Raw genomic sequence first — 57,671 nt, 5'->3', positions numbered from 1 at the left:
TCCGTCTGCGCCACTTTTTCAATGATTTCCTTGATGTGGTTTATCGCATCGCTTTGACCAATCATTTCATAGTTTTTGCTGACTTTTTTCTTTAAAATTTTATTCTCAACGACCAATTGCTTTTTGTCCAAGGCATTTCTGACCGTATTTAAAAGCCGGTTCAAATCAGGCGGTTTCGAGATGTAATCAAAGGCACCCAGGCGCATCGTGTAGATGGCCGTTTCTATATCTCCGTGGCCTGAAATCATCACCATGGGGATTTCTGGCTTTATCTTTTTAACGGCTTCGAGCACTTCTACGCCGTCCATTTTAGGCATTTTTATGTCGCAAAGCACCAAGTCGTAATCATCGTTTTTGATTTTATCAAAACCTTGCTGACCGTCTTCTGCTTCTTCTACTTTATATGTATCGTTTTCTTCAGAAAGGATTTTTGTCAAAACTCTCCTGATGGCTGCTTCATCTTCTATGATTAATATTTTGGGCATTCTCTTTTGGGTTTAAGGTTTTGGGTTTAAACTTCTCAAAGTTACTTAAAATCGATAGAAATTTGATTAACTTTTTTCTAAGCCTGAACGATTTTAGACAACGTTTATTGACAACTATTGGTCCAAAAGTTTACAAAAAAGCGGAAAGTTTCTCAACTAGCCCCGATTGGCAGCAGTAGCTTTTTCTTCCGTTTTCGGAGAAAAACTACTGCAAAAAGCGGGAAATACGATTGCTGAAAAATCCCTAACGATTCGCTTCTGAAAATTAATATTTAAGCCATTTGTATAATTCTTTCCATGTTGGTTTTTTGCCGTACATTAAGATCCCGATTCGATAAATTTTTGAAGCAAACCAAACTACTAAAAAGAAGGTTCCGAACAAAATTACCAATGAAATCAATATCTGCCACCACGGCACACCAAATGGAATTCGCATCAGCATCACAATTGGCGATGTCAACGGAATCATTGAAAATGTGGTGGCAACGGTACCGTGTGGGTCGTTTAAAACGCTGAAAAAACCAACATAAACTGCTAACATTAAGGGCAAAATAATTGGCAATAAAAATTGTTGCGAATCGGTTTCATTATCCACTGCCGCACCGATTGCCGCGTAAATTGAACTGTACAAAAAGTAACCGCCGATGAAATAAACGAGGAACGAAATGACCAGTGTCAGCAACGGTAATTTGAAGAATTCGTTAGCATAAAGCTGTAAATTTCCAAGCGAGCCTTCGGCTGCTGTAGTTGCCATTCCCGCTGCTGGTGGCGTTATGTTGATTCCTAAAAACATAGACGCAACGGTTAATAGAATTCCTCCTACAATGGCCCAAATCACAAATTGTAAAACTCCAGCAAGGGAAGTTCCGATGATTTTTCCCATCATTAATTGGAACGGCTTTACGGAAGAAATGATAATTTCAATGATTCTGTTTGTCTTTTCCTCGATAACGCTTCGCATGACCATATTGCCATAAATGATGATAAACATCATAATTAAATATCCAAAACCTGCGCCAATAAAGACTTTGATATAATTTAAACCTTTTACATTTTCTTCTCCAGACGCTTTTGAAAGCGACACTTTGACGATGGCTTGCGCATTTTTAATGGCCAAGGTATCGAGGTTTGCAATTTCAAGATTTGATTTCGTGAGGCGTTTTGCTATTGTAGATTCCAAATCGCTAACAAAATCGGGATCAGGACTTTCATTTGAAATGTATTTTATTTCACTGGCCAGTTTTTTGTTGTCCAACTCTTTTGGGATCACCAACAACGCTTCAAACTTTTCTGCATTGATGCTGTCTTTTAAGGACGCCAAACTTTCTGTAGTTCTATCAAGGTAACTGTATTCTTCAGAATTCTTGAAATCCTTTACAAAAAGTCCGGATGCATCGTGGATAACGATTTCTTTGGCGTCTGATTTCATCGTACTCAAATATCCGACGAAGGCCGCCAAAGCAACCATCAATAACGGACTCAAAAAAGTCATGACAATGAATGATTTATTGCGGACTTTGGCAATGAATTCTCTTTTTATGATTAATGCTAATATGCTCATTTCTTTGAATTTTTTAGACTGTTAGATTTTTAGATTTTTCGAATTAGATTGAAATCTATTTTGAAACAGTTTGGATAAAAATATCATTCACGCTTGGAATTTTTTCTACGAAATGGGTCACCTGTCCGTTTTGTGCCAATAAATTTAAAAGTTCGTTTGGACTTGAATTCCCGATTTGGATTTCCAACTTTAAATCATCATTTAAAGACTTGAAATTAGCTTGGCCTACCGTGAATTTTTGCGTCAATTGATACATCAGTCCTTCCACGTTTGAAGTCATAATTCCGATTTCGAAGGTATTGGAACGGTATTGTTTTTTAACATCAATTAATTTCCCTTCGATCAATTTGTTTGATTTGTGGATCAAGGCGATATCGTCGCAAAGTTCTTCCACGCTTTCCATTCGGTGCGTCGAGAAAATAATTGTGGCACCTTGTTTTTTTAATTCCAAAATTTCGTCTTTGATTAAATTGGCATTTACCGGATCGAATCCGCTGAAAGGCTCGTCAAAAATCAGCAGTTTTGGCTTGTGCAAAATAGTGACCACAAACTGGATCTTCTGCGCCATACCTTTGGAAAGTTCTTGGATTTTCTTGTTCCACCACCCTTGGATTTCCAAGCGGTCAAACCAATAATCCAACTGCTTTTTGGCTTCGGCTTTTGAAAGTCCTTTTAATTGCGCCAAATAAAGCGCCTGCTCACCGACTTTCATCGATTTGTACAAGCCTCTTTCTTCAGGCATATAGCCGATATCTTTTACGTGGTCTAAGTTTAATTTTTGTCCGTCAAGCAAGACTTCGCCTTTGTCTGGCATCGTGATTTGATTGATGATTCTGATCAATGAGGTTTTCCCCGCACCATTTGGACCTAAAAGGCCGTAAATGCTTCCTTTTGGAACCTGCAGTGAAACATTGTTTAAAGCAGTATAATCGCCATATTGTTTGACTACATTTTTAACTTCAAGTATGTTATCCATTATGCTTTTTGATTTATTTCATCAATTTGGCTATTGTAGCCTCGAGTTGGTAAAAGTAAGTAAATTGGAAATGAAATTTAACTTCATTTCAAAAAAAAACCCACCCTCATTTGCACAAGGATGGGAAAAATTGCTATGAAAAAGAAAATTACTAGCGAACTAGTAATCCTCAAATATATAAAAAATTTAAAACACTACGAAAACATATCCTTAACTTTTTCAAAAAAAGATTTTTCGCTTTTTTCTGGCTTTGGGATAAAATTTTCTTCAGAAAGTGATTTTTCGAAGAATTGTTTTTGTTCTTTATTTAAGTTTTTTGGAGTCCAAACGTTTACATGAACCAGCAAATCGCCGTTTCCATAACCATTAATACTTGGAATTCCTTTTCCTTTTAAGCGAAGAATTTTACCTGACTGGATTCCTTCTTCTAATTTAATTCTCACTTTTCCGTTTATGGCTTCAATATCTTTTGAAATACCTAAAACGGCTTCCGGATAACTGATATACAGATCCAAATGAAGATTTTCACCTTCACGTTTCAAAAATTCGTGCTCAATTTCTTCAATGGCAACGATTAAATCTCCCGGAATACTGTTGTTTCCTGGCGCATCGTTTCCTTTGTTTCCCACTTTCAATTGCATTCCGTCAGTTACACCTGCAGGAATTTTTATTGAAACGGTATCGTCTTCTACAACCATTCCGTGTGCGTCAGCATTGCTTGGCTTTCCGTCTAGAATTTGGCCAGAACCGCCACAAGACGGACACGTTGAAGCCGACTGCATTCTGCCTAAAATGGTGTTTGTCACACGCATTACTTGGCCTTGCCCGTTACAGGTCGTACAGGTTTTATAGGTAACGCCTTTTGCCTGAACTTTTCTTTTTACTTTTACTTTTTTCTCCACGCCATTGGCAATTTCTTCTAAAGTCAATTGCACTTTGATACGAAGATTGCTTCCTTTTGCCCTGCGAGGCCCACTGCTTTGTCCGCCGAATCCACCGCCAAAACCGCCACCGAAGATGTCCCCGAATTGGCTGAAAATGTCGTCCATATTCATACCGCCTCCATGGAAACCGCCTCCGCCACCGCCTCCGTCAAAAGCTTGATGGCCATATTGGTCGTATTTCGCTTTCTTTTGCGGGTCGCTTAAAATTTCATAAGCTTCGGCTGCTTTTTTAAAGTTTTCTTCTGCTTCTTTATTCCCTGGGTTTTTGTCAGGGTGAAATTCAATGGCTTTTTTTCTGTATGCCTTTTTGATTTCAGCAGCGTCTGCAGATTTCGAAATGCCTAATATTTCGTAAAAATCTTTTTTCATATTCCTATATTATTATGTGGGGACAAAATGGATTATCCCAACGAAACAAAAATTATTGTCCGATTACAACTTTTGGAAAACGGATGATTTTGTCTCCTAATTTGTATCCTTTTTCAAGAACGTCTACGATTTTTCCTTTCAGCTTGTCAGATGGTGCTGGAATTTGCGTGATTGCTTCTGCAAAATCTGCGTTGAAAGCGTCTCCAGCTCTTACTTCTACTTCTTCAAGACCTTTTGAAACCAAGGTGTTCTTTAATTTTTCATGAATTAAATTTACACCTTTAGCCATAGCCTCGTCTTCTGATTTTGAGATTTCGATCATTGCTCTGTCAAAATCGTCAAGAATAGGCAACAATGCTAACAAAACTTCTTGGTTTGCGGTTTTGAAAAGCTCCATTCTTTCTTTAGAAGTTCTTCTTTTATAGTTTTCAAATTCAGCAAAAAGACGCAAGTGTTTGTCTTTTTCAGATGCTAAATCTTGTGTCAATTGCTCTTCAATGCTAAGTTCTTCAACAATTACCTGTTCGTCAACTTGATTGGCATCTAAAGTTGTTTCGTCGATTTCTTGCTCCTTTTCTTGGTTTTCAGCATTCATAGTGTTCTTATTTTTAAATATGTCTTTAAATTTCATAATCTGCTTTTCGTGGGATTGCAAAAGTACTGCCAATTGTGAAAAAATGTCATATTGTCACAGATTTATTTTAAAGATGCGGTGAATCGGCAATCTTGTCAAAGATTAAAAATGGAAATGGCGCTTGGGCTAACCCCGACTGCAGGGAAGAGCATTCGCCTTTTTTGGCGAATCTCTGGAATAAGGCGGGACTAAATTTAAAATTAGTTGCGAGTTTGAGTTCAAAAAAATGCGTTTTTAATATAATTTTAAGAGCTTTAAAAGAAATATTTTGATATGTTTGCGCCAACTAAATTTAATTTTTTATGAAAAATCGTATTGCATCTCTATTGATTTTAAGCGTATTAACTTTGACTGTCTCTTGTAAAAACGACAAAACTACGGAAGCTGAAACCACGGAAGCTGGTACAGTGAAAGATGTTTCAGGAGAAGCGACTCAATATATTGTGGATGCACAAGCGTCTAAAATAGAATGGACGGGATCAAAACCAACAGGAAAACATACAGGAACTATAATGCTTGCTGATGGGGCTGTTTTTTTGAAAGACAGTGTTCTTGATTCTGGAAAATTCAATATTGACATGAACACCATTGTGGTGACTGATTTGACTGGAGATGAAAAATCAAATTTAGAAGCGCATTTAAAAGGAACCGCGCCTGATGCTAAAGAAGCAGACATGGATCACTTTTTTAATGTGAAAAAATTTCCTGCTGGAAGTTTTGAAATTACAAGTGCTAAATCAGAAAACGGCATGACGACCGTGGAAGGTAACTTGACTTTAAAAGGTATTACGAAAAATGTAAAATTTCCTGCAAAAGTAGCTATTGACGGAGATATGATGACTTTAGAAAGTGAGATCTTTTCTATCAACAGAACACTTTGGAATGTTAATTATGCTTCAAAATCAGTTTTTGATAACTTGGGCGACAAATTTGTCAATGACGAAATTGAATTGAAGGTTATCGTTACTGCAAAGAAATAATTATTAATTCACCCCCAGAAAAAGCTCTATTCCTTCAAATAGAGCTTTTTCTATTTTTAGTCTAGCAGGTTTTGGAGCGCTTTATCTAATGTTCTGTATTTGAAGACGAATCCGTTGTCTTGTGCTTTTTGAGAAGATACGTTTTGACTGGACACCAATAAGATGTGCATTTCGCCGAGCGCTAATTTGAGAATAAATGTGGGAACATTTGGAAAAAAATAAGGCTTGTCTAAAACTTTGGCAACCGATTTCACAAGCTCTTCATTATCCACAGGATTTGGTGCTGTGGCATTATAAATTCCTTCCCACTGATGCTGTACGGCAAATTGGTACAGATGTGCCAAATCATCAATATGGATCCAAGATTGCCATTGTTTACCGTCGCCATAAGGTGAAGCTACGCCTAGTTTTATGGGCTTCATTACTTCTTTAAGCATGCCCCCTTTTTTTGAAAACACAAGTCCGGTTCTGATTTTGCAGACTTTTATATTTAATCTTTTAAAATTATCAACGGCCTGTTCCCATTTAACAACCACTTGGCCGAGAAATGAATTGTCGACCGATTTGTTTTCTTCTGTATAAATTGTGGATTTACTGTCGGGATAAATTCCGATGGCAGATGCCGAAACAATTTGTTTGACTTGATTGGGATGTGATTTTAAAGTACGATAAAGTAAATTTGTACTTAACATCCTGCTTTCAATAATTTCTTGCTTGTATTTTGAGGTCCAACGTTTTGAGATGGATGCTCCTGCAAGATGAATGATCGCATCCACACCAACAATTGCTTTTTCATCGATGATTCCCTGTTGCGGATTCCAATAAAAACCTTGGTAATTTTGCTCGTCTTTAATGTCTTTTTTTGAAGTGGTGAGATAATGGATTGACATTCCATTTTGCAATAACAGGGAAACTAATTCTGTTCCAACCAAACCAGTTGCTCCTGTAATCAAAATTTTCATAGCGTATATTTTTATCTTTATCTCAAATTTACAACTACTTGTGTGATAATAAATGTTAATTAAGGTAGGTTTAAGAATTAGGAGTTATAAGTTACTAAGTTGTGAATATGTACTTCATAATTATTTCACACGAACGCTCCATTCAAAATCCATTTCTGAAACTTGTTCTCCTTTTTCATTGACACCAATGGATTTCATCCAGAAAGTTTGCCCCTCGCCTGTTTCGATTGTTTTTTTGACAGCATCTTGAATCAGATGTCCGTCGTTGCAAGTAAAAGTGATTCTTCCTGTTGCTTTTTTGGTAAAGTTCCCTTTGTTATTGGCGACCAGCATTGAGATTTTGTGGCCACTTTCCTTTATATGATACATCACTAAAGCGCCGGTTGTCAATTCAGCGGCCATGGCTTGCACGGCGAAATACATGGAATTAAACGGATTTTGGTTCATCCAGCGGTGTTTGACAGCAACCACGCATCGTGTTTCACTCATTTCCTTTACACGCACACCGCTTATAAATGCAGATGGCAATTTGAAAAAAAGAAATTTATTTAGGTTTCCAGCAGTGAATTTCATCTTTTTTATTTTTCATAAATATAGAAAAATTGATTTAAAGATTAAAAAATTAAATTTTACAAAGATTTATTTCAAAAACAAAATCTCCAAAAAAACCACTAAACATTAACAAACAAGTCATTACAACAAATTAAACAAATTTACATTTGTTAATTTATTGTTAAATATAAGTACTGTGTAAAACAAGATACTGTCTTTTAGCCATATATTTGCATAGGATATTATTATATACTTTTAATCATGGAAACATCAAACGAAAAATCAACAGGAGCACTATTACATTTGAGCGTATTTACGCAGTATTTTATTCCGTTCGGAAATTTTATTTTGCCCGCAATAATTTGGGGAGCCAGAAAAAGCAATTCAAAATTTGTGGACCACCACGGAAAGCAGGCTTTAAATTTCCAATTGAGCATTTTGCTTTACAGTTTGCTTTTAGCACTAATCGCCATTCCGATTTTTATTTTTACGCTTTTTAAAAATATTCCGTCGCGAATGTATTTTAACGAAGATAATTTTCAACTAGAAAACTTCAACCTTGAAAATATCACTGGAATCGTGTTTGTTGCAATTATGGCAGTCTTTTTATTTTGTGTCTTAAAAATGGCCGAATTTTTCTTAGTCATTTATGCCTCTATAAAAGCAGCAAACGGAGAATACTACAAATTGCCACTCACCATCAATTTTATCAGCACCACAGAACCAAACCATACCGCCAATCAAGAACCACAAATTCAAGCAGAGTAATCGTCAAAAAAATTATCATCAAAAATCGAATCATCATCATCAATCATCAATCAAAAAATGAACAGTTTAATTAACAATCTAAAAGCACATTATGAACATTGAAAACACTAAAGCCCAGATGCGTAAAGGTGTATTGGAGTTCTGCATTCTTTCAGTCTTAAAGGAAAAAGACGCTTATACTTCAGAAATACTTGAAACTTTAAAAAGCGCAAAATTACTTGTTGTGGAAGGTACCGTTTATCCTTTATTGACAAGATTAAAAAACGACGGATTACTCAACTATCGTTGGGAAGAATCAACTTCTGGACCGCCAAGAAAATATTATGGCCTGACAGAATTAGGAAAACAATTTTTAAAAGAATTAAATGGTACCTGGACAGAATTGTCAGATGCCGTAAACATTATAACCAGCGAAAACTAAACCATCATGAACAAAACAGTAAATATTAACTTAGGAGGTATGTTTTTCCACATCGATGAAGACGCGTACCAAAAATTAAACCGCTATTTTGAAGCCGTAAAGCGCTCATTATCAAATTCAACAGGAAAAGAAGAGATAATGAAAGACATCGAAATGCGTGTGGCTGAATTGCTTACAGAAAAAAATCGCGGCGACAAGCAGGTTGTTGGACTCAAAGATGTGGAAGAAGTGATCGTGGTAATGGGACAACCAGAAGATTATCGAATTGATGACGAAGGCGCTCCAGAAACGACTTACAGCTACAGCTCTTGCACAAGAAAATCTAAAAAACTGTACCGTGACAAAGACAACGGAATGGTTGGCGGTGTTTTATCTGGATTCGGCCATTATTTAGGCATTGATGCTTTGTGGCTAAGAATCTTGATGGTTATTTTATTCTTCGGATTCGGAACCGGACTTTTAATTTATATCGTGCTGTGGATTTTAATGCCTCCAGCCGTGACAACTACTGAGAAACTTGAAATGACAGGCGAACCGGTAACCATTTCAAACATTGAAAAAAAAGTTCGTGAAGAATTTGACACCCTTTCTGAAAAAATCAAAAATGTAGATTATGATAAATTCGGAAATCAAGTTCAAAATGCTGGAGAAAGAATCGGAAATGGCTTAAGCAATGTAATTCTGAAAATATTTTCAATCATCGGAAAAGTAATCGGTGCCTTTTTGGTAGTAACGGCCGCTTCTACTCTAGTATCCTTATTATTGTTCGCCATCACGGCAGGTTCCTTGACTTTAGGAGAATTTCCGTGGACCGGATATGTTGAGAATTTTACTGAAGTACCACTTTGGATAATCGGTATCTTAACGTTGGGAGCTGTTGGAATTCCGTTTTTCTTCTTGTTGATCTTAGGTTTGAAATTATTGGTTACCAATATGAAATCGATCGGAAATACCGCAAAATATACATTATTAGCACTTTGGATAATTTCTGTTGGATTTTTAATTGCAATGGGAATCAAACAAGCGACACAATTTTCTTTTGATAACAAAGTAGTGATCAAAGAAAACATTGCCTTAAATGCATCAGACACCTTGTTCGTTAAATTTAGATACAATGATTTTCATTCAAAATCAATTGATGACACAAGAGAATTTGTATTCACACAAGACAGCATCGGAAAAGATATTATCCTTTCAAATAATATTGAAATAAACCTTTTAAGCACAGATCAAAAACAGCCTTATCTTCAAATTGAGAAAAAAGCAGAAGGAAAATCATCTTTAGAAGCAAAAAAGAGAGCTGAAAGAATCAATTATAATTTTAAAATTAACGGAAACAAAATCATTCTAGACAACTTTTTCACAACCGAATTAGTTAATAAATACCGTAATCAAAAAGTAAAAATTTACCTTTATATTCCTGAAGGAACTGTTTTTGCTCCAGATGAAACTGTTGACAATTTCACATCCCACAGTGGTTCAAACTTCTCATTATTTAGTGATTACAGAGACGATGAAAACAGAAATTTAGTTTACAAAGCAACAAAATCTGAATTAAAATGTTTAAATTGCCCTGTCAGAGATTATGATGAAAATGGAGAAGAAATTAGGTTAGAATATGATTCAGATAAAAACACAACCACCTCTGACAGCACTTCGACTACCACGATAACCATTAACAACGATGGCATGAGGATCGAAACTCCTCAAACAAATACAAAAAAACCGAAAGGTTTAGAAGAAAATAAAAACGGTGTAATCATTAAATCTAATTAATTATGATTCGAATTATCATTTACCTCATGAAATTATTCATTGTTTTTTTTTGTGCACTTTTCTTTTCTTCTTGTGGCTTCACAATGCGCAGTGATGGATTCTTTGACAACGGAATTACGGGAAGTGGAAACACAAAAACCGAATCAAGAACAGTTACTTCACCTTTTGAAAAAATAGATGTAAATCAAGGAATAACAGTCATTGTCGAACAATCTGACAGCACCGCAATTACTGTTGAAGCTGACGACAATATCATTTCTCACATCATCACAAAAATCGAAAACGGAATGCTAATTATTGAATCTGACAATAGTTTTAGCGCTAATTCAACTCCAACAGTAAGAGTTAAAATGCCTATAATTTCTGGACTTTACGCTTCAAGCGGTTCAAGTATAAAAAGCTCAAATACGTTAAAAACTGAAGACATTAAAACCACATCAAGTTCTGGAAGCAGCGTGGAAATTAGTGTAGAAGCAGATAATATTGTTGCCGAAACATCAAGCGGAAGCTCCATGCAAGTTTCAGGAAAAGCCTTAAAACTTTCAGCCGATTCTTCTAGTGGAAGCACCTTAGACGCCGGATCTTTATCTGCAAACGATGTGACAGCAAAGTCTTCAAGTGGCAGTTCTACAGACGTAAACCCAATTCTTAGCTTGAACGCAAAAGCATCAAGCGGAAGTTCAGTAAACTATAAAAAAACGCCAAAATCCCTGATAAAAGAAGAATCTTCTGGCGGCAGCGTATCACTTTAAAACTAAAAATCCTGATAAGAAATTATCAGGATTTTTTTTGAACCAAACACAGTTACATTTTTCAAACCTTTTTCCTGCTGCAGCAACTCGCTTTAAACCTGTTGAGCACAGGCTTAAGAGCTCAAACAAGTGCCGCATCAGGGTTATTTCTCAAACTTCCTGGCCTTTTTTAAAAATCAGTTTCGGCATCTTTGCCTCCAAAAAAATGCATCATGCTTAAAATAAGAAACATCGAAAAAAAACAATTTCTTACAAATAAATAAACGTACAACTTATTCATTGTTTCTATATATTTGTCTTGAAAACCCAAATTTATAATGAAAAAAAAACTACTATTTGCCCTACTTTGTGTCAGCTGCGTTTCTTTTGCCCAAAGCAAAGAAAAAATTAAAGGCACAAAAACAGTAACGATCGCTCCTCGTGAAATCAAAGCCTTCGAGAACATTGAAGTTGAAGACAACATTGAAGTTTTTTTAATCAAAGGAGACAACAACGCTCTGGAAATTGAAGCAGATGAAAACCTACATGAAATCATTGAATCGACGATCAACGCAGGAACGCTCCACCTTACAACTACAAAAAACGCTACGGGCTATAAAAAACTCAGTGTAAAAATTACGTACACCAGCGATTTAAAATTGATTACAGCAAAAAACGAAGTCACTATCAATGCACTTTCTGACATCGAATTAGACAATATTACTTTTAAAACTTACGATTATACCAAATTATTCTTAAACGTAAAATCAAGGATTTTCACCATTTTTGCCAATGACAAATCAAAAGTGGAACTGAATGTAAAATCAGAAAATGCAGCGGTTGAATTAAGCAAAAATGCAAATATGAAAGCCTTGATCTCATCAGAAGAATTAAAGTTTGACATGTACCAAAAGTCAATAGCCGTGGTTGAAGGCGACATTGTCAATTTAAAATTGCGCCTTGACAACAATGCTTATTTTACTGGAAAAAACTTATCCGCAAAAAATGCCGAAATCATTACAGAAGCTTATGCAACGGGAAGTATTTTAGTAACTGAAAAAACCATTTTAGACGTTTCGGGAAAATCAGAATTACAGCTTTTTGGAGATCAAAAAATAGAAATCAAAAGATTTACTGACAGCGCAGTAATCATGAAAAAGCCAACAAAATAAAAACAAAAAAAAATCCCGAATTCGCATTCGGGATTTTTTTATCATTTAATTTCTGAAGAATAAATTATTCTAAAGCTGCTAGATAACGTTCTGCGTCAAGAGCGGCCATACATCCCGTTCCTGCCGCAGTAATCGCTTGGCGGTATTCTTTATCTTGCACGTCTCCCGCAGCAAAAACACCTGGAAGATTGGTTTTTGTGGATTTTCCTGGCGTAATCAAATATCCCGTTTCGTCCATGTCTAATTGGCCTTTGAAAATATCCGTATTGGGTTTGTGGCCAATCGCAATAAACAATCCTGTAATTGCAATTTCAGCTTTTTCCCCCGTAACATTATTTACCATTCTCAGGCCTTCCACAACTTGGTCTCCTAAAACCTCATCCACTTCGGTATTGTAGATCACTTTTAAATTTGGTGTGTTTTCAACACGGTGCTGCATTGCTTTTGAAGCTCTCATCGCATCTTTACGAACAAGCATGGTTACGCTTTTGCAAATATTGGCTAGATAAGTGGCTTCTTCAGCCGCAGTATCTCCCGCTCCAACAATGGCCACATCTTGATTTTTATAGAAAAAACCATCACACACCGCGCAGGCAGAAACACCGCCCCCGCGTAATTTTTGCTCACTTGGTAAGCCTAAATACTTTGCAGTAGCTCCAGTCGAGATAATTACGGTTTCAGCATGAATTTGCTTTTTCCCATCAACGATAACTTTGTGGATGCCGCCTTTTTCTTTAGAAAATTCTACAGAAGTTGCCATACCGATTCGAACTTCCGTTCCAAAACGTTCTGCTTGCTGCTGCAACTGGACCATCATCGTTGGTCCATCAATTCCTTCTGGATATCCTGGAAAGTTATCAACTTCAGTAGTGGTAGTTAATTGTCCACCAGGTTCCATACCTGTATATAAAAGAGGCTTCATGTCAGCACGAGCTGCATAAATGGCTGCAGAATATCCGGCTGGTCCAGAACCTATGATCAAACATTTTACTTTTTCAATTGTATCAGACATAATGTGTATTAAGTTTGTATTTCCAGATGCAAAAATACGTTTTTATTAAAAATTTTCAGCCATAACTAAATCACTTTTAACTATTCAAAAATAATATTATCCTATTTTCATATTTATGTTGCAAAATTAAAATTTAGCAGTATATTTGCACTCACAATTTCGGGGTGTAGCGTAGCCCGGTTATCGCGCCTGCTTTGGGAGCAGGAGGCCGCAGGTTCGAATCCTGCCACCCCGACGCAAAGCCTGCTTTGGTAGCATAAACCTCTTAAATTTTATAATTTAAGAGGTTTTTTTATTTTACTCTAATAAAAATTTATTTTGAGAATTATTGCAATAGAACTTAGATACTTCAATGGCATTCCATTTTACACATCAAAAAGAGCAGATATTTACTGACCCTTGCTGTTTTATATTCAATATTTAAACAAAGACAAGAGTTTTACTTCCAACCTGAATCTATCAAGAAAGACAGCCATTATAAAATAACATTTTAATAAATGTTTTAAAACTAAGAAAGCAACAAACCTTATTCCTTAAACATATTGTAAAATAAAATTGCAAAATCATTTTTTTAACAATAATAATAAAATATAAATAATTTATATTTTAAATTACAAAAAACTTCTTTTACGAAACGTTAAATAAAAAAACATAACCCAAATGGCAAGGTACATTTGACCTGAAAGCGATAATTAATTCGCAAGTAAACCTCAAATAATGAATAAAATTTTACAGACAGCAATTGCAATTGCCCTATCTTTTTTTCCAATACTTACTGCAGCTCAAGCTCCTCCTTTAGGCACTGTTGCAGATTTTGTTCTATTTTCAACAGACGGCGCGGTAACAAACACAGGATTATCACAGCTTACCGGAAATGTCGGCACTAACAATGGGCCAATTACCAATTTTGGAAATGTAGATGGATTGATGCAGGGCGCAACCAGCACTACAGCAGCTGCAGTAGCCGACCTTACAATTGCTTATAATTTTTTAGATGCCGCCATACCGACTTACTTTCCAGCACCTTTATTAGGAAATGGCGCCGTATGGACACCTGGAATTTATTCAGTGGCACAGACTGCTACGTTGGATAACACTCTGACATTAGACGCGCAAGGAAACGGCAATGCCATATTTATTATTCAGATTGAAGGGGCTTTTTCTTCAACCTCTGGATCACAGATAATTTTGGCAAATGGCGCCCAAGCATGCAACGTATTCTGGAAATAGAGGGACTGGTAAATCTTGCCACAAACACATTATTTAAAGGAACTGTTATAGCAAATAATGCTGCAATAGTTTTCAATACAGGCGTACAATTAGAAGGCCGTGTTTTATCAACTACCGGAGCAATTACCATTTCTGGTACCGTGTCAAGAAAACCTTCTGGATGCGGAAGCGCTGTGTTAACTGGCCCTCTGGCACCAAGTTTAGGAACGGTGGCCTGTTATACCATTTTCTCTGGAAATGGTGGCGTAACCAATACAGGAGTCACTTATATTACTGGAGATGTGGGAACAAATGTAGGATTAGCAACTGGCTTCCAAGCAATGAACGTTACTGGAACTATCCATCCTACTCCTGACGTTTCAACCGCACAGTGCAGTGATGACTTGAATGTGGTGTATGCTTATTTGAATACGCTTACGTCAGACATACCGCTATTGTTTCCCGCAGATTTTGGAAATGACCTGGTACTGACACCACATACCTATACTTTAGATGCCGCAACAGTCTTGACAGGAAAAGTAACTTTCAATGCGCAAGGAAATCCAAATGCCATTTTTGTAGTGAAGATTAACGGAGCGCTTTCTACCAGCACTTCTGCTACGGTCGAACTTATCAACGGAGCACAGGCAAAAAATATCTTTTGGAAAGTAGATGGTGCCACAAACTTAAATTACAATTCTGTTTTTAAAGGGACCGTCATTGGAAATAATGGCGCAGTAATCTTGAATACGGGAGTAGCCATCGAAGGAAGGGTACTAAGCACCACTGGAGCTATCAGTACGTTTACAATCAGTGCTACCATGACGCCAGGCTGTGAGGCCTTGGGGATAAAAGATTATGTATTGCCTGTAGCAAAATTTTATCCCAACCCGTTCAGCTCCAGCTTTACGGTAGGTGTTGACAATGGCTTCCAAGATAACAGTAGTGAGCTTGCCGTATATAATTCTGTTGGATCTATTGTATTGCAAAAAAAATTGACAGATACTACAAATACAATAAGCACAAGCCTTCCTTCTGGGGTATATTATTATAAGCTACTTAGCGACAGCGGTAAAGTACAGACTGGAAAACTGGTCGCAAAATAACAGTTAAAAATCAAAATGCGCTCCTGAAATGGAGCGCATTTTTACAAGAATTCTGTATTGCTATAAGTATATACAGAATATGTAACAGTATAGAAGTTACGCTATTTTTTTAAAAGTTCATATGTCTTTTTTAAAAAACATATTTTGATAGACTTAATTCTACCCAGGGCTATTCAGAGAGCTTTCGTTGGCAGCTTAAACCTCTTAAATTATAAAAATTTAAGAGGTTTTTCTTTTTCCTTAAAATTGCTACCATAATAATAGTAACCAAATCAATAATAAAGCTCTACGCGTAAGCAACAGGTTTCACTGTTACAAACCGCTTTGTAAAATATACGACAGCATCTAAATGGAGATATTTAGCATAAATTTCATTAAATTTGTTTCTGCAACCTCTTATTGATCAAACGTGCTGAAAAAACTATATTTTGAAGGTCTTTACGGAAACGACTCCATCGAGTTTGTCAAAGGCCTAATTAATATTTCTCCGTTTGGTGTAATTGGAAAACAATTTGATGGGGAAGTAAAACCTCATATCCACAACAATCTTTTTCAAATTTTCATTATTGAGAACGGAACTACCGAGCTCATTTTCAATGAAATGCAATATTCAATTTCAGGACCATGCTTTATTACGGTGCCAAAAAATACCGAACACGGATTCATGCACCAAACCGATATGAAAGGTTGGATCATAACCTTGTCAGACAAAGTACTTGAAAATATGCTGTTCCGGGAAGCCGAAGTTATCTTCGAAATGGATGCCATCCATATTACTACGGTCAATCTTCAAGACGAAATATTAAAAGAAGTATATCAAACGATGCAAAAATGCGTGGAAGAATACTTGAACAATCTTCCGGGTAAACTTTTAATGCTTCAAAATTTGGTCGGGCAGATCATAGTCCAGCTGTATCGACTTCCTTCTGAATCAAGAAAAATCATTACTTCTCCAGATAATTCTGGAAAAATTTACTTCAGGCGTTTTCAGCAATTAATCAAGGTTTCTTATTCCTTTAAAAAAACCGTTGAAAAATATGCCCATGAATTAGGTATTTCTGCTGGTCATTTAAATCGTATCTGCCACTCTATAGCGGCAAAATCGCCCAAAGACATCATCATTGATTTTTTCATTACCGAAGCACAATTGGCATTAACCAATCCTGAAAATTCTATTACGGAGATCTCTTATAATTTAAGTTTTGAAGATCCGGGGTACTTCACGCGGCTTTTTAAAAAAAGAACGGGATTGACGCCAAAGGCCTTCCGTGAAAAAATTGGGGTCAAAATTCACTAATTTTTTGCTGGATTCTCGGTTTTCCTGTGGCTTGATTTGTCTCATTTTTAATTCAATAGTCCTATAATAGACTTTTTATTTAGTTCTAAATTTGTAAAACTCAAATAAGTGAGCGGTCACTCAATCGTTTTCGAGATCACTCACTTTTGATAAATTAACATTTACAGCTATTAAAATGGAGTATCCACTTATTGAAAAAATTGAGACCACAATTGTTGATTTGCCAACAATCCGTCCGCACCATCTTTCTATGGCCGTAATGAGAAGCCAGGCCATGGTCATTATTCGTCTATTTTGTAGCGACGGCATTGAAGGAATTGGGGAATCCACAACGATTGGAGGAATTAGCTATGCCGATGAATCTCCAGAAGGAATCAAACTTAACATTGATACTTATTTTACCCCGCTTTTAGTCGGAAAGCCTGCCACACAAATCAACGCATTAATGAAAATGCTGGATAAAAATGTGTCGGGAAATAATTTTGCCAAATCAGGAATTGAAACTGCCTTGTTAGACGCGCAGGGAAAACGATTGGGCGTTCCGGTTTCTGCTCTATTTGGAGGCACGATTAAAAATACGCTGCCCGTTTTATGGACGTTAGCAAGTGGCGATACCCAAAAAGACATTGACGAAGCGCACCAACTAATCAAAGAAAACCGCCACAATACCTTTAAACTGAAAATTGGAGCTAAAGATCCGGATGTAGACGTAGCGCACGTTTCAGCAATTAAAGCTGCCGTGGGTTCTTCTATAAAAGTGACGGTAGATGTAAATCAAGCGTGGTCAGAATCGGTGGCTAAAAGATACATTCAAAAACTGCAGGACAACGGCGTTGATTTAATTGAACAGCCCATTGTAAAGACAAATTTTGAAGGCTTGGCACGTTTAACAGACTATTTTGAAGTTCCAATTATGGCAGATGAAGCAGCAGGAACAGTAGTGGACGCTTTTAAATTGGCTAAAATTTATGCGGCCAGCGTATTTGCCTTAAAAATCTCAAAATCAGGAGGCTTGACTAATATTCACCGCCAAGCAGCAATTGCACAAGGTGCTGGCATCTCACTTTATGGCGGCACGATGCTGGAAGGAACTATCGGAACTTTGGCTTCAGCCCATCTTTTTGCAACGCTTCCAAATTTAGATTGGGGAACAGAACTTTTCGGGCCTTTGCTTTTAACGGATGATATTGTAAAAAAACGTATTGTCTACAAAGACAACGGAATGGAAATTCCGCAAGGTCCCGGTTTGGGAATTGAGCTGGACATGAATCAAATTGAAAAATACAAAAGAAAATAGCTATGTTATATTTAGTAGAAATGGATGTAAACATCCCGGAATCTTGGAGTGAAGAAAAACTGCAGGATTATATCACAAGAGAAAAAGCGTGTTCGCAAGGACATCAAAAATCTGGCAAATGGGTGTATTTATGGCGTGTTGCTGGAAAATACTCGAATGTCAGCGTTTTAGATGTAGAAAGTCCGGATGAATTGCACCAAATTATCAGTTCATTGCCTCTCTTTCCTTACATGGATATCAACGTGAAGAGTTTATGCAAACATCCGAATGCCATTCGCGAAACAATGATTTAAGAAAACAACAAACAAACTAAACAATTATAAAATGAAAAGAATGGACCAGGCAGTAATTGATGCTGCAATAAAAGAAATTACTTCGCAAGAAAAAGCAGGACAAGGAAACGAAAGAATAAAAGAAATTACAAATCGTCTGATGAGTGATTTGTTCAATGCAATGGCTGATTTAGACATTACTTCTGAAGAAATGTGGAAGGCTTGCAATTTCTTGACCCAAGCTGGAAAAAGCAACGAATTTGGATTGCTTTATGCAGGTTTAGGCATCGAGCGCTTTATCGATGTAAAAATGGATTGGGAAGATGCACAAGCCGGAATCGAGTTAAAAACGCCTCGTACCATCGAAGGTCCGTTATATGTTGCTGGTGCTCCAGAATTTAACGGATTTGCAGAATTAGAAACAGTTGCTGAACCAGATAGCGAAAGATTATATATGTCAGGCGTGGTGCGTGATGAAGACGGAAATCCAATCAGCAATGCTAAAGTAGAAGTTTGGCATTGTAATTTAAAAGGTTTGTATTCTATTTTTGATTCTTCACAACCAGCTTATAACCTTAGACGTAGCATTATCACAGATGCTGAAGGAAGATATGAATTCAAATCTTTTGTGCCCGTGGGTTATGCATGTCCTCCAGGTGGATCAACAGATACCTTAATGTCTTTATTGGGACGCCATGGAGCTCGTCCGGCTCACATTCACTTTTTTGTATCAGCGCCAACCTACAGAAAGTTAACTACGCAGATCAACATTGAAGGAGATCCATTGACTTTTGATGATTTTGCATTTGCAACACGTCCTGAATTAGTTCCTCATATTACACGTTTGTCGCTTGAAGAAGCAAAAGCAACTGGTAAAGACGAACCGTATGCATCGATTTCTTTTGATTTCAACATGATTCACGATAGTGATAAAATTGTACCGGGAGAAAATCAAAGAACCAGAGTTTCTTTAGACAAATAATAAACTTTTTTCATAGAAAAGAATTGTGAACCTTTCTCCAGCGATTCTTTCTTTACAATTTCATTTTTAAATCTCAATGCAAGTATTAGGCTAAAAATAGCCTGATCGGGATTTTTATTGCCAAAAAAATAAAATATGAACGTTACAAAAGAATATATAGACAGTCTATTGGTTCATGATAAAGAAGCGGGACAATACAAGCACAATCGCGAATCTTTTACCAATCCAGATCTTTTTGAATTAGAAATAAAGGCCATTTTCGAGAACAATTGGGTGTACTTAGCACACGAAAGCCAGATTAGCGAAAAAAATGATTATTTCAGTACTTTTATTGGTACACAACCTGTTTTTATTGCTAAAAATAAAGAAGGAGAATTAAATGCTTTTATCAACGCCTGCTCTCACAAAGGAGCAATGCTGTGCCGTCATAAAAAAGGCAACAAAGCAACGTTTACGTGCCCTTTCCACGGTTGGACATTCAATAATTCTGGAAAATTACTAAAAGTAAAAGATCCAAGAGAAGCCGGTTATCCTGACGAATTCAATTGCGAAGGTTCTCATGATTTGAAAAAAGTAGCCAAATTTGATTCTTATAAAGGATTTCTTTTTGGAAGCTTAAATGAAGACGTTCAATCTTTAGAAGACTATTTAGGCGATACCAAAGTGATTATTGACCAAATGGTAGACCAAACTGAAAATGGTTTGGAAGTGCTAAAAGGGAGTTCGTCTTATATCTATAACGGAAACTGGAAACTGCAGATCGAAAACGGTGCTGATGGCTATCACGTGAGTTCGGTTCACTGGAATTATGTGGCCACAATGGGACGCCGTAATTATGAAAAAGAAGGAACAAAAGCGGTTGACGCCAATTCGTGGTCAAAATCAGTAGCAGGAGTTTATGGTTTTGATAACGGACATATTTTATTGTGGACAAGAAAATTAAACCCAGAAGTCAGTCCGAATTACCATACTAAAGATGCTTTAATCAAAAAATACGGAGAAGACAAAGCCGATTTCATGATTAATTACACTCGTAATTTGGCTGTTTATCCAAACGTCTTTTTAATGGACCAATTTTCTACTCAAATTCGTGTCGTGAGGCCAATTTCAGTAAACGAAACAGAAGTAACCATTTATTGTTTTGCTCCAAAAGGGGAAGAAGCTGAAGCGAGAGCAACGCGCATTCGCCAGTATGAAGATTTCTTTAACGTAACAGGAATGGGAACTCCCGATGATTTAGAAGAATTCCGCTCGTGCCAAATTGGTTACAAAGGAATTTCGTCTAAATACAGCGACATGAGCCGTGGTGCCAAACATTGGATTTATGGCCCAGACGAAAACGCAACAAAAATGGGCATCAACCCAAAATTAAGTGGAATTAAATCAGAAGATGAAGGTTTGTTCCTAATGCAACACGAGTATTGGCAAAATGTTTTGAAACAAGCCGTGGCCGACGAAGAAAAAACTACAACCGTTTAATTTCCGAAAAAAATGACAGATTACAGCAAAATACTAGCCTTTTTGTACAAAGAAACGCGTCTTCTTGACGACAAGCAATGGGACGAATGGTTGAAATTATACCACGAAGATTGTACCTACTGGATGCCCGCTTGGACCGATGAGGACGAATTGACGCAAGATCCTCAATCTGAAATTTCTTTAATTTATTACGCAAATAAAGGAGGTTTGGAAGATCGTGTTTTCCGTATTAAAACGGAAAGATCATCGGCTTCAATGCCAGAACCAAGAACGGCGCATAACGTTACGAATGTAGAAATTCTTGAAGAAACGGAAACCGAAATTAAAATCCGTTTTAATTGGCATACTAACAGTTTCCGTTACCAAACATTAGATCAATATTTTGGAACTTCCTTTTATACTTTATCAAAAGAAGAAGATTCGTTCCAGATTACCAATAAAAAAATAATTCTTAAAAACGATTATATCCGTCAGGTTTTGGATATCTATCACGTTTAAATTACACAAATATGGCAAAAATTGCATTGAATTTTGAAGATGGCGTAACCCGCTTTATCGAAAGCAATTCTAACGAAACTATTGCAGAGGCAGCTTATCGCGTAGGCGTGAATATTCCGCTTGACTGTGCTGATGGTGCTTGCGGTACCTGTAAATGTCTATCAAAATCGGGATCTTTCGATCCAGGAGATTATATTGAAGAAGCGCTGTCTGATGAAGAAGCGGCGGAAGGTTACGGTTTAGCGTGCCAAATGCGCGCCCAGTCGGATATGGTGGTTGATATCTTGGCAAGTTCTGAAGCTTGTAAAGTAACTGCTACAGCCTTAGAAACTGAAATTACTGCGGTGGAATTTGTTTCATCTGAAATTGTAAAGTTAAAAGCTAAAATTTTAGACGGAAGCTCCATTAATTTCTTGCCCGGACAATATGCTCATATCGAGATTCCTGGTTCAGGATTAACGCGCTCGTACTCGTTTAACTGTTTGCCCGACACTAATGAAATGGAGTTTTTGATCCGTTTGCTTCCCGACGGATTAATGAGCAATTATTTGAGAGAAGGTGCTCAAGTGGGAGAAAAACTAAGCATTACAGGTCCAATTGGTAGTTTTTATAGCCGTGAATTTACAAAACCAACACTTTTATTTGCTGGTGGAACCGGAATTGCGCCTTTCATTTCAATGTTGGAAAAATTAGCCGTTGAAGGAAATAACCAAGAAGTGAAATTGTTTTACGGAGCGACAGTGGCAGAAAATGTGGTGGAACTAGACCGTATCAATGCCTTGGGAGTTAATCTTCAAGTTTACACTTGTACCTCAAACGAAGCGGCAGCTAATCATGCAAATGGGTATGTGACGCAATGGGTTAATAAAACGGTTTTAACAGCTGACGTTTATGATGTGTACATCTGCGGACCAAATGCCATGGTTGATTCGGTAAAAGCTTCCTTAGAAGAAAATCAAATCAAGCATTCTAATTTCTATACAGAAAAATTTGTTCCAACAGGAGCCGTTTCTGCTTAATACAAACAACTATGATTTTTCATAACAGATTTAAAGATAAAGTAGCCATTGTTACCGGTGCCGCACAAGGCATCGGTAAAGGCGTGGCGATAAGAATAGCGAATGAAGGTGCCAAAACCGTTTTAGTGGATCGCTCTTCGGTGGTTTTCGACATTGCAGATCAACTAAAAAAAGAAGGATTTGACGTGATTGCGGTTCAAGCCGATTTAGAAACTTTTGAAGGCTTTCAAAACGTGGCCCAACAAACGGTCCGTGCTTTCGGAAAAATTGAAATCCTGATAAATAATGTTGGTGGCACCATTTGGGCAAAACCTTTCGAAAAATATGAAGAAGACGAAATTATCAAAGAAGTAAATCGCTCGCTTTATCCCACTTTATGGGGTTGCAGAAGCGTCTTGCCAGCGATGATTGAAAACGGCGGCGGTGTGATCGTTAACGTCTCATCAGTAGCGACACGAAGCGTAAACCGAGTGCCTTATGCAGCAGCAAAAGGAGGCGTAAATGCCATTACGGCTTCCTTGGCTTTTGAACAAGCTGAAAACAATATTCGTGTAGTTGGTGTAGCTCCGGGAGGAACAGAAGCGCCACAACGAATTATTCCCAGAAATGAAAACCCGCAAAGCGAAGCAGAAAAATTGTGGTACCAGCAAATCGTAGACCAAACAAGAGAATCTTCATTGCAGAAAAAATACGGTACCATAGAAGATCAAGTGGCTGCAATTCTATTTGTAGCATCAGATGAAGCAAAATATATTACGAGTTCCACCCTTGCGGTTGCAGGAGGCGATTTAGGATAATCTTTTTTGAATATTCTAAGCATACTTTAAGATCAAACGATTAGAAAAAGAGTAACTTTATAGTACCTAAAAACACGTTTAAATTACTGATTTTCAAAACAAAAACAAATACAAAATGTCTTTAGTTAAATTAACCAACTTTGAATGTCATTACGAATTTGAAAATTTCGGGCATGACCAAGTCATTATCTTTTCTAACTCATTGGGAACAGATTTTTCAATGTGGGAAAAACAAGTAGATATCCTAAGCCATCATTTTAATATTTTACGGTACGACACACGGGGTCACGGGCTTAGTACAAACGATAAAGAAGCATTAACAATTGCCGAGTTAGGCCAAGATGTGATCGAATTGTTAGATCAACTACAATTAGAAAAGGTTACTTTTTGCGGTCTTTCTATGGGTGGCTTAATTGGCCAATGGTTAGGCATTAACCATCCGAAGCGTTTTGAAAAAATAATTTTGAGCAATACCGCTTCTAAAATCGGAAATGCCGAAGGATGGAATGCCCGTATTGACCAAGTTGCCAAAAATGGTTTAGCAAGTATTTTAGAAGGAACAGCGCTTCGCTGGTTTACGGAAGATTTTAGAAATAACCATTCGAACGAAGTTGATGCAATTTTAGAAAAATTTGCAAAAAATAGCCTAAAAGGATATTGTGCCAATTGTGCCGCTGTTCGTGATGCCGATTTCAGCGACCAATTGCAAGATATCGAGGTGCCCACAATGATTATCAGCGGTATCCAAGATGAAGTTACTACTGTAGAAGATGGAAAATTCATGGCGAAAAGAATACCAGATTCGCGCCATTTTGAATTGAATGCAGCCCATTTATCAAACGTTGAATTAGGTGAAGAATTTTCAAAATACATCATTTTCTTCAACCAACATTAAAAAAATTATGAAAAAAGTACCTCAATTAACCCTGAACGAAGCGGTTGCTTTTGTTAAGGATGGCGATACATTATTGCAAGGCGGATTTGGGATGACAGGAAATCCTGTTCACCTGATGCATGCTTTGGCAGAAACCACTACCAAAAATTTAACTTTCATTGGAAACAATGTAGGTGAAGTAGGCATCGGTGGCGGCAGATTATTAAGAAACGGACAGATTAAAAAAATGATTGGTTCGTTTTTTACCAGCAATCCAGAAGCGGTAAAAGCTGCACAAGACGGAACCGTAGCATATGAATTGATTCCTCAAGGAACGTTAGCCGAAGCTTTACGTGCTGGTGGTGCAGGAATCGGTGGTTTTTATACGCCAACGGCTGTTGGAACTCCAATTGCAGAAGGAAAAGAAACAAAAGTAATTGACGGCGTGGAACAACTTTTTGTAAAAGGAATTCGCGGCAATGTAGCTTTTATTCGTGCTTGGAAAGCCGATACCGCTGGAAACTTAGTGTATCGTATGACCGAGCAAAACTTTAACCGAGCGATGGCAACTGCCGCAGACTTGGTTATTGTAGAAGTAGAAGAAATTGTAGCGGAAGGAAGCATCGATCCAAATGAAGTGCATACGCCGGGCTGTTTTGTAAATTATTTGGTGCAGGCGACACTTACGGTAGAAGATTTAGGTTCTTCTGCCTCTGTTGGAAAAGGGAAAAAAGTAAGCGAAGACCGATTGAATATGGCAAAACGCGCACTTCAGGAACTTAAAAAAGGAGATGTTGTCAACTTAGGAATTGGTATCCCAACTTTGGTAGCCGATTTTATTACGCCAGAAGCAGGAATTATTCTGCATACCGAAAACGGAATGTTGGGCGTTGGTCCAGAACCGGCAGATGGCGGGGGCGCAATGGATTATCCTGTTAATGCTGGGAAAATTCCAATTACGGCACTTCCGGGAAGCAGTTATTTTGACAGTGCTGAATCTTTCGCCATGATTCGGGGTAAGCACATTGACATCGCCATTATGGGAGGTTTAGAAGTAGATGAGCATGCCAATTTAGCCAATTGGGCTGTTCCGGGACAACCACTTTTAGGAGTTGGCGGTGCGATGGATTTAGCTTCAGGAGCAAAACGTTTAATCATCACCATGAACCACAACAATAAAGATGGAAGTTCTAAAATTGTTCCAACGTGTAAACTGCCGTTAACTGCATTAAATAATGTGGAAATGGTGATTACAGATTTGGCAGTTTTTAAATATATCGATAAAAAATTGACGCTGATTGAATTAATGCCAGGTGCTACTCTTGAAGAAGTAAGAGAAAAAACCGAAGCAAATTTCATAGAGCAATTATCATAAATTAAAAAGGCAGAAATAAACATCTGCCTTTTATTTTCTTATTAATCAATGATAAACAAAGTTATTAAATACAGCATTGGTTCCGATTTGATCATTTATGTATTTAGATGTATCATCGGATTTTTAATAGGATACCAATTATATATTCAATTTCCGGAACACGAGCTGTTTTGGACTTTATTATCCATAATTTTGGTTATATCGCCCGAAGCCAAAGATTCAAAAAGATTGGCAATTGAACGATTTAAATCCAATTTAATCGGTTCAGGAATCGGATTATTATGTTTTTTAATTCATACACCCAATGTTTTTGTTGTTTTATTAGGCATCATATTATCCATTTTAGTATGCTATTTTTTTGAACTGATGAATGTGGCGCGCACCGCTATTGTGGCGCTCGTTATTGTTTTAATTCACGAACAGCATCTACTGACTTGGCTCGGTGCCATTGAACGATTTATATCTGTGGCTCTTGGATGTTTCATCGGATTGTTTATTACTATTTTCACCTCCTATATTATTAATTATTTGAGAAAAAAAGCAAATCTTCCACAAGAAGAAACGATTAATCTAAAAAATTAAAAAAATGAATACAGAAGCTTATATCATAGACGGAATTAGGACTCCTATCGGAAGTTTTGGCGGTACACTTTCTGCCGTAAGAGCAGATGATTTGGCCGCTATCGTTATCAAAGAATTAGTCACTAGAAATCCAAATATACCACAAGATGCTATTGACGATGTAATTTTAGGATGTCACAACCAAGCGGGAGAAGACAACAGAAATGTGGCACGTATGGCTGGTCTTTTGGCTGGTTTGCCAGTTACCGTTCCGGGTGAAACGATTAACCGCCTGTGTTCTTCAGGAATGTCGGCAATTATTCACGCGTCTCGTGCGATCAAAGCGGGAGATGGCGATGTATTTATTACTGGTGGCGTAGAAAATATGACGCGTGGTCCATTAGTGATTTCAAAACCATCAAAAGCATTCGGAACCGACTCTAAAATGGAGGACTCTAGTTTCGGATGGCGTTTTGTAAACCCTAAAATGAAAGCGGCTTACGGAGTGGACCCAATGGGAATTACCGCTGAAAATTTAGTGGATTTGTATAATATCAGTCGTGAAGACCAAGATCTTTTTGCTTACAATTCCCAAATGAAAGCAACAAAAGCGCAAGAAAATGGCGTTTTAGCAGAAGAAATTATCACGGTATCTATTCCGCAACGAAAAGGAGAACCGTTACAATTTACAAAAGACGAATTTGTAAGACCTTCCACAACTTTAGAAACTTTAGCGAAATTAAAACCCGCCTTCAAAGCAGAAGGAACGGTAACTGCAGGAAATGCATCAGGTTTAAATGATGGAGCCGCGGTCACTTTTATCGCTTCTGGAGCCGCTGTTCAACAATATAATTTGAAACCGATTGCTCGTATCGTAAGTTCAGCCGTTGTGGGCGTGGAACCAAGAATTATGGGAATAGGCCCTGTTCCTGCTGCCGAAAAAGCATTAGCAAAGGCAGGCTTGACATTGGCTGATATCGATATCATTGAATTAAACGAAGCTTTTGCCGCCCAAAGTTTAGCGTGTACAAGAGCTTTAGGATTGGCAGATGATGACACACGAGTGAATGTAAACGGTGGTGCCATCGCTTTGGGGCATCCGCTTGGAATGTCAGGAACGCGTATTGTGCATACTGCCGCCCTTTCATTGCAACGTACCAATACAAGATACGCGCTTGCCGCAATGTGCGTGGGCGTTGGGCAAGGGTATGCGGTAATTATTGAAAGAGTTTAAAATTTAAAACATTCATAAGCTAAGACTTTATAAATGAGTAAAAGAGATGACATACTCAGTGCCGCAGCAAAACTCTTCAGAGAAAATGGAGCAAGAAGTACTTCTACAAAATCGATTGCTTTGGAGGCCAAAACCTCTGAAGCATTGATTTTTAAGTATTTCGGAACTAAAGAAGGGTTGCTTGAGGAAATTATTAAAAAAGGATATAAAGAAGCTACTAAGATTATTGTGCCCAACCTGATGGAAAAAGATGCCCTGTCTTACATCTTAAAAATTGTTGAAATTTCCCATATTCTGGTAGTTGCAAATCCCTCTTTTTGGAAAATGCAGCATAAAATTATGGCACTGAATCCCATTTCGCAGAAGTATCATGACAATTTAATGAAACCTTGTTTTGATCGATTAAAACAGGCTTTTTCAGAATTAAAATATGAGAATTCAGAGCTAGAAGCACAACTTCTTTTAATATATGTGGAAGGAATGTGGCGCTACTTTGCGAGATCTCAAGATAATTTAAAACACGGAGAAGAACTAATAAAGCTCATGAAACGGAAATACGATAGTAATTAATTTAATTGTCCTCTGATATTTGTAGCTAATTTTAATTTGGAAAGCCTTTAATTATGATGTAAATATCTTCCGATTTACGGGCGTACATTTTATTATCAAAAAATGAATGCGACAGATGCCAGGAATTTATTCCGAATTATTAATGCGGACGGCAAAGCCGATTATTTAAGAATACTGCGGGTCATGTTGGTGATACTGAAAAACTCATTCAAATTCGTCACATAAGAAACTGTTTAAAGCAGATTCTAAATACGAAACTGGTGTGGCAATAACACATGATTTAGCTATAAACGAAGTTAATAGTTTTGATATGACTCCTTACAATCAATAGGCACCACGTCCAACGAATAGATAAATTTTAAAAGTAATTTAAAATAAAAAAGAGTTAAGATATTGTTTTATCTTAACTCTTTTTTTGTGCTATTTTTTATTTCCATGTGAACGCTTACTTAAAATAATTTCACAACCAGCTTATTTCAACAAAGCAATTAGTTCGGTGTTTTCTTGCATGGTAACATGATCAAGAGCTGTTTTTCCTCTGTTGTCTTTGATTGTTTTATCTGCTCCAGCATCTAATAATAATTTTACAATTTCTGGCTTTCCAAAAGTGGCAGCAAAAATTAAAGTACTTGCTCCGTTAGTATTCAGCTGATTCACATCGGCTTTGTTTTCTAATAATAATTTTGCCATTTGTGGTAAATTTTTAAATACAGAACCCATAAGTGCATTGTTTCCGGATGTATCTTGCGCATTTGGATTCGCTCCGTTTGACAATAATAATTGAACAGCGTCTGCATTATTGTTGTAAACCGCTAATATTAAAGGCGTAAATCCTTTGGGATTGGCTTGGTTGATATCAACTTTATCAGCAATCATTTGCTTTAATTGAGTAACATTGTTTGTTCTTGCTGCTGCAAAAATATCTTGGGCCTGCATTGTTGCGGCAGAAAAAATAAGTACTAGTGCTATTAAAATGTTTTTCATAATATTTGTTTTTTTAAATTGAGGAGTAAAATAAATTACTCCTCAATTTTATTTAGAAGAACTTACTTGATAAATTCTTTAACGTCATCAAAAGTTAACTTTGTAGCCTTTAACAAACGGTTACCGTATTCTTTATCAGCTTGGTAAAAATGTGCAATCATTTTTTTAACAATTAACTTGTTGTGAACTGCATTCAAAGCACCTCCTAAATTTTTAATCAAATTATCCTGATCTTTTTTAGAGAAAGAATTATACAATTCACCAGCTTGTTGGAAATTGTTTTGTTTGTCAATCACGTTTTGAACTGTAGTTGTCCCTGCAGCAAATACTGATTTAGAATATTCAAACTTTTCGTCTTCTTTTACTGCTGGCAAGTTGGTAGAAGGTTGGTAGTTCACATCTCCTTTTTGCAAACGAGTTGACATATAACCATCCTTGTTATAGTTTGCAACTTTTACAATTGGCTGGTTCACCGGAATTTGTTGGAAGTTACCTGTTAAACGGTGTCTTTGTGTATCTGAATAAGAGAATAAACGACCTTGCAATAATTTATCTTCAGAAGGCTCGATTCCTGGTACTAAAGTTCCTGGAGAGAAAGCAGCTTGCTCTACTTGTTGGAAATAGTTATCTGGATTTCTGTTTAATGTCATTGTTCCCACTTTTACAGAAGCAACTTCGTCAGCTGGCCAAATTTTAGTTACATCTACTGGATTGAAATCGAATTTATCAAAATCTGCTTTCTTCATCATTTGCACATACAAATCCCATTTAGGAAAGTTTCCTTTTTCGATTTCGTTACGCAAGTCTAAAGTAGCGTGCTCAATGGCAGTTGATTGAATTTTAGCAGCATCTTCAGCCGTTAAGTTTTTAGCTTCTTGTTGAGGAACCCATTTGTATTTCACGTAAGTAACTTCACCTTTATCATTCACCCATTTGTAAGCATGAACGCCGTTACCTTCCATTTGACGGTAGTTAGCTGGTGTTCCGTAATCAGAAAACAACCAACTTAACATGTGTGTAGATTCTGGTAAATTTGAGAAGAAATCAAAGACACGGTTTGGATCTGAAGCACCATTTGTCACAGGAGACGGGTGGAATGCGTGAACCATATCGGGGAATTTTATCGCATCACGAATGAAGAATACGGGTAAGTTATTACCAACTAAATCGTAATTACCTTGCTGCGTGTAAAATTTCACTGCAAAACCACGTGGATCACGATACGTTTCAGGTGAACCTTGTTGGTGTGTTACGGTTGAAAAACGAACAAATAAAGGTGTTTTTTTTCCGGCTTGGTTTAAGAAATCTGCCATGGTTACATCAGAGAAATCCTTAGTGGCAACAAATTCCCCAAATGCGCCAGCTCCACGAGCGTGAACGACTCTTTCTGGAATTTTTTCACGGTCAAAAGCAGCTAATTTTTCAATTAAGTGCATATCTTCTAATAATACCTGACCATTGTTTCCAATCGTTTTTGAATTTTGGTTGTCACCAACCGGAGCACCTGAATTGGTAGTCAAAGTTTGGGCAAAAGAAAAAGTGGTTGCCAAAACTAATCCTAATGTAAGTGTTTTTTGTAACATAAAATTAATTTAAATGATTTGTAAAATTTTCTACAGCACAAATTTACTTCATCATTAGGGGCAATTTCTGGAGTTCCGAACGTTAGAATTTATATCCAAATAAGTTATTGTTATCGTAAAAGTTTTGATTTTAAGTTTAAGAGTATAAAAACGATTACGAGTCTGTGATAAAGTATTGAAATACAAGAAAGCATAAAAAAAGCAGAACCGTAAGTTCTGCTTTTGTGCGAAATAATAATAAATTAATCTGATCACCTTTAAAAAGACTTCAACCTATTTTATGTCATTTTTTAAAACGTAAGACACTCTATATAAAACAATAAACTCTTTATTTATTGTTTTATAGTCTTATTTAATATTTAATTTAAACCCTATAATCAAAAGTATCTTTTCTTAATTAATACCAAATTCAAGATAAGCTTTTGAACAGGCCAAGAAATTGGCCCATCCTTCCGTATTTCCCATGCCATTTTATTCCAGCTTCGTTATTTTCCATTTCTTTTGAGATAATCCGAACAACCGCCTTCTACTCTACTGCTTCTAAATTGAGTTCCACAAACATTTTCTTCGCTCCTATTTCCCAATAAAATTATCTGGATATCCGTTTAAATCAGGCTGAAAAATTTAGAAAAAAGCACAAAAAAAGCCTTCCGATTTGGAAGGCTTTCTATATTTAAAAACAAGCTTAAATTATTTAGCGTGTTTCGCATATTTCGTTTTGAATTTATCGATACGTCCTGCAGTATCAATTAATTTAGATTTACCTGTGTAAAATGGGTGAGACGTTCTTGAGATCTCCATTTTCACAACTGGATATTCAACACCTTCGTGAATGATAGTTTCTTTAGTATCTGCAGTAGATTTAGTAATAAACACTTCTTCATTTGACATGTCTTTGAAGGCAACTAATCTGTAATTTTCTGGGTGAATTCCTTTTTTCATCTTAAATTATTTTTTATTCGATTTAATTATAACTTGTTTTGCAGCTTTCCAATCTCTGAAAAGGTATAAACTCACTATAACTTTTTAGTTTTTAAACTTTTATTATTTTGAGTTTGCAAATTTACAATTATTTTCCAATAAACAAATCATTCTGCACGTTTTTTTTCTGCCATTATCATTTGATTTTTAGCTGACTGTAAATTGGGAATTGTTATATTTGTAGATTAATTTAAAAACTTAAAATATGAGCGAAATTACATCACCTGCAAAATCAGCAGTTCAATACGGAGTTATCTTTGGAGTAATTATGATTTTAGAATTTGTAATTACTTATTCCTTAGGGATTGATTTGATTGAAAACAAAACTTTAGGCTTAGTTTACAATCTTCTTAATTTTCTATTTCTTCCTATCATTTTGATTGTAATTGCTCTTAATAATTTTAAGAAAAACGTCAACAATGGCTTTATGTCATTTGCACAAGGATTAAAAGCAGGAGTTACTGTAACAGTAATTGCTGGTTTAATTTATGCAATATTCAACATTATTTTTAATCTAATTTTTCCAGAATTTGCAATTGAAGTTATGTCAAAAACAAAACAAGTGATGATAGAGGCGAATCCAAATTTAACTCAAGAGCAATTAGACATGTCAATTGCAATGGCTGAAAAATTCTCAAGTCCTTTTATCACAGCTCCAGTAACCGTGGCGATGTATGCTTTTATTGGACTAATTTATTCACTTATTATTAGTGCAATTTTAAAAAACGATCAGCCTCAAGGTTATTAATAAATGAATCTATCCATTATAATTCCGCTTCTTAACGAAGAAGAATCCTTACGCGAACTCCACAATTGGATTGTCAAAGTAATGGATTCAAACAATTTTACGTACGAAGTTATTTTTATCGACGACGGAAGCACTGACAATTCGTGGCAGTTAATCGAAACGCTTTCGCACGAAAATCCAAACATAAAAGGAATACGCTTTCTTCGAAATTATGGCAAATCGCAAGCATTACATGCTGGTTTTGCAAAAGCCGAAGGAAATGTGATCATTACAATGGATGCCGATTTACAAGACAGTCCTGATGAGATTCCAGAATTGTATCATATGATCATGGCAGAAAATTTCGACTTGGTTTCAGGTTGGAAAAAGAAGCGCTATGACTCTGTGGTTTCAAAAAATCTGCCGTCAAAATTATTCAATTGGGCGGCACGAAAAACATCTGGCGTGCAACTGAATGATTTCAATTGCGGTTTAAAAGCCTACAAAAATGTAGTGGTAAAAAACATTGAAGTTTCGGGCGAAATGCACCGTTATATTCCAGTTTTGGCAAAAAACGCTGGTTTTGGAAAAATTGGCGAAAAAATTGTCGTCCACCAAGCCAGAAAATACGGCTCTACTAAATTTGGAATGGAACGTTTCATCAATGGATTTTTAGATCTAATTACCATTTGGTTCCTGTCACGCTTTGGAAAAAGGCCCATGCACCTTTTTGGCGCTTGGGGACTTTTAATGTTCATCATCGGATTTTTGTCCGCCGGTTATATCGGATTCATCAAATTATACCGATTATATGACAAACAAGATACCATTTTAATCACCGATAATCCGTGGTTTTATATCGCTTTGGCCACCATGATTATTGGAACACAATTATTTTTAGCCGGCTTCTTGGGAGAAATCATTCTTCGAACAAAAAATAATGAGGAACGCTATAAAGTTTCTAAAGAAATAAATCTTTAAATTTAAATATTGAATTTAAAATTTTCATCAAAAATGCACATCGAAAAACACATATTAGACAACGTAAATATCTGGCTTACGCCAACATTCGACGAAAAAACACAAACTGAAATCAAAGAAATGATGACTTCTTCCCCAAAAGAATTGGAAGAAAGTTTTTATAAAAATCTTGAATTCGGAACTGGTGGCATGCGTGGCATCATGGGCGTGGGAACGAACAGAATCAACAAATATACGCTTGGAAAAAACACGCAGGGAATTTCTGATTACATGAAGAAAGTTTTTCCTGGCGAAGAATTAAAAGTAGCAATTGCGTATGACTGCCGTCACAACAGCGATACTTTAGCAAAAGTTGTAGCCGATGTTTTCTCTGCAAACGGAATTAAAGTCTATCTTTTTTCGGAACTGCGACCAACCCCAGAATTGTCTTTTGCTTTAAAATATTTAAACTGCCACGCCGGAATTGTTTTGACTGCCTCACACAATCCGCCTGAATACAACGGATACAAAGTATATTGGCAAGATGGCGGACAATTGGTGCCACCTCAAGATGCAGAAATCATTGAAATCATCGAAGCCTTGCAGTACGACCAAATCAATTTCAAGGCAAACGAAAATCTGATTGAGTATATTGACAAAAAAATTGACGACGCTTTTGTAAAATCAACTATTGAAAACGCAAGTTTTGATACTCCGGCAGAAGCCAAGAAAAATCTGAATATTGTTTACACCGCATTGCACGGAACTTCGATCAAATCGATTCCTGAAGTTTTATCAAAAGCAGGATATTCTAACGTAAATAGCGTTCCAGAACAAGCGATTCCTGACGGAAATTTTCCCACGGTAAAATCTCCAAATCCGGAAGAACCAGAAGCCTTGACGATGGCTTTGGCTCTGGCAGAAAAACTACATGCAGATATTGTTGTGGGAACCGATCCAGATGCTGACCGACTTGGCGTTGCCGTTCGTGAAAATGACGGAAAAATGATTTTGCTGAACGGAAATCAAACCATGGTTTTGATGACCGCCTTTTTATTAGAACAATGGAAAAAAGAAGGCAAAATTACCGGAAAAGAATTCATCGGAAGCACGATTGTTTCTACTCCAATGATGCTTGAATTGGGCTCAGCTTATGGCGTGGAATGTAAAGTTGGATTGACCGGTTTCAAATGGATTGCCAAAATGATCAAGGATTTCCCGAACCAAAAATTCATTGGCGGTGGCGAAGAAAGCTTCGGGTTTATGGTTGGCGATGCCGTTCGGGACAAAGATGCTGTTGGCGCGACCCTATTAATATGTGAAATCGCCGCACAGGCAAAAGCCAATGGAAGCTCGCTTTATAAAGAACTTTTAAATCTTTATGTAGACTTCGGATTTTATAAAGAATATCTAATTTCAATTACTAAAAAAGGAATTGAAGGCGCCAATGAGATCAAACAAATGATGATTGACTTGCGCGAAAATCCTTTGAAAGAAATCAACGGACAACGTGTTTTGATGGTAGAAGATTATCAAAATGCTACGGCCAAAAATCTTTTTACGGATGAAATCGAAGAATTAAAAATTCCGAAATCAAATGTATTGATTTATTACCTGGAAGACGGAACCAAAATCTGCGCAAGACCAAGCGGAACAGAACCAAAAATAAAATTTTATTTTAGCGTAAACGAACCTTTGGAAACTGTTGAAAATGCATCTGAAGTTGAAAAAGCTTTAGACCAAAAAATTAAAAATATCGTTGCAGAAATGCAGTTACAATAATGGACAAAAATTTAAAGAAATTAATACCTTTTGCTTTTCAGTATAAAAAAGACATTGTTTTAAACATTGTCTATAATATTTTTTATGCCTTTTTCTCGACAATTTTGATGGTTTCAATGATTCCAACATTAAATGTATTATTTGGGCTCAACCAAAAAATTACTGAGAAACCTGTATATACCGGAATTGAAAATATAAAATCGTTTTCTGAAAATTACCTCAATTATAAAGTTACCGAACTAACAGAAAATAGCGGGTTTCAATATGCAATGGTTTTTGTGATTTCAATAATTATAGTAACCGCATTTTTAAAAAATTTTACCAACTATTTGGCATCATTTCATATAACCAGACTTCGAAATGGCGTTTTAAGTGATTTAAGAGAAAAATTATACCTTGTAATCATCAAGCTACCTATTTCTTATTATTCAGAAAAGAGAAAAGGAGACGTTATGTCAAGAATGCTTGGCGATGTCAATGAGGTTAAAAATGCGTTTTTTCAGGTTTTAGAACTTGTGGTCAGAGAACCATTAACAATTATATTTTCAATTGTTGCAATGTTTCTTATAAGTGCTGAGCTTACCTTATTTGTATTTTTATTCATTCCTATTTCAGGAATTATAATTTCCCGTATCGGAAAAAATTTAAAATCGAAATCAACTAAAGCACAAGAAGAAAACGGAATTCAAATATCAATTCTTGATGAAACTTTAAGTGGCTTAAAAGTGGTCAAAGGCTTTAATTCTGAAAATGTATTTATTTCAAAATTTAATTCCTCTTTAAAACGCTTACTCCATTTATCTAATAGCATCGGGAACAAAAATAATTTAGCTTCTCCAATGAGTGAATTCCTAGGGATTTTGACTATAGCCGTTTTATTATGGTATGGCGCTCAGTTGGTTATTGTTGACAAATCGTTATCACCCACAACTTTCATCGCTTACATTGCTTTGGCATACACAATTTTAACTCCAGCAAAAGCAATTTCAAGAGCTTCTTATCAAGTAAAAACTGGATTAGCTGCCGCAGAGCGCGTTTTCACTTTAATGGAGCAAGAAAACACAATCACTGATAAAGTTGATGCTATTGAAAAACATTCATTTAAAGATAAAGTCACGATTGAAAATATAAATTTCAGTTATAAAAAAAATGAAAAGGTATTGAAAAACTTTTCTCTTGAAGTTCCGAAAGGAAAAACAATTGCTCTGGTTGGTCAATCTGGAAGTGGAAAAAGCACCATTGCCAATTTGCTTACTCGTTTTTACGATGTTCAAGAAGGTGTAATTGCGATTGACGGAATCAATATTAAAGATTTAAAATTAAACTCTTTAAGAGAAATGATTGGGTTAGTAACTCAAAAAAGCATACTTTTTAACGATAGCATCAAAAATAATATCCTTTTAGGAAAACAAGATGCGACTGATGAAGAGGTAATTGATGCATTAAAAATTGCTAATGCTTATGAGTTCATAAAAGATTTACCAAACGGCATTCACACGAATATCGGGGATGCTGGAGATTTACTTTCCGGAGGACAGCAACAGCGTTTAAGCATCGCAAGAGCGGTTTTAAAAAATCCACCGATTATGATTTTAGATGAAGCGACTTCGGCATTAGACACAGAAAGTGAAAGATTAGTTCAAGTAGCTTTGGAAAATATGATGCAAAACAGAACTTCAATTATCATCGCGCATCGCCTTTCTACCATCCAAAAAGCGGATAAAATCGTGGTGATGCAAAAAGGTCAAATCGTGGAACAGGGAACCCACGAAGAACTTTTAGCCAAAGAAGGCGTTTATAGAAAACTAGTAATGATGCAATCTTTTGAATAGCTAAAAATGTATAAAAACAATCCAAATATTAGCATTCCCGATCCAGACACCGTTGTATGGAAATATTTGGATTTGTCAAAATTTCTCGATCTTTTGATGTCGCAGAAACTATTTATGTCAAGGTCTGATAAGTTTGAAGACCAATATGAAGGAACTTTCAGCGAACCCACTTTTGAAGAAATTAAAAAAATTGCAGAAAATAATCCAGAATTTTTAGACGTTTACAAAACCCAAAGAAAAAATGTAATCATCAGCAGTTGGCACATCAATGAATATGAATCTTTTGCGATGTGGCAGATTTTTACCCAAAACAGCGAAGGCTTGGCCATCCAGTCCACGATTGGAAGAATTCAAGAATCGTTGCATTTGGAAAACCAATTTGAACAGCATATTGGCAAAGTAAATTATATCGATTATAAAAAAGAATACATTCCCTTTGATGATGATTTTTTTCCTTTTTTATTCAAGCGAAAAAGTTTTCAATATGAAAGAGAGGTTCGAATAATTTCAAATCTTTCTTCGCATAATTTATCCATCAACGAGGGCGTAAAAATTGACGTGGATATCAATAAACTGATTGAAAAAATTTACATCCATCCAAAATCTGAAAACTGGTATAAAAACCTGGTGATCCAATTGGTAAAACAATTGGGATTTGATTTTAATATTGGAAAATCTGATTTGGAAAGTGACATTTTAATTTAAAAAAAAATCCTTAAGTTTTTAGCTTAAGGATTTTTTTTTATTCTTCTGTTCCGTTTTCAATCGGATCGTATTTTTCTGTTTTCCAATCAGGAGAAAGTAGGTCTACATAATAATAATGGACTAAATCATTTTTATCAAATGCACCATTCTTATTGATATCTTCAATCGTTCTGTAATACAACCTGTTTTGTGCTTCCACGATATTCCAGTCAATCAATTCTTGAAATTCAGCAGAAAGTTTTTCAAATTTATTCCCGCTAATTTCGCTGATGTAAAGACTTTTGATATCATTGGCGTCTAATTTGCCATCTTTATTCGTATCCATATCGACCAAAGAATACACCAAAATCTGCTTCTTTGTCTTATCAGAAATGGTATTCAAAAAAGTCACCGTTTGCATTTGGATTTTTTTATCAGTCAAAGGCCTTAAAGCCGTTGAATCAATATGCTGAAACTTCAAATTTTCAAAATATCCGGTCAATTCAAATCGGTTGTAATTTGAAATGGCATAACTCACTGAATTGGTTTTGCTTGAACCGTACGCTTTTGTATTTCCTTCATAAATCCTGACATCGCCAATCGCATGGATCAGGTATTTGGTCCCGTCCATATGAATTGGCAAATCTGCAATTTTTATCTGTGAAGAATCCGCCTTAACGGTCGGTTTCGCTTTGGCATCTTCATAAATCACTTTTGGCATTGCTTTTTCCTTTTCGGTACAGCTTCCTAAAAAAGCCGTAATTGCGATAATATAGAGTGAAAATTTTTTCATTGTGTACACTTAATAGTCATTCAAATATAAAGATAAATCTTCAGAATTTCAATTTATAATTTCGCCGTCAGCTTCACATTAAAAACACGCGTCGTCATATAATTCGGAATTCCGTACTGCACTTTTGTGTAAACATCACGGACCCAAGTATTTGTTATCGCATTTTGATTATTAAACAAGTTAAAGATTTCCAATCCCAAAGACAAATCTTTAAATTTCTTTAACCAATGTTCTTCTGGTCTTGACTTGTTGTTTTCAGTAAATACATAGGAAAACCCAACATCAGCACGGCGATAATCACGCAAACGGCTTTGATATTGGTATGGATCTGCATACGAAGGCGAACCTCCTGGCAAACCGGTGTTGTAAACCAAATTCAGGTATAATTTTAAGCTCGGAATATTTTTAACATAGTCTTGAAACAGAATTCCAAATTTCAGTCGTTGGTCCGTCGGCCTTGCGATATAACCTCTGTCGTTGATATTTTCTTCTGTTTTCATATACCCAAAGCTGAACCAAGACTCCGTTCCCGGAACGAATTCTCCGTTCAAACGCGCATCAAAACCGCTGGCAAAAGCCTTCGCATCATTATTTGCCGAATATCTGATTCTCACGTTATCTAAAGTATACGTATTTACATCAGACATTGATTTGTAATACGCTTCGGTAACCAATTTAAAAGGGCGTTCCCACATTTGAAAACTATAATCGTTGCTCAACACATAATGAATCGACTGCTGTGCTTTCACGTTTGGATTCACCATTCCGTCAGCACCGCGAAGTTCTCTGTAAAATGGCGGTTGGTGGTACATTCCTACAGAAAGGCGAAAAACCATATCGCTTTCCCAGTCTGGTTTTATGGCAAATTGACCTCTCGGACTGAAAGTAGTTTGGCTTTTTCCGTCTAAATTATCTCCGGAAACCTGCCAATTGTGCGCTCTTACACCTAAATTATACCAAACATCATGGCTACCGATCTCGCTTTTTTTGCTCCATTGCACATAACCCGAAAGACGGTCAATTTTTGTAAAATTCATAGCTCTTACATTCTGAAACGGAACCAATGGCCCAAGATATGGATTATAAGGCTGGTCGCGAGGAACATCAATTATGGGCGGATTCAGTGAAAAACCCGCAGAATCAATCACTTCCCACTCCACTACCCGATCCCTGATGTCTTCCCTTGTATATTTGAATCCCCATTCGATTTTATTTTCATTGATATTATGAAAACCTTTCAATTCTGCATTGACAATCAAGGCATCCAAATCGTTTCTGGCGTGATTCAATTGCGACCCCGCTTCTTGTGTAAAAACAATATCTCCAACAGTATCTGAACCAATATTGGTATCTAATTCCCCAAAACTATAATTGGACTGAATGTCGAAATATTCTTTTTCTAAAGTATGATACGCAGAAGCAATCAACTTTAAGGTAAAATTTTCATTGACTTGGTAGGTCGTTTTCAACGCTCCAAAAAAAGTATCATAACGGTCTTTTTCTTGACCTTCATAAAAAACCAAAAGCGCTTTTGGATCATCAATTGTTCCAAAATTGGTCTGACGCGTTAACGGTTCGTAATTGTATTTATTTTGAGAAATATTTCCAAGAAAAGCAAACTGCCATTTGTTATTTGGCGTAAAAGTCACATAGGTTTGTACGTCAGCAAAAGTGGGCTTAAAGTTCGTTTCCGTTTCTTGACTGTTTACAAAAAGACTGTTGTCACGGTATCTCAAGCCTACAATTCCGGCCCATTTCTGGTCCTTTGAAGCGGATTCCACCATCAAGGCACCGCCCAGAAGACTGGCTTCCAGCGAAGCTCCAAATTTCCTTGGAGTTCGATACGTAATATCTAAAACAGAAGATAATTTATCGCCATATTTTGCCTGAAAACCTCCGGCAGAAAAGTCCACATTCTGGATCATATCCGTGTTTGTGAAGCTCAAGCCTTCTTGCTGGCCCGAACGAATCAAAAACGGACGATACACTTCAATTTCGTTGACATACACTAAATTTTCATCATAATTTCCACCACGAACATTGTAGCCACTGCTCAATTCGCTATTGTTATTCACGCCTGGCAGTGTTTTTAAAAGATTTTCAACGCCGGCATTGGCACCCGGAATTAATTTTATGTCTTGAGGCGCAATATTGGTAATTCCCTCTACTCTTTTTCGGCTGTCCACAATAATTACCGCACCAATTTCTTCGAATTTTTTATTCAAAACCGGATTGAATTCTAAATCTTCGTTGGGTTTCAATTCGACTTCAACGGTGGTTTTTTTATTAGAAACATGCGAAAAAACAACCATTACTTTTTTATTCGCAGGAACATTTAAAATATAAAATCCTGTTTCGTCAGAATTTGTTTTTTCTCCACCAGCGCGCACATCTACGTCTTGAACGGGCTGATTGTTTTCATCTAAAATAACTCCCTTAATCCTTGCTGTTTGGGCAATGGCTGAAAAACCGACAAAGAAAAATAGTATTGCGAATAAACTATATTTTGTTTTCAAATGTGTCCTCTTTATTATTGTTTATTTCTAAAAAAATGCGATTCAAAGGTAGCCGAATTTCCTAAATTATCAGTCACCACAACCTTTAAATCATTTCGCCCGTTATCTGCAATATCGTCTGCAAAATCATAGGAAAGCTTCTTGGTTTTGTAATCATATTCAAACAAAATCCATTTGCCGTTCAAATATCCGTTATATTCTGCAATTCCTGATAAATTATCTGAAATATAAATTTCCAATTTTTTCTGACTGCTGATCCATTTTCCTTCCACAAAATTTGGATTGCTGATTCTTGGCGCAGTTGTATCTTTTGCCAAAATAAAAGCGCCTAAATCTTTGGTATATGTCGTAAAAACAGTTCCTTTTCTGTAGGTTTTATTATATCCAAGACGTTTTCCTTCGCGTGAAGCAATGAATGTTTTCTCGCGATCCGCTTCGGACAAAGTGGCATCGTCAAAAGTAATTGTAATGTTATTGTGCACCGGAATCGACTCGTTGTGAAGCAAAAGAACGCTATCTTTTACATCAAAATCGATATAAAAATCATCATAAAATGTTCCGGCAGGAATAAAAACAGTCACATTATCTTTGGCATAACTATGGTCCTTTCTGGCTTTCAAGAAATAATCAGAACGTTTTTCATCCCTTAAAATGGTAGCTGGAAGATTTGAATACTGAATCGGGATATTGATTACGCTCTTATTTTGATGAAAATCAGAAACCTCAATTTGAAGATTTTGATATAAATTCGGCTTCACTTCAATCATACCATACGTACTATTCGAAGTAATAAGGCTCAACAAATAAGGCTCTGCCATAAAAAGCCGTTGCACTCTTTGGCCCGTTCTTTTATAACGCGTAAAATCAATCAAAGCGTTGATGTACCTGCTTTCATCAAATGAAAAAGTATCAAATTTGTAACCAAAATAAGGCTTTCCGTTGCAAAGCGCACGAACTTGAAACACGCCATTTTTGTTATATGATTTATCAAAAAGATCGTAGGTATTCACTCCGAAGCCAATTTTTCCGTTGGCAATGATTTTTTCACTGATGTAGCTTCCGTCTTTTTGTTGCGTAAGACTTACTTCTAAAGGTCTTTGGGTTTGATTGACGCTGGAGCTATCCCCAATGGGATACACGACCAAATTATTGATTATTGGAGATTTTGTATCAGAAACCATTTTATCAAAACCAAAAAGCATTGGATTTATGGTTTTCTCTGTTTTTGAATCCCGTACTTCAAAATGCAAATGTGGCCCTCCAGAACCGCCTGAATTTCCGGAAAAAGCGATGATATCTCCTTTTTTGAAAACCAATTCGCCTTCTTTTGGATTCATTTCGACTTCAAAGGCTTTTTGGGCGTATTGATTTTTTTTGATGTAAGCTTCAATTACGGGCGAAGCTTTTGAAAGATGTCCATAAACTGTAGTAAAACCGTTGGGATGCGTGACATAAATTGCTTTTCCATAACCCCAAGTGGAAATTTTAATTCGAGAAACATAACCATCTGCCGATGCGTAAACATTCAATCCTTCTTTTTGCTGGGTTTTAAAATCCAAGCCCGCGTGGAAATGGTTGCCACGGAGTTCTCCGAAAGTTCCTGACAGAAAAAGAGGAATGTCTAGCGGTGAACGAAAATAATCTTTTGGGTACTCCGTCTGTCCAAAAACGGACATTGAAAATAGGATAAATAACAGGCTGTTTCGCATCATAAAGGTTTTTGCTAATATAAAAAAAATAGCAATAGATAAAATTGAAAAGTAAAAATCTTATAACTTGCTATTTTACAAATTATTACAATAAAAGAAAGAGAATATCATAAATAGTAAAGAAAAATATTGCAATAATAAATTAGGAATTGTAGTTTTGTAAATTAAGTAATGAATTTTGATTCAGATGAGTGAAATTGCGCAAATCATTGATACTCTTGAAAGCAAGCTCGAAAAATTATTAGCGAAGATTGATGGTTTAGAAAAAACCTCGAGAGCAATGCAACAAGAATTAAATCAAGCCGCAATGGTTATGCAAAAGCAGTCAACAGAAATGGAGGCGTTAAAAGCACAGCACGAATCGCTTAAAATCGCAAATTCATTATTGGGCAGTGAAGAAAATAAAAAAGATACAAAGCTTAAGATAAATTCATTAATCCGTGAGATTGATTACTGTATAGCACAGCTTTCAGATTAGCAACTATGGACGACAAGCTTAGAATTAAAATATCAATTGCAGACCGGGTGTATCCTTTGACAGTAGAAATGTCTCAGGAAGAAGGACTGCGAAGCGCTTCAAAAAAAATTGATATTATGATTAAACAGTTTGAAGAAAATTATGCGGTTCGCGACAAACAAGATGTTTTGGCCATGTGCGCTTTGCAATTTGCATCGCAATTGGAGCAAAAACAGATTGATTCTTCTGCAGACAATGTAGAAGCCAATGAAAGGTTGAAAAAGATTAATGACTTATTAGCAAGTTATCTTGACAAATAATAAAAAACGTTCTTAAACATAGACTAAAATACTGCCTACATTAGTTCATATTTGGTAAACTCAACACTAACAATTTAGAATGAGCAAATCATCGCTACTATAGCAAGCCTTTTAAGTAAGGAAGCTTGAACAGCGAGTTAGCTCAAAACTTGTCTTATCGAGTTTATACAATCTCCTAATGTAGGCTTTTTTTATACACAAACCTTAACAAACATGGACAGTACATTAATTATAATCATTTCAGGAATCGTAGGACTTGCGGGCGGTTTCATCATTGCAAAACTATTAGAAAAGAGCAACGTCTCTAATCTAATTAAAAATGCAAAAAAAGAAGCAACCTCGATCTTAAAAGATGCAAAAGCAGAAGCTGAAACGACAAAACAAACTAAAATACTTCAGGCAAAAGAGAAATTTATCGAATTGAAAGCAGAACACGAACAAGTGATTCTTTCAAGAGATAAAGCAATGATCGAAAAAGAAAAAAAGACAGCTGAAGCTGAAAAAAGAGCAAGAGACAAAGAATCTCAAGTGTCAAATGAACTGGCGAGAGCTAAAAAAACGACAGATGAATTTGAAACTAAAATCACGGACTACAATGCCCGAATTGAAATTTTAGATAAAAAACAGGCGGAAATTGACAGGCTTCACAAAAGCCAAGTAGAACAATTAGAAGTAATTTCTGGATTGTCTGCTGAAGAAGCAAAAGAACAATTGGTGGAAAGCCTTAAGGCAGAAGCCAAAAGCGGTGCCATGTCTTATATTCAAGATACGCTTGAAGAAGCAAAATTGACAGCACAGCAAGAAGCTAAAAAAATCATCATCAATACTATCCAAAGAGTTGGAACGGAAGAAGCTGTTGAAAACTGCGTGTCTGTCTTCAATATTGAATCTGACGATGTAAAAGGTAGAATCATTGGCCGTGAAGGTAGAAATATCCGCGCTTTAGAAGCAGCAACTGGTGTTGAAATCATTGTTGATGACACTCCAGAAGCAATTATTCTTTCTTGTTTTGACCCAGTTCGTAGAGAAATTGCTCGTTTGGCATTACACAAATTGGTTACTGACGGACGTATTCACCCAGCGAGAATTGAAGAAGTGGTTGCCAAGACAGCCAAACAAATTGACGATGAAATCATTGAAGTTGGAAAAAGAACTGTTATCGATTTAGGAATTCACGGCTTGCACCCAGAATTGATTAAAGTGGTAGGAAGAATGAAATACCGTTCATCTTATGGACAAAATTTATTGCAACACTCTCGTGAAGTTTCCAAGCTTTGCGGCATCATGGCTGCCGAACTTGGATTGAATGTAAAATTAGCGAAAAGAGCTGGTCTACTTCACGATATTGGTAAAGTGCCAGATACAGAAAGTGATTTGCCACACGCATTGTTAGGTATGCAATGGGCGGAGAAATATGGTGAAAAAGAAGAAGTTTGCAACGCCATTGGAGCGCACCACGACGAGATTGAAATGAAATCATTACTTTCTCCAATCGTTCAAGTTTGTGATGCCATTTCTGGCGCAAGACCGGGAGCTAGACGTCAAGTGTTGGATTCTTACATCCAAAGATTGAAAGACCTTGAAGATATTGCTTACGGATTCCAAGGTGTGAAAAGCGCTTATGCAATTCAAGCCGGAAGGGAACTTCGCGTAATCGTGGAAAGTGAAAAAGTTTCTGACGACAATGCTTCAAGCTTATCTTTTGATATTTCTCAAAAAATCCAGACTGAAATGACGTATCCTGGACAAGTAAAAATTACTGTAATTAGAGAAACCAGAGCGGTTAATATCGCCAAGTAATCTGATCAACTTCCATAAAAAAAGCTCCTCAATTCAATTTGATGAGCTTTTTTTATTTATGAATAATTTCTTTAATTCAAGAAAATACGACAAATATCTTCAAGACAAACTGGCTTTAAAAAATAATCTTTCACTTCATCCGGAAATTCTTTTGCGCGATCAAGATCAAATGGACTGTTCGAAGAGCTTACCATATAAATAACTGTTTCTTTATTCAATGTCCCTTTTATCTTTTTATATTCTTCTAAAAACTGCCATCCGTCCATGATTGGCATATTGATATCTAAAAGAATCAAATCAGGAAGACCGCTTTCATTATTTGAATTTTCTTTCAAATTTTTAATCGCATCTTCACCGTTTATAAAAAAACGAGAATTTACTTCGATGTTATTTTTCTTCAACAGATTCTTAAGTATGAAATGATAAATTTTATCATCATCAACTACATAAACATCATTAAACTTTTTCATTAAAATATATTTTAAATGCCGTACCTATTCCAACTTCACTTTCCACTTCAATTCTTCCGCCCATTGCCTCGACTTGATTTTTCGTTATAAAAAGACCAATTCCGCGGGCGTCAGGGTGGTGGTGAAATGTCTGATACATTCCGAAAATTGAATTTTTATTCTTTTTTAAATCGATTCCGATTCCATTATCGGAAATTGTGAGCATTTTTTTTCCTTCGTTTGAACTAAAAGAATATTTAATTTCCAATCTCCTCTTTGGATCTGAATATTTGATCGCATTTGTAGTCAGATTCAAAAGAATACTTTCCAAATACGCAGGATTGTAATCGATGAATACGTCCTTCGGTATTTCATTCAAAATTTTTACTCCATGATTATTAATTTTTTCACTGAGGACATTTAATGTTCTTTGGAAAAATTCATTTAAGTTCAAGTTTTCCCTGATAATTTTAATCTCTGTATGAATACTCACTAAATCATTGAGATGGTTTATGGTCTGCGTCAAATCATTTGAAATTGTTCTCAAATGCCCCAGTGCCTCATCTCTTTCAGACGTATCTTCAATGTCATCAACCAAATCTAACAACATGGACAAGTTACCTGCGTGTGAACGAAGATTGTGAGAAACGATATGCGCAAAATTTAATAAGCGACTGTTTTGCTCACCAACAATATCGAGGGTTTTTTGCAATTCATCTTCCTTTTCTTTTTGCGATCCAATATCAGTGTGCGTACCTATTAATTTGGTCGGGTTCCCATTTTCATCAGTCTCAATGACTTTTCCTCGATCCAAAATCCACTTATAATTTCCGGTCTTGCCCCGAATTCTATGCGAATTTTCATAAAAAGCAGTTTCCCCCTTTAAATGCAAATCAATATCTAAAAGATATTGCCCCAAATCATCAGGATGTACTTTTGAGATGCATTTTTCAAAAGAATCTATTGAATCCACAAAATCTAAATCCAATATCTTTAAAGATTGCGATGAATAAAAAACAGAATTATCTTTTAGATTCCATTCCCAAACACCGCCTAGCGAAGCTTCCAATGCAGATTCAAAACGTCTTTCAGATAGGACTAATTTTAATTCTTGTTCTTTATTGGCAGTTATGTCTGTAATTCTCCCATAAAAGACAACACTTCCGTCTTCCAGGGCTTCTGGTTTTGCAGAACCTTTTAACCAGCGGATACCCTTATGTGGCAGGTTTACCCTATATTCATGAGTCCATCGTTCTAGATTTTTTTTAGATTTTAAAACTGATTTCAAAAAACCAGGTACATCTACTTTTAAAATCCTATCCGTTATGACACGTTCTGCATTTTTTTCTAATTGATCTTGGCCAAACCCATATATCTCCATAGCCGAGTGACTTACGAAAGGCATCGTATAAGTGTTGTCATCCTCAATCTTAAATTGAAAAATTAAATCTGGAATTTCTTTCAGAAGTTTTTCATAAAATTGGGTCTGCGCTTCAGATTCACATGAATTTGAGCTGTTATCAAAAAGCATGAATAGTTATTTTTTGGTTTGGTACTGCAAAAATATAGAGGATATGTTACGTAGCAATGAACATATTCGCAAAAAAAACTTAAAATCGTTGAATGGTTACTTTCTTGGGTGAAATACGTTTAAAATTTGAGCCAGATGTCTTCTATCCAAGTGAACATAAATTTCTGTTGTGGTAATTGACTCGTGGCCTAACATCAATTGGATGGATCGAAGGTCAGCCCCGTTTTCTAAAAGGTGCGTAGCAAAAGAGTGCCTAAAAGTATGGGGACTTATTGTTTTCTTTAAATTCGTCTTCACAGCCAAGTCCTTAATTATGGTAAAAATCATCGCTCGAGTCAACTGCTTCCCTCTTCGATTTAAGAATAATGTATCTTCGTGGCCTTTTTGAATGTTCAAACAAGAACGACTTGTTGCTTTGTAAATCCCTATATATTTTTGCGTCAAATTCCCAATTGGAACAAATCGTTGCTTATCTCCTTTTCCGCTGACCTTAATAAAACCTTCCTCAAAAAACAAATCCGAAATTTTTAATGAAATTAATTCAGATACGCGAAGACCACAACCATAAAGCGTTTCCAGAATGGCACGATTTCTCTCGCCTTCATTTGAAGACAAATCAACAGCTTCAATCAAAATGTCAATTTCTTGAGTCGATAGCGTATCTGGAAGTTTTCGGCCTATTCTTGGAATTTCGATTAATTCCATAGGATTATCGGTTCGATACTCTTCAAAAATTAGGTATAAGAAGAAACTGCGCAGTCCCGAAATGATACGCGCTTGCGAACTAGGATTCACATATTTTGAAATTTCATAAATGAATTGCTGTACAATTTCTTCAGTAATATTTATTGGATTAAAAGAAAGATGATTCCTTTCTAAGAAATCTGTCAATTTTTCAATATCAAAAGTATAATTTTCAATAGTGTTTTTTGACAATCCTCTTTCAATCTTCATATAAGACTGGAAACTTTTTATGTAAGTGGTCCAATTTGACATCAATCAAAGTTATGTTAAAATTCAGGTAAGCTTTTTTAAATGAGGTAATTTAATATATCAAACAAAAATAACTAATTATGAAGTTTTTCAATGCAATATATCTCACAATTGCTCTTTCACACACAGCTTCTTATGGTCAAGATGAAAAAGTTTCTGATAGTTCCAAAGTAGTAATAACTAAATTGGGGATTGGCGTAAAAGCTGGTTTCAATTTTTCAACGGTTTCCCAAGGCGATTTAAAAAAAGCACCTGATGCAAGAACAAGCTTTTATGTGGGCGCTTCTTATGAATTTCCGATTATTGAGGATTTACTTTCCATCCAGCCCGAAATCATATATTCCCAGCAAGGTTTTGAAAAAAGAGAAATGATTTCTGAAGAAAGGTTTAAATCAATATATAAAGTCAACTATATAACAGTACCTGTTTTGGCGCGGTATTATATTGTTCGTGGTTTTAGCTTAGATGCGGGACCGCAATTCAGCCTTCGCGTACAAGATGATTTTAGGATAAGTGAGAACGATGCAGAATCTTCCCTTTTACAGCAAACAAATTGTTTTGATTTTGGATTATCTGGAGGCTTAAGTTTTCAATTTGAAAGCGGTATTTTCATAAATGGAAGGTACACTAGAGGTTTTAGAGAAATAATCGAAGGCTCTAATGCAAAAAATACGGTAATTCAGTTTGGGATAGGCTATAAATTTTAACTTTTTATTTATTCTGAACGCTACTTTCTTGAATATCGAATGTATGCATGCATATTAATTTACACTATTAATAAAAAAGTTTATACCATAACCATATTTTTTACATAATTACAAATCAAATAGTTAATACTTTGTGAATTAAGAAAATTTTAGAATTTCAAGGTCGGTTCTGATACTAATTTTGAAATACAAACCCTTAAAAATAACAATTATGAAACTATTAAAACAGATTACCGCAGGAACAATGATGTTAGTAGCAGTTACAGCAAACGCACAAGAAGCAGACAACACAAGATCAATGACACCTAGTTTTGGTGTAAAAGGTGGAGTTAACTTTGCAACCGTTAATGGCGACGGATTTGACAGCCCAGATTCTAGAACAAGTTTTCACGTAGGGGCATTGGCCGAATTTCCATTGGCAGAAATGTTCTCACTTCAAGTAGAGGCATTATATTCTGGTCAAGGTTTTGAAGTAACACAAAATATTCCGTTACTTGGAGAACGTAAGTATGAATATCAATTAGACTACATCAACGTGCCAGTTCTTGCAAAAGTGTATTTATTCAAAGGATTTAGTATTGAAGCAGGTCCGCAATTTGGTTTCTTAGTAAACGAAGAAATTGATTCAGATCCAACAGGTGACGGAGGAGATACTGTAACTGATGCTGCAAAAGATTTTGAATTTGGTTTTGCCGGTGGTGTAACGTTCCAAACTGAAATGGGATTGTTTGCATCCGCAAGGTATACACAAGGTGTAACTGAAATCTTAGAAGACAGGAATGATTCTGATAATAAAATCACCAACTCTGTTTTCCAAATTGGTATTGGATATAAATTCTAAGAAATAAAATTTCCAAAACAGAAAAGCCTCTCAATTCGAGAGGCTTTTTTATTATAAAATCTACAATATTAGAATTTGTAGATAAGACCTAAATTGATGTCTCTTAAATCAAGACCGAAGTTAAAGCTATTTACTGCTTCAGCATTGTCTTCATCTAATTTATCAGAGCTGTAACCCAAAATTCCCCATGTAGCTTCTAATGCAAAGTTTTTTGCAATAAAATAGCTTACACCTGGTGCAACTTGAACTCCAAATCCGTTGTATTTTACATCTTCAGCTCCTGGTAAATCAATTTCTGTTTTTCTTGTTCTGTAATCAACGCCAAGTTCTCCGAAAATTGAAAATTTAGATGCTGGAGTTACGTAATACCTTCCAAAAACACCTACAGAAAATTCATTTGATTTTTCTTCAATTGGCGATGTTTCGTCTTTAAGAGAAACATAACCTAATCTAGCGCCAAGTGCAATATTTGGTGTCACAAAAAACCCAATGCTCGGAGCTACTTCAAAAGCACTAATTTTAGCATCATCTTGCTTTTGAGATCCAAATCCAATCGCTCCGGTAATAAATACATCTCCGTTAGCAAAACCCTCTTCAGTTGTTTCTTGAGCATTTGCAAATCCGAATGCGAATAGTGCCGCTACACTTAAAATTACTTTTTTCATGTTTGTTTCGTTTTAAAGTTATTACGCAAAGTTATAAGAAACATTAAACACGTTTTTTCTTGCAAACTCGAGTTATCAACAAAGTTTTCAACAGGTTGTAAACAATTTACTGCTAAAATATAACACATAACCAAGTGATTGTTAAATAACTCGAAGTGCTGCGCTTACTGATTGACTGTCATTTTTAACTTTTTATTAATTTTAAATCAGATTAGTATTGCTAAATTTGAGAAACAATCAAAAATAATATACCACAATTTAAAATGTCAACTATGAAAAAATTAATCTTAGCCGTAGTATTTGTATTTGCAGCGGCAACAAGTTCAAATGCACAAGTGGTGCAATTTGGTGTAAAAGGAGGAGCTAACTTCTCAAGTTTTAATGGAGACACTGGAAACATTGATTATAAAAACAAAACAGGTTTCCACGTTGGGGCGATGGCAGAAATTAAAGTGCTACCAAATTTCTCTATACAGCCCGAAGCCTTATTTTCTTCACAAGGCGCGGCATCAGATGTTGATGGCGTTGATGATTTCAATCTTGATTACATTTCTGTTCCTGTTTTAGCTAAATTCTATTTGATTACAGACAGGCTGAGCATTGAAGCAGGACCGCAGTTTTCATTTCTTGTAAATGATTCTGCAGATGTATTGGATGAATTTGGAGAAATTACTGATGGATACAAGCCAAAATCGTTTGACTTTGGTCTTGCTGGAGGTTTAGGCCTTAAAATCGCAGGAGGTTTATCAGCCCACGCACGCTATACAATTGGTTTAACCGAAATTTCAAAAAATGCTGACGCTAAAAACGCGGTATTCCAAGTTGGTTTAGGGTATTTATTCTAAAAAAAAAGTAAAATAATAATCAAAAGCCGTTGTGTTAATTCACAGCGGCTTTTTTTATTGGCTTAACATTTTATAAAGAATTAAATTACATATTTTTACCAAAATATCAATTATGAAAGTCATCATCATTAACGGGCCTAACTTAAATCTTCTTGGCAAACGCGAACCTGAAATCTATGGAAGCCAAACTTTTGACGATTATTTTTCAATTTTAAAAAGCAAATTTCCAACGCTAGAATTGCATTATTTTCAAAGCAATATCGAAGGCGAAATCATCGGTAAAATTCAAGAAACCGGTTTTGATTTTGATGGAATCATTTTAAATGCGGGCGCTTACACCCACACTTCCATCGGAATTGGTGATGCTGTGAAAGCCGTTACAACTCCCGTTATTGAAGTCCATATTTCCAATACATTTTCAAGAGAATCGTTCCGCCACCAATCTTATATTTCGCCAAATGCAAAAGGGGTCATCATTGGTTTCGGATTGGAAAGCTATCATTTGGCAATTCAATCTTTTTCCAAATAAAAGGTTTGGTGATGCAACCTTGTTGTAAAAATTTTCGTCTATTAAAATAATACGCAATTAATTTAATTCCTCTATATGAAAAACCTTTACGCATTTTTATTCCTTTTAATTTCGTTTTCAAGTGTTGCACAAATCAGAGGAAAAGTCACTGATTCTTCTGGAAACCCGCTTCCTTCAGTGAATGTGTATCTCGAAAACACCTACACCGGAACCTCATCAAACGAATTGGGTTTTTATGATTTGAATGTAAAAACCACCGGAAAATACACGGTTGTTTTTCAATTCTTAGGTTTTAAGACGCAAAAATCAGAAATAAATGTTGACAAATTGCCTTTTAATTTAAATGCAACGCTTGTTGAAGAAAATATTTCTGTGGCAGAAGTGGTGATTTCTAATCAAGAAAATCCGGCAAATGCCATTATCAAAAGTGCGATTGCTTCTAAAAAAGAGAATTCAAAAATGACGGATAAATTTACAGCCGATTTTTATTCTCGAGGAATTTTTAGGGTAAAAGATGCCCCTGAGAAAATTTTTGGCCAAAAAGTAGACGAAGACGGCATTTTGGATTCCACGGGAACCGGAATTGTCTATCTGTCAGAAACCGTTTCAAAGATTACTTTTCAAAAACCGGACAAATTAAAAGAGCAAATCATTGCTTCAAAAATCAGCGGAAACGATAATGGCTTCAGCTACAACACGGCGATGAATACAAATTATGACTTTTATGAAAACTACATCGACTTCAATATTAATATGATTTCCCCGATTGCCGACAATGCTTTCAACTATTATAAATACAAAATGGAAGGAACATTTTTAGACGACAATAACAATACGATTAACAAAATCAAAGTCATTCCACGAAGAGATGCGGAACCTGTTTTTGAAGGTTACATTTATATAATTGAAGACACTTGGGCCATTTATGCGGTCGATTTAGACTTAAAAGGCTACAGGATACAAATCCCGATTTTAGAAACAATGAACTTGACGCAAAATTTCAGCTACAATTCAAATTCAAAAATTTGGTCAAAAAGCTTGCAGACTTTAGATTTTAACGCAGGCCTTTTCGGAATTGGTTTCACCGGAAAATTCACGCATGCCTTCAGCAATTATGAATTTAAGGAAGCCTTTGAGAAAAAAACGTTTACCCGTGAGGTCGTTGCAATTGACAAAGAAGCGAACAAAAAAGACGACAATTTTTGGAATTCATTTCGTCCTGTTCCGTTGACTGAAGAAGAATCAAAAGACTATATCAAAAAAGACAGCATACAAACAATCAGAAAATCCCAAACGTATTTGGATTCTGTGGACAAAAAAAAGAATAAATTCAAGATTTTTGACGTCATCAGCGGTTATTCCTACAGCAATTCTTTTGAAAATTGGTCCGCACGTTACGATGGAATCTTGAAATTTCCGGGGTACAATACCGTTCAAGGCTGGAATTTCAATACAGGTTTTTCTTATACTAAAAGAAATCCTGAGGAGCGAACGTACTCCTCTATTGGCATAAAATTAAATTACGGAATTGCCGAAGACCGATTGAGAGCTTCCGCTTATTATTCTACGCGGTTTAACAACCAGACCAATGCTTACTTTACGGCATCTGCCGGAAATGAAATCGTTCAGTTCAACCAAACGCCAGCAATTTCAGATATTGTAAATATGGTCAGCACTCTTTTCTTTAAGGACAATTATGCCAAATTATATGATAAAACCTTCGCCCGAATCGGCTATCAGCAAGAAGTTGTCAATGGCTTGACATTATTTGGAAACGCAGAATATTCCAGAAGAAAATCACTTTCAAACAACACCGACTATGTTTTAATCAAAAACGATAAAGAATTCACTTCGAACAATCCTCTGTTTCCTGCTTTAGACATTCCGATTTTTGATACGCATCGTTTGGCAAAAGGAACGATTACGGCACGTTTTAACTTCGCGCAAGAATACATCACGCGTCCTGACGGAAAGATGAATCTGGCTAATGAAAAATACCCAACGCTTTTTGCAAGCTATGAAAAAGCCTTTGCCGGAAGTGAGAAAAACTATGAATATGATGCGATTTATGCCCGATTGAATTACACTTTAAAACTTGGAAATAAAGGCGAATTGGCTACTAATTTTAAAGCCGGAAAATTCTTTGGAGCTGACGGAATTTCGTTTGCAGATTACAAACATTTTAACGGAAACCAAACCCACGTGGGAATGTCAGAAAGTTATTTGAACGTTTTCAACTTGCTTCCTTATTACAGCAGAAGTACAAATGATTCTTATTTAGAATTGCACGCAGAATACAACGACAAAGGATTTATTATGAATAAAATTCCGTTGTTGAATTTATTGAAAACCAATTTAATTTTAGGAGTGCACGCTATCGGAGTTCCTGATTTCAAGCCTTACAGCGAATATTCTGTAGGTTTGGACAATCTTGGTTTCGGAAAATTCAAAATGCTTCGTTTGGATTATGTTCGTTCGTATAACGGCAGTAGTTATCAAGGCGACGGCATAATCTTTGGATTGAAGTTCTTGAATGTTTTGAATTAATAAACTAACATGAATTGCACAAATTTTCACGAATAACATAAACCTAGAATTTGTGAAAATTCGTGCAATTTGTGTTTAAAAAAAAGGCGTTTCAATCGAAACGCCTTTTTTTTATATAAATTTAAAACTTATTCTGTTTCAATAACAGCTCCAAGTGCTTTTAGTCTTTCTTCGATATTTTCATAACCTCTATGGATTTGCTCGATATTTTGAATCTTGCTCACTCCTTTTGCAGAAAGTGCCGCAATCAACAATGAAATTCCTGCACGAATATCTGGTGAAGACATGGTAGTTGCTTTCAATTGCGATTTAAAATCGTGACCGATAACCACCGCTCTGTGCGGATCGCAAAGAATAATTTTTGCTCCCATATCAATCAATTTGTCGACGAAAAACAAACGGCTTTCAAACATTTTTTGGTGAATCAAAACGCTTCCTCTCGCCTGTGTTGCCACAACCAAAACGATGCTCAGTAAGTCAGGAGTGAATCCTGGCCAAGGCGCATCAGAAATGGTCAAGATCGAACCATCAATATAATTCTGGATTTCATAACCGTCAGTATGAGCCGGAATAAAAATATCGTCGCCTCTTTTTTCTAAGGTAATTCCCAATTTTCTGAACGTTCCCGGAATTACTCCAAGATTTTCCCAGCTTACATTTTTGATCGTAATTTCACTGCGGGTCATTGCTGCCAAACCTATCCAGGAACCGATTTCAATCATATCTGGAAGAATCGTGTGCGTGCAACCTCCAAGAGATGCCACGCCTTCAATTTCTAATAAATTTGAACCCACTCCGGTGATTTTCGCTCCCATAGAATTCAGCATTTTACAAAGCTGCTGCAAATAAGGTTCGCAAGCCGCATTATAAATTGATGTTTTTCCTTCGGCTAAAACGGCAGCCATCACGATATTTGCAGTTCCGGTTACAGAAGCTTCGTCAAGCAACATGGTTGTCCCTTGCAACTTCTCGGCTTCCACGCCATAAAAATAATCTTCTTTATTGTAACGAAAAGTAGCGCCAAGACTGATAAAACCTTCAAAATGCGTGTCTAATCTTCTTCTTCCGATTTTGTCCCCACCTGGTTTTGGAATATATCCTTTTCCGAAACGGGCCAAAAGCGGCCCAACGATCATAATGGAACCACGAAGGGAACTTCCTTCTTTCTTGAAAGCTTCTGATTCAAGGTAGGCCATATTTATTTCATCCGATTGAAAAGTAAAAGAACCTTTCCCGATTTTCTCGATTTTTACACCAAGATTTTTCAATAATGCAATCAGCTTGTTGACATCAATAATATCTGGAATGTTATTGATCGTTACTTTTTCTGGAGTCAACAAAACGGCACACAAAATCTGTAATGCTTCATTTTTCGCTCCCTGTGGCGTGATTTCTCCTTTTAACGGAACGCCACCTTCAATCTTGAAAGTTTCCATTTTAAATAATTATGAGTTATGAATTATGAATTATGAGTTCGTATCCAGATGCTGACAAAACTCTTAATTCACAATTATAGTGGTTTTCTGTTGTTGTTTTTGTTTTGATTATTTGGCTTTTTTGCCATAATCTTTGGCTTGATTGCCATTTGGCTTTTGTTGGAAAGCTTTTTGTTGGTGCGCATCAATTCTGTTGTATTCAACAATTCTTCTGACGACGCTTTCATATCGATTTTGCCGTTTGACAATTCAAACAAATGCTCAAAAATCACATCATCTTTGACGGTGTCTTTATTCCAACTCAAATACGACTTTTTCATATGGTTGGCAATCACGATGATCAACGCTGTTTTTAAATCTCCCTCTTCCCATTTGTTTGCCACGTCAATCATGTACTTGATATTATTGCCGTAAAAACGATATTTAGGGAAATTTTGCGGGTAATTCAAACGCTCTGGCTTTTGCTGCAGCATTTCACGCGAAGGCACCGGATAAGGGGAATCAACGTCTAATTTAAAATCAGACATAATGAAGAGCTGGTCCCAAAGCTTGTGCTGAAAATCGGGAACGTCGCGCAAATGCGGATTCAAGCTTCCCATCACTGCAATAATATATTTTGCCGCTTTGTTGCGTTCCACCCTGTCTTCAATTTCAGTAGCTTGTTCAATCAATTTCTGCAAATGGCGCCCATATTCTGGAATGATCAAATGCGGTCTTTCGGCATTGTACTCTAAGTGATGGACGATGTCGTGTGGGTTTTCTTTTATATACATAAAATTTGTGCTGCTTAAAGCGAGATAATTCCCGGTACTGTGGAAACTGCCAGATATTTATCGATAATGCTTTGTGAACTTTTCATTCTGACGTTTACAGAAATGCTCGTGAACTTTTCATTCTTTGATTTTGTAGTCTTAATCACAGCTCCCATATCGTTGAAAGCGTTTTCTACAGTAGCTACGTTTTCATTTTCTGTTGGGACAATAAATTTAAAAAGATATTCTGCTGGCCAAACATTTGCATTATCCAATTCTTCTTTTAGCCTTTCATAAAATTCTTGGGTCTTCTTATCCATCTTCAAAATTAAAATAGAAGCAAATATAGTGTATTGATTTTAGATTCTATAATTATGGAAATAATTTAATATACAAACCTATAAGGCGCACTTCTATTTTTTAATTATTTATAAAATGAATACCTGTGCAATTGGAATTATTCTAACCTGAAATCTATTAGCCGACTACAAAAAGGCTGCAGAAAAAAAAATCAAATTGCCCTAAAATATCCTGCTCCTTTTCCATACTTTATCCATACATTATCCATACATTATCTATGCTTTATCCATACACTATGACCCGTCCTAAAATAACTATACAGGTTATTAAATTAATCCTGCTTTAGCTATACAAATATAATTTTTAATCCTAAACTTGCTATACAATTGTTTTTTGGTCATAAAAAATTCTGTTATAGTTCTTCCATCGTTTGTTTAATTTTTCTGATTGTAAATGAGCTTGGTTAGGGGTTAAATAATCACAACTTGCATGAGGTCTTAATTCATTATAAGACTTGATACTTTTACTTACTTGATATCCTGTTTGGTCAAAACCTAAGGAACTGGAGTAAAGATTAAATTCTGTTTTAATAATGCCATTTACTCTTTCTGCTAATGCATTTTCATATGGATCTCCATTTTCGGTCATGCTAATACCGATGTTGTTTTTTAGCAATAAATCAACATAGTTGTGAGAACAATACTGTGATCCCCTATCAGAATGATGGATGATTGATTCATTGTACAATCTATTATTGAGAGCCATCTTTAAAGCATTAATACATCCTTCTGCTGCCAAGTCCTGACGAAAACTATATCCCATTATTTTCCTAGAATAAGCATCCGTAATTAAACTTAGGTAGCCCCATTGATTGGTTAATCGGATATAAGTTATATCACTTACCCAAACCTGTTCTGGTCTTGTTATTGCAAGTCCTTTTACCAAATTACTATACTTTCTCATCCAATGCCTAGATGGAAAAAACGGTCAAATTGACCACCCAATTCCAGTTCAAATTGACCACCTGTTTCGGTT

General features: G+C 36.1%; 56 protein-coding genes and 1 tRNA gene (1 of these 57 running past the window's edge). 35 read left to right on the top strand and 22 right to left on the bottom strand.

The window, feature by feature from the left end; genetic code table 11:
- From EG849_RS06705 to EG849_RS06685, 5 genes are all read right to left on the bottom strand, one after another.
- On the bottom strand, positions 1–485 hold the 5' portion of the coding sequence (locus EG849_RS06705; RefSeq protein ID WP_125012308.1) for a sigma-54-dependent transcriptional regulator. It extends 679 nt beyond the left edge of the window; the window shows 485 of its 1,164 coding nt (coding positions 1–485); the start codon lies at positions 483–485; its stop codon lies off the left edge, out of view.
- 265 nt (positions 486–750) lie between these two features.
- Complete coding sequence (locus tag EG849_RS06700) at positions 751–2,046, bottom strand: ABC transporter permease (RefSeq protein WP_125012307.1); 1,296 nt, start codon at positions 2,044–2,046, stop codon at positions 751–753.
- 55 nt (positions 2,047–2,101) lie between these two features.
- On the bottom strand, positions 2,102–3,022 hold the full coding sequence (locus EG849_RS06695; protein ID WP_125012306.1) for an ABC transporter ATP-binding protein: 921 nt from the start codon (positions 3,020–3,022) through the stop codon (positions 2,102–2,104).
- Positions 3,023–3,216: 194 nt separating this feature from the next.
- Entirely contained in the window at positions 3,217–4,335 is a 1,119-nt protein-coding gene (gene dnaJ, locus EG849_RS06690) for a molecular chaperone DnaJ (protein ID WP_125012305.1), read from the bottom strand.
- A gap of 52 nt (positions 4,336–4,387) precedes the next feature.
- Positions 4,388–4,966, bottom strand: coding sequence for a nucleotide exchange factor GrpE (locus EG849_RS06685; protein ID WP_125012304.1), 579 nt, complete (start codon positions 4,964–4,966; stop codon positions 4,388–4,390).
- 305 nt (positions 4,967–5,271) lie between these two features.
- On the opposite strand from EG849_RS06685, the gene EG849_RS06680 reads away from it, so the two are divergent.
- Positions 5,272–5,949 (top strand): YceI family protein, encoded by a 678-nt coding sequence (locus EG849_RS06680; protein ID WP_125012303.1) that lies wholly within the window; start codon positions 5,272–5,274, stop codon positions 5,947–5,949.
- Positions 5,950–6,005: 56 nt separating this feature from the next.
- Here EG849_RS06680 and EG849_RS06675 read toward each other — a convergent pair whose 3' ends face one another.
- Positions 6,006–6,911 carry a TIGR01777 family oxidoreductase gene (locus tag EG849_RS06675; RefSeq protein ID WP_125012302.1) on the bottom strand — a complete coding sequence of 302 codons (906 nt, stop codon included), beginning with the start codon at positions 6,909–6,911 and terminating at the stop codon, positions 6,006–6,008.
- A 120-nt stretch (positions 6,912–7,031) separates the two neighbouring features.
- The gene (locus EG849_RS06670) at positions 7,032–7,484 is read right to left on the bottom strand and encodes a DUF4442 domain-containing protein (RefSeq protein WP_125012301.1); all 453 of its coding nucleotides are present in this window, start codon (positions 7,482–7,484) and stop codon (positions 7,032–7,034) included.
- Between the two features lie 240 nt (positions 7,485–7,724).
- Here EG849_RS06670 and EG849_RS06665 point away from each other — a divergent pair, with 240 nt between their 5' ends.
- The 5 genes from EG849_RS06665 (at position 7,725) to EG849_RS06645 (ending at position 12,331) form a co-directional block, all read left to right on the top strand.
- Positions 7,725–8,231: a DUF4870 domain-containing protein gene (locus EG849_RS06665; protein WP_125012300.1), complete on the top strand. Its 507-nt coding sequence runs from the start codon at positions 7,725–7,727 to the stop codon at positions 8,229–8,231.
- Positions 8,232–8,322: 91 nt separating this feature from the next.
- Entirely contained in the window at positions 8,323–8,652 is a 330-nt protein-coding gene (locus EG849_RS06660; protein ID WP_125012299.1) for a PadR family transcriptional regulator, read from the top strand.
- A 6-nt stretch (positions 8,653–8,658) separates the two neighbouring features.
- A complete protein-coding gene (locus EG849_RS06655) occupies positions 8,659–10,428 on the top strand; it encodes a PspC domain-containing protein (RefSeq protein WP_125012298.1) in 1,770 nt (589 codons plus the stop codon).
- A gap of 2 nt (positions 10,429–10,430) precedes the next feature.
- On the top strand, positions 10,431–11,180 hold the full coding sequence (locus EG849_RS06650) for a head GIN domain-containing protein (protein WP_125012297.1): 750 nt from the start codon (positions 10,431–10,433) through the stop codon (positions 11,178–11,180).
- Positions 11,181–11,497: 317 nt separating this feature from the next.
- Entirely contained in the window at positions 11,498–12,331 is an 834-nt protein-coding gene (locus EG849_RS06645) for a GIN domain-containing protein (RefSeq protein WP_125012296.1), read from the top strand.
- Between the two features lie 64 nt (positions 12,332–12,395).
- Here the strand turns inward: EG849_RS06645 and trxB are convergent, their stop codons facing one another.
- Positions 12,396–13,343, bottom strand: coding sequence for a thioredoxin-disulfide reductase (trxB, locus tag EG849_RS06640; RefSeq protein WP_125012295.1), 948 nt, complete (start codon positions 13,341–13,343; stop codon positions 12,396–12,398).
- Positions 13,344–13,503: 160 nt separating this feature from the next.
- Here trxB and EG849_RS06635 point away from each other — a divergent pair.
- From EG849_RS06635 to EG849_RS06560, 16 genes are all read left to right on the top strand, one after another.
- Positions 13,504–13,578 (top strand) — tRNA-Pro (locus tag EG849_RS06635).
- 482 nt (positions 13,579–14,060) lie between these two features.
- Entirely contained in the window at positions 14,061–14,573 is a 513-nt protein-coding gene (locus tag EG849_RS06630; protein WP_125012294.1) for an ice-binding family protein, read from the top strand.
- Positions 14,552–15,658 carry an ice-binding family protein gene (locus EG849_RS06625; protein WP_125012293.1) on the top strand — a complete coding sequence of 369 codons (1,107 nt, stop codon included), beginning with the start codon at positions 14,552–14,554 and terminating at the stop codon, positions 15,656–15,658. Before EG849_RS06630 ends, EG849_RS06625 begins: the two co-directional genes overlap by 22 nt.
- A 409-nt stretch (positions 15,659–16,067) precedes the next feature.
- A complete protein-coding gene (locus EG849_RS06620; protein WP_125012292.1) occupies positions 16,068–16,955 on the top strand; it encodes a helix-turn-helix domain-containing protein in 888 nt (295 codons plus the stop codon).
- Positions 16,956–17,130: 175 nt separating this feature from the next.
- Positions 17,131–18,252, top strand: a complete 1,122-nt coding sequence (locus EG849_RS06615) for a muconate/chloromuconate family cycloisomerase (RefSeq protein WP_125012291.1) — start codon at positions 17,131–17,133, stop codon at positions 18,250–18,252.
- A gap of 2 nt (positions 18,253–18,254) precedes the next feature.
- Positions 18,255–18,545, top strand: a complete 291-nt coding sequence (catC, locus tag EG849_RS06610; RefSeq protein WP_125012290.1) for a muconolactone Delta-isomerase — start codon at positions 18,255–18,257, stop codon at positions 18,543–18,545.
- A gap of 31 nt (positions 18,546–18,576) precedes the next feature.
- Positions 18,577–19,506, top strand: a complete 930-nt coding sequence (gene catA / locus EG849_RS06605) for a catechol 1,2-dioxygenase (RefSeq protein WP_199732259.1) — start codon at positions 18,577–18,579, stop codon at positions 19,504–19,506.
- 135 nt (positions 19,507–19,641) lie between these two features.
- Positions 19,642–20,985: a Rieske 2Fe-2S domain-containing protein gene (locus EG849_RS06600; RefSeq protein ID WP_125012289.1), complete on the top strand. Its 1,344-nt coding sequence runs from the start codon at positions 19,642–19,644 to the stop codon at positions 20,983–20,985.
- Positions 20,986–20,997: 12 nt separating this feature from the next.
- On the top strand, positions 20,998–21,483 hold the full coding sequence (gene benB / locus EG849_RS06595; protein WP_125012288.1) for a benzoate 1,2-dioxygenase small subunit: 486 nt from the start codon (positions 20,998–21,000) through the stop codon (positions 21,481–21,483).
- Positions 21,484–21,494: 11 nt separating this feature from the next.
- On the top strand, positions 21,495–22,502 hold the full coding sequence (gene benC, locus EG849_RS06590; RefSeq protein WP_125012287.1) for a benzoate 1,2-dioxygenase electron transfer component BenC: 1,008 nt from the start codon (positions 21,495–21,497) through the stop codon (positions 22,500–22,502).
- Between the two features lie 11 nt (positions 22,503–22,513).
- Entirely contained in the window at positions 22,514–23,299 is a 786-nt protein-coding gene (locus EG849_RS06585; RefSeq protein ID WP_125012286.1) for a 1,6-dihydroxycyclohexa-2,4-diene-1-carboxylate dehydrogenase, read from the top strand.
- Positions 23,300–23,414: 115 nt separating this feature from the next.
- Entirely contained in the window at positions 23,415–24,194 is a 780-nt protein-coding gene (gene pcaD, locus EG849_RS06580; RefSeq protein ID WP_125012285.1) for a 3-oxoadipate enol-lactonase, read from the top strand.
- A 7-nt stretch (positions 24,195–24,201) separates the two neighbouring features.
- The gene (locus tag EG849_RS06575; RefSeq protein ID WP_125012284.1) at positions 24,202–25,548 is read left to right on the top strand and encodes a 3-oxoacid CoA-transferase; all 1,347 of its coding nucleotides are present in this window, start codon (positions 24,202–24,204) and stop codon (positions 25,546–25,548) included.
- A gap of 48 nt (positions 25,549–25,596) precedes the next feature.
- Positions 25,597–26,130: an FUSC family protein gene (locus EG849_RS06570; protein ID WP_125012283.1), complete on the top strand. Its 534-nt coding sequence runs from the start codon at positions 25,597–25,599 to the stop codon at positions 26,128–26,130.
- Between the two features lie 4 nt (positions 26,131–26,134).
- Positions 26,135–27,343 (top strand): 3-oxoadipyl-CoA thiolase, encoded by a 1,209-nt coding sequence (pcaF, locus tag EG849_RS06565; protein ID WP_125012282.1) that lies wholly within the window; start codon positions 26,135–26,137, stop codon positions 27,341–27,343.
- A 33-nt stretch (positions 27,344–27,376) separates the two neighbouring features.
- A complete protein-coding gene (locus tag EG849_RS06560) occupies positions 27,377–27,913 on the top strand; it encodes a TetR/AcrR family transcriptional regulator (protein WP_125012281.1) in 537 nt (178 codons plus the stop codon).
- 471 nt (positions 27,914–28,384) lie between these two features.
- On the opposite strand, the gene EG849_RS06555 is transcribed toward EG849_RS06560, so the two are convergent.
- The 3 genes from EG849_RS06555 to EG849_RS06545 form a co-directional block, all read right to left on the bottom strand.
- Entirely contained in the window at positions 28,385–28,897 is a 513-nt protein-coding gene (locus tag EG849_RS06555) for an ankyrin repeat domain-containing protein (protein WP_125012280.1), read from the bottom strand.
- 62 nt (positions 28,898–28,959) lie between these two features.
- Complete coding sequence (locus tag EG849_RS06550; protein WP_125012279.1) at positions 28,960–30,480, bottom strand: catalase; 1,521 nt, start codon at positions 30,478–30,480, stop codon at positions 28,960–28,962.
- 690 nt (positions 30,481–31,170) lie between these two features.
- Positions 31,171–31,422, bottom strand: a complete 252-nt coding sequence (locus tag EG849_RS06545) for a type B 50S ribosomal protein L31 (protein WP_125012278.1) — start codon at positions 31,420–31,422, stop codon at positions 31,171–31,173.
- A gap of 244 nt (positions 31,423–31,666) precedes the next feature.
- Here EG849_RS06545 and EG849_RS06540 point away from each other — a divergent pair, with 244 nt between their 5' ends.
- Genes EG849_RS06540 through EG849_RS06520 form a run of 5 tightly spaced genes read left to right on the top strand, consistent with a single transcriptional unit; the run spans position 31,667 to position 37,467 of the window.
- Entirely contained in the window at positions 31,667–32,209 is a 543-nt protein-coding gene (locus EG849_RS06540; RefSeq protein ID WP_125012277.1) for a DUF4199 domain-containing protein, read from the top strand.
- 3 nt (positions 32,210–32,212) lie between these two features.
- Complete coding sequence (locus EG849_RS06535) at positions 32,213–33,169, top strand: glycosyltransferase family 2 protein (RefSeq protein WP_125012276.1); 957 nt, start codon at positions 32,213–32,215, stop codon at positions 33,167–33,169.
- 33 nt (positions 33,170–33,202) lie between these two features.
- Positions 33,203–34,930 (top strand): phospho-sugar mutase, encoded by a 1,728-nt coding sequence (locus EG849_RS06530; protein WP_125012275.1) that lies wholly within the window; start codon positions 33,203–33,205, stop codon positions 34,928–34,930.
- On the top strand, positions 34,930–36,762 hold the full coding sequence (locus tag EG849_RS06525) for an ABC transporter ATP-binding protein (protein WP_125012274.1): 1,833 nt from the start codon (positions 34,930–34,932) through the stop codon (positions 36,760–36,762). Before EG849_RS06530 ends, EG849_RS06525 begins: the two co-directional genes overlap by 1 nt.
- Positions 36,763–36,768: 6 nt before the next feature.
- The gene (locus EG849_RS06520) at positions 36,769–37,467 is read left to right on the top strand and encodes a hypothetical protein (RefSeq protein WP_125012273.1); all 699 of its coding nucleotides are present in this window, start codon (positions 36,769–36,771) and stop codon (positions 37,465–37,467) included.
- Positions 37,468–37,504: 37 nt separating this feature from the next.
- Here EG849_RS06520 and EG849_RS06515 read toward each other — a convergent pair whose 3' ends face one another.
- The 3 genes from EG849_RS06515 to EG849_RS06505 are packed head-to-tail and all read right to left on the bottom strand — an operon-like array spanning position 37,505 to position 42,467.
- Positions 37,505–38,239: a hypothetical protein gene (locus EG849_RS06515; protein WP_125012272.1), complete on the bottom strand. Its 735-nt coding sequence runs from the start codon at positions 38,237–38,239 to the stop codon at positions 37,505–37,507.
- Between the two features lie 53 nt (positions 38,240–38,292).
- Positions 38,293–40,755: a TonB-dependent receptor gene (locus EG849_RS06510; RefSeq protein ID WP_125012271.1), complete on the bottom strand. Its 2,463-nt coding sequence runs from the start codon at positions 40,753–40,755 to the stop codon at positions 38,293–38,295.
- A gap of 14 nt (positions 40,756–40,769) precedes the next feature.
- On the bottom strand, positions 40,770–42,467 hold the full coding sequence (locus EG849_RS06505) for a M23 family metallopeptidase (protein ID WP_317125189.1): 1,698 nt from the start codon (positions 42,465–42,467) through the stop codon (positions 40,770–40,772).
- A gap of 184 nt (positions 42,468–42,651) precedes the next feature.
- Between EG849_RS06505 and EG849_RS06500 the strand changes: the two genes are divergently transcribed.
- The 3 genes from EG849_RS06500 to rny all read left to right on the top strand — a co-directional run bounded on the left by EG849_RS06500 (position 42,652) and on the right by rny (position 45,041).
- Positions 42,652–42,942, top strand: coding sequence for a hypothetical protein (locus tag EG849_RS06500; protein WP_125012270.1), 291 nt, complete (start codon positions 42,652–42,654; stop codon positions 42,940–42,942).
- 5 nt (positions 42,943–42,947) lie between these two features.
- Positions 42,948–43,241, top strand: a complete 294-nt coding sequence (locus EG849_RS06495; protein ID WP_125012269.1) for a cell division protein ZapA — start codon at positions 42,948–42,950, stop codon at positions 43,239–43,241.
- A 213-nt stretch (positions 43,242–43,454) separates the two neighbouring features.
- Positions 43,455–45,041, top strand: coding sequence for a ribonuclease Y (gene rny, locus EG849_RS06485; RefSeq protein WP_125012268.1), 1,587 nt, complete (start codon positions 43,455–43,457; stop codon positions 45,039–45,041).
- A gap of 71 nt (positions 45,042–45,112) precedes the next feature.
- On the opposite strand, the gene EG849_RS06480 is transcribed toward rny, so the two are convergent.
- The 3 genes from EG849_RS06480 to xerD form a co-directional block, all read right to left on the bottom strand.
- Positions 45,113–45,511: a response regulator gene (locus tag EG849_RS06480; protein ID WP_125012267.1), complete on the bottom strand. Its 399-nt coding sequence runs from the start codon at positions 45,509–45,511 to the stop codon at positions 45,113–45,115.
- The gene (locus EG849_RS06475) at positions 45,498–47,021 is read right to left on the bottom strand and encodes a PAS domain-containing sensor histidine kinase (protein ID WP_125012266.1); all 1,524 of its coding nucleotides are present in this window, start codon (positions 47,019–47,021) and stop codon (positions 45,498–45,500) included. Before EG849_RS06475 ends, EG849_RS06480 begins: the two co-directional genes overlap by 14 nt.
- A 96-nt stretch (positions 47,022–47,117) precedes the next feature.
- Complete coding sequence (xerD, locus tag EG849_RS06470; RefSeq protein ID WP_125012265.1) at positions 47,118–48,017, bottom strand: site-specific tyrosine recombinase XerD; 900 nt, start codon at positions 48,015–48,017, stop codon at positions 47,118–47,120.
- Positions 48,018–48,094: 77 nt separating this feature from the next.
- Between xerD and EG849_RS06465 the strand changes: the two genes are divergently transcribed.
- Together EG849_RS06465 and EG849_RS06460 are read left to right on the top strand one after the other, a co-directional pair.
- Positions 48,095–48,721, top strand: coding sequence for a porin family protein (locus tag EG849_RS06465; RefSeq protein WP_125012264.1), 627 nt, complete (start codon positions 48,095–48,097; stop codon positions 48,719–48,721).
- 211 nt (positions 48,722–48,932) lie between these two features.
- Positions 48,933–49,562, top strand: coding sequence for a porin family protein (locus EG849_RS06460; RefSeq protein WP_233581755.1), 630 nt, complete (start codon positions 48,933–48,935; stop codon positions 49,560–49,562).
- 68 nt (positions 49,563–49,630) lie between these two features.
- On the opposite strand, the gene EG849_RS06455 is transcribed toward EG849_RS06460, so the two are convergent.
- Positions 49,631–50,227 carry an outer membrane beta-barrel protein gene (locus EG849_RS06455; protein WP_125012263.1) on the bottom strand — a complete coding sequence of 199 codons (597 nt, stop codon included), beginning with the start codon at positions 50,225–50,227 and terminating at the stop codon, positions 49,631–49,633.
- Positions 50,228–50,499: 272 nt separating this feature from the next.
- On the opposite strand from EG849_RS06455, the gene EG849_RS06450 reads away from it, so the two are divergent.
- The 3 genes from EG849_RS06450 to EG849_RS06440 all read left to right on the top strand — a co-directional run bounded on the left by EG849_RS06450 (position 50,500) and on the right by EG849_RS06440 (position 54,148).
- Positions 50,500–51,072: a porin family protein gene (locus tag EG849_RS06450; RefSeq protein WP_125012262.1), complete on the top strand. Its 573-nt coding sequence runs from the start codon at positions 50,500–50,502 to the stop codon at positions 51,070–51,072.
- 112 nt (positions 51,073–51,184) lie between these two features.
- A complete protein-coding gene (aroQ, locus tag EG849_RS06445) occupies positions 51,185–51,601 on the top strand; it encodes a type II 3-dehydroquinate dehydratase (RefSeq protein WP_125012261.1) in 417 nt (138 codons plus the stop codon).
- A 75-nt stretch (positions 51,602–51,676) separates the two neighbouring features.
- On the top strand, positions 51,677–54,148 hold the full coding sequence (locus EG849_RS06440) for a DUF5686 and carboxypeptidase regulatory-like domain-containing protein (protein ID WP_125012260.1): 2,472 nt from the start codon (positions 51,677–51,679) through the stop codon (positions 54,146–54,148).
- Positions 54,149–54,276: 128 nt separating this feature from the next.
- On the opposite strand, the gene murA is transcribed toward EG849_RS06440, so the two are convergent.
- The 4 genes from murA to EG849_RS06420 form a co-directional block, all read right to left on the bottom strand.
- Positions 54,277–55,584 (bottom strand): UDP-N-acetylglucosamine 1-carboxyvinyltransferase, encoded by a 1,308-nt coding sequence (gene murA / locus EG849_RS06435; protein WP_125012259.1) that lies wholly within the window; start codon positions 55,582–55,584, stop codon positions 54,277–54,279.
- Positions 55,585–55,658: 74 nt separating this feature from the next.
- Positions 55,659–56,357, bottom strand: a complete 699-nt coding sequence (locus EG849_RS06430; protein ID WP_125012258.1) for a DUF4290 domain-containing protein — start codon at positions 56,355–56,357, stop codon at positions 55,659–55,661.
- Positions 56,358–56,371: 14 nt separating this feature from the next.
- Positions 56,372–56,656 carry a DUF493 family protein gene (locus EG849_RS06425; RefSeq protein WP_125012257.1) on the bottom strand — a complete coding sequence of 95 codons (285 nt, stop codon included), beginning with the start codon at positions 56,654–56,656 and terminating at the stop codon, positions 56,372–56,374.
- Between the two features lie 358 nt (positions 56,657–57,014).
- A complete protein-coding gene (locus tag EG849_RS06420) occupies positions 57,015–57,599 on the bottom strand; it encodes an IS3 family transposase (protein WP_262679569.1) in 585 nt (194 codons plus the stop codon).
- Positions 57,600–57,671 lie beyond the last annotated feature (72 nt).

It is taken from the genome of Flavobacterium macacae, assembly GCF_003865365.1.
Lineage (GTDB): Bacteria > Bacteroidota > Bacteroidia > Flavobacteriales > Flavobacteriaceae > Flavobacterium > Flavobacterium macacae.
The sequence above is the reverse complement of the archived record's forward strand: the minus strand, read 5'-3'. Positions and strand labels throughout refer to the sequence as shown.

Coding starts and splice junctions, on each gene's coding strand:
- pcaF (WP_125012282.1), top strand. CDS start 26,135: ATGAATACAGAAGCTTATATCATAGACGGAATTAGGACTCCTATCGGA.
- EG849_RS06650 (WP_125012297.1), top strand. CDS start 10,431: ATGATTCGAATTATCATTTACCTCATGAAATTATTCATTGTTTTTTTT.
- EG849_RS06515 (WP_125012272.1), bottom strand. CDS start 38,239: ATGAAAAAATTTTCACTCTATATTATCGCAATTACGGCTTTTTTAGGA.
- trxB (WP_125012295.1), bottom strand. CDS start 13,343: ATGTCTGATACAATTGAAAAAGTAAAATGTTTGATCATAGGTTCTGGA.
- pcaD (WP_125012285.1), top strand. CDS start 23,415: ATGTCTTTAGTTAAATTAACCAACTTTGAATGTCATTACGAATTTGAA.
- EG849_RS06475 (WP_125012266.1), bottom strand. CDS start 47,021: ATGCTTTTTGATAACAGCTCAAATTCATGTGAATCTGAAGCGCAGACC.
- EG849_RS06465 (WP_125012264.1), top strand. CDS start 48,095: ATGAAGTTTTTCAATGCAATATATCTCACAATTGCTCTTTCACACACA.
- EG849_RS06495 (WP_125012269.1), top strand. CDS start 42,948: ATGGACGACAAGCTTAGAATTAAAATATCAATTGCAGACCGGGTGTAT.
- EG849_RS06680 (WP_125012303.1), top strand. CDS start 5,272: ATGAAAAATCGTATTGCATCTCTATTGATTTTAAGCGTATTAACTTTG.
- EG849_RS06520 (WP_125012273.1), top strand. CDS start 36,769: ATGTATAAAAACAATCCAAATATTAGCATTCCCGATCCAGACACCGTT.
- catA (WP_199732259.1), top strand. CDS start 18,577: ATGAAAAGAATGGACCAGGCAGTAATTGATGCTGCAATAAAAGAAATT.
- EG849_RS06550 (WP_125012279.1), bottom strand. CDS start 30,480: ATGTTACAAAAAACACTTACATTAGGATTAGTTTTGGCAACCACTTTT.
- EG849_RS06540 (WP_125012277.1), top strand. CDS start 31,667: ATGAGCGAAATTACATCACCTGCAAAATCAGCAGTTCAATACGGAGTT.
- EG849_RS06420 (WP_262679569.1), bottom strand. CDS start 57,599: ATGAGAAAGTATAGTAATTTGGTAAAAGGACTTGCAATAACAAGACCA.
- EG849_RS06575 (WP_125012284.1), top strand. CDS start 24,202: ATGAAAAAAGTACCTCAATTAACCCTGAACGAAGCGGTTGCTTTTGTT.
- EG849_RS06665 (WP_125012300.1), top strand. CDS start 7,725: ATGGAAACATCAAACGAAAAATCAACAGGAGCACTATTACATTTGAGC.
- EG849_RS06430 (WP_125012258.1), bottom strand. CDS start 56,357: ATGTATATAAAAGAAAACCCACACGACATCGTCCATCACTTAGAGTAC.
- EG849_RS06460 (WP_233581755.1), top strand. CDS start 48,933: ATGAAACTATTAAAACAGATTACCGCAGGAACAATGATGTTAGTAGCA.
- rny (WP_125012268.1), top strand. CDS start 43,455: ATGGACAGTACATTAATTATAATCATTTCAGGAATCGTAGGACTTGCG.
- EG849_RS06660 (WP_125012299.1), top strand. CDS start 8,323: ATGAACATTGAAAACACTAAAGCCCAGATGCGTAAAGGTGTATTGGAG.
- EG849_RS06450 (WP_125012262.1), top strand. CDS start 50,500: ATGAAAAAATTAATCTTAGCCGTAGTATTTGTATTTGCAGCGGCAACA.
- EG849_RS06655 (WP_125012298.1), top strand. CDS start 8,659: ATGAACAAAACAGTAAATATTAACTTAGGAGGTATGTTTTTCCACATC.
- benC (WP_125012287.1), top strand. CDS start 21,495: ATGGCAAAAATTGCATTGAATTTTGAAGATGGCGTAACCCGCTTTATC.
- EG849_RS06675 (WP_125012302.1), bottom strand. CDS start 6,911: ATGAAAATTTTGATTACAGGAGCAACTGGTTTGGTTGGAACAGAATTA.
- benB (WP_125012288.1), top strand. CDS start 20,998: ATGACAGATTACAGCAAAATACTAGCCTTTTTGTACAAAGAAACGCGT.
- EG849_RS06425 (WP_125012257.1), bottom strand. CDS start 56,656: ATGGATAAGAAGACCCAAGAATTTTATGAAAGGCTAAAAGAAGAATTG.
- EG849_RS06555 (WP_125012280.1), bottom strand. CDS start 28,897: ATGAAAAACATTTTAATAGCACTAGTACTTATTTTTTCTGCCGCAACA.
- EG849_RS06560 (WP_125012281.1), top strand. CDS start 27,377: ATGAGTAAAAGAGATGACATACTCAGTGCCGCAGCAAAACTCTTCAGA.
- aroQ (WP_125012261.1), top strand. CDS start 51,185: ATGAAAGTCATCATCATTAACGGGCCTAACTTAAATCTTCTTGGCAAA.
- EG849_RS06695 (WP_125012306.1), bottom strand. CDS start 3,022: ATGGATAACATACTTGAAGTTAAAAATGTAGTCAAACAATATGGCGAT.
- EG849_RS06530 (WP_125012275.1), top strand. CDS start 33,203: ATGCACATCGAAAAACACATATTAGACAACGTAAATATCTGGCTTACG.
- murA (WP_125012259.1), bottom strand. CDS start 55,584: ATGGAAACTTTCAAGATTGAAGGTGGCGTTCCGTTAAAAGGAGAAATC.
- EG849_RS06700 (WP_125012307.1), bottom strand. CDS start 2,046: ATGAGCATATTAGCATTAATCATAAAAAGAGAATTCATTGCCAAAGTC.
- EG849_RS06615 (WP_125012291.1), top strand. CDS start 17,131: ATGGAGTATCCACTTATTGAAAAAATTGAGACCACAATTGTTGATTTG.
- EG849_RS06525 (WP_125012274.1), top strand. CDS start 34,930: ATGGACAAAAATTTAAAGAAATTAATACCTTTTGCTTTTCAGTATAAA.
- EG849_RS06535 (WP_125012276.1), top strand. CDS start 32,213: ATGAATCTATCCATTATAATTCCGCTTCTTAACGAAGAAGAATCCTTA.
- EG849_RS06455 (WP_125012263.1), bottom strand. CDS start 50,227: ATGAAAAAAGTAATTTTAAGTGTAGCGGCACTATTCGCATTCGGATTT.
- EG849_RS06645 (WP_125012296.1), top strand. CDS start 11,498: ATGAAAAAAAAACTACTATTTGCCCTACTTTGTGTCAGCTGCGTTTCT.
- EG849_RS06670 (WP_125012301.1), bottom strand. CDS start 7,484: ATGAAATTCACTGCTGGAAACCTAAATAAATTTCTTTTTTTCAAATTG.
- catC (WP_125012290.1), top strand. CDS start 18,255: ATGTTATATTTAGTAGAAATGGATGTAAACATCCCGGAATCTTGGAGT.
- EG849_RS06505 (WP_317125189.1), bottom strand. CDS start 42,467: ATGATGCGAAACAGCCTGTTATTTATCCTATTTTCAATGTCCGTTTTT.
- EG849_RS06545 (WP_125012278.1), bottom strand. CDS start 31,422: ATGAAAAAAGGAATTCACCCAGAAAATTACAGATTAGTTGCCTTCAAA.
- EG849_RS06500 (WP_125012270.1), top strand. CDS start 42,652: ATGAGTGAAATTGCGCAAATCATTGATACTCTTGAAAGCAAGCTCGAA.
- EG849_RS06600 (WP_125012289.1), top strand. CDS start 19,642: ATGAACGTTACAAAAGAATATATAGACAGTCTATTGGTTCATGATAAA.
- EG849_RS06630 (WP_125012294.1), top strand. CDS start 14,061: ATGAATAAAATTTTACAGACAGCAATTGCAATTGCCCTATCTTTTTTT.
- xerD (WP_125012265.1), bottom strand. CDS start 48,017: ATGTCAAATTGGACCACTTACATAAAAAGTTTCCAGTCTTATATGAAG.
- EG849_RS06685 (WP_125012304.1), bottom strand. CDS start 4,966: ATGAAATTTAAAGACATATTTAAAAATAAGAACACTATGAATGCTGAA.
- EG849_RS06585 (WP_125012286.1), top strand. CDS start 22,514: ATGATTTTTCATAACAGATTTAAAGATAAAGTAGCCATTGTTACCGGT.
- EG849_RS06440 (WP_125012260.1), top strand. CDS start 51,677: ATGAAAAACCTTTACGCATTTTTATTCCTTTTAATTTCGTTTTCAAGT.
- EG849_RS06480 (WP_125012267.1), bottom strand. CDS start 45,511: ATGAAAAAGTTTAATGATGTTTATGTAGTTGATGATGATAAAATTTAT.
- EG849_RS06625 (WP_125012293.1), top strand. CDS start 14,552: ATGCAACGTATTCTGGAAATAGAGGGACTGGTAAATCTTGCCACAAAC.
- dnaJ (WP_125012305.1), bottom strand. CDS start 4,335: ATGAAAAAAGATTTTTACGAAATATTAGGCATTTCGAAATCTGCAGAC.
- EG849_RS06570 (WP_125012283.1), top strand. CDS start 25,597: ATGATAAACAAAGTTATTAAATACAGCATTGGTTCCGATTTGATCATT.